Origin of the sequence: Spirochaeta thermophila DSM 6578 (genome assembly GCF_000184345.1) — a bacterium.
GTDB lineage: Bacteria > Spirochaetota > Spirochaetia > Winmispirales > Winmispiraceae > Winmispira > Winmispira thermophila.
The window spans coordinates 2,175,035-2,231,061 of record NC_017583.1 but is presented as its reverse complement, the minus strand read 5'-3'; the positions used below and the strand labels follow the sequence as shown (position 1 = coordinate 2,231,061).

Here is a 56,027-nt window from a genome sequence, read left to right as displayed (position 1 = left end):
GATACCAGGCGGCCACCTCAGACGTGATTCGGCCCTCCGAGGTGTCGAGACCGCCGATCTCCCATCCCCCGATCCGGATCCACCAGGAGTAGCCGGGGCCGCGCGCGAGGTCGGGGGCGGTGAGGGGAAAGACCGATTCGAGGATGCGCGGGTCGTCGTGATTGCCCGCGAGCACGAGGAACCTGTGCCCCGGACGTTCCAGGGCCTCTCTCACCCAGTGGTACACCCGGGCAGAGGCGTCCCTGAAGCAGAGGTCTCCGGTGACCACGATGAGGTCGCATCCTGTGGCATGGACGTGGTCGAGCACGTCGAGGAAGTTTTTCTTCACATCCACCCCGTACGGCATCTCCTCCGTGAGGCTTATGTGAGGATCGCTCACGTGCGCAATGGTAACGCGTTCCATCCTTCCTCCCGTGCACGATACTACCTGTCGATGTGAACGTGCGCAAGAGTACTGACACGTCGTGCCGAAGCTGCTAGTATGAAGGTATGGAACCCAAAGATGATGTGATCCACTGGATACTCTCCCGAAGGAGCGTGCGGAGGTACCGCCCCGACGAGGTGCCGCTGGAGACCATACGGCTCCTCCTCAAGGCCGCCATGGCGGCCCCTTCGGCCGTTGCGAAGGATCCCTGGCGCTTCATCGTGATGCGGGACGAGGAGGTGAGGACGCGGGTCTCCGAGGGGCTTCCCAATGGGAGCTTCTTGGCCGAGGCCCCGCTCGGGATCGCGGTATGCGGGGATCTGCAGGCAGCCCATGCCGGGATGGAGGGATATTTGGTGCTGGACTGCGCCGCGGCTATAGAGAACGTCCTGCTCGCAGCCTCGGGTCTGGGGCTCGGTGCCTGCTGGTTGGGGGTGTATCCCAGGAAGGAGCGGATGGACTACCTGCGGGAAGTGTTCTCCCTCCCGGGCCACATCGTCCCTGTGGCCTGCATCGCCTTGGGGTATCCTGCGGAGGAGAAGGAACCTCGGACCCGTTACAGGGAAGAGTACGTTCACTGGGACAGGTGGTGAGGTGCGCTGGAAATCCCTTCTCGCCTGTGATCTCGACGATACCCTCCTTTCGGGGGACGGCGTACTGCCCGAAGAGGATCTCCATCTCCTCCGGCGGGCCGTGCGGTGCGGTATCCTCCCCGTGGTAGCCTCGGGCCGGCCGTTCGCCTCGGTGAGGCGGGTGGTCGAGGAGTTCTGGCCGGAGGCCTCCTTTCCCTTCATCGCCTTCAACGGCGCCCTTGTGGGCCTCTCGGGTACGGGAGCAGTCCTCTTCTCCCGAAGCGTCCCCCGCGCCTATGCCTGCGGGTTCCTGGAATGGGCGGAACGTCACGACCTCTTCGCGCAGACCTATGACGAGAAGTATTTCTACGTCCCCTCAGAGGATGATCGGGCCGAACGCTACGCACGGAACGTGGGTATCCCTTACCGCGTGGTGGGTCCGCTCTCCAGGTTCCTTTCGTTCGATCCTCCGAAGGTGCTCCTCCACGATGATCCCGTCCGTCTCGAGGAACACTACCCCGAGGCCCACAGGCTCTTCGGCGACAGGCTCTCCCTTTTCTTCTCCAAGCCCCAGTACCTCGAGGTGGTACATCCCGAGGTGGACAAAGGGATGGCGCTCGCATGGGTGGCCGAGCGGTACGGGGTGCCCCGTGAACGGGTGGTGGCGATGGGGGACAGCGGCAACGATGTGGAGATGGTACGATGGGCGGGGACCGGGGTGGCGGTGGCGAACGCGAGGAGGGAGGTGAAGGAGGTCGCCTCCGTCGTCACCGGAGCCCCGGGAGGAGGAGGTGCACTGAGGGAGGTCTTCGAGCGGTGTTTCCCCGAATGTCTCTAGCCCCTGAACGTGAGGGTGAAGACATTCTTCCCATCCTCGTGGCGATAGGCGATGTCTCCACGGAGCTGTCTGGCGAGTTCTCTTACCAATTGAAAGCCGAGTGAGTTCTTCTCCGCCAGGAGCCTCTCGAAGTCGAAGTTCGGGCCAGGATCGGTGTAGACGAGGGTATAGCCGCCTTCCTCCCCGGAGAGGAGGATCTCTATCTCGAGAGGTGCTCCCGCCGGAGCGGCGTACTTGATGCTGTTGGTGATGAGCTCGTTGAGGATGAGCCCCAGGGGGATGACGGTGTCGGGCGGGAGTTCCATGCCCGCGGCCGAGATCTTCCATTCGATGGGGATCTGCCCTTCGAGAAGCGAAGAGGCGATTTGCGAGGCGATGGTGGAGAGGTAGATATCCACCCGGATGCGCTCGGACCCGTCGGCCCTGTGGAGGAGTTCGTGGAGTGCTGCGAGTGCAGAGAGCCTGCTCTGGGTCTGGGAGAGCTCACGGACGGCTTCGATCGGGAGATCCTTGGTCTTCTGAAGCTGGATCAGGCTCCGCATGATCTGGAGGTTGTTCTTCACCCTGTGGTGCACCTCCTTGAGGAGGATCTCCTTCTCTCTGATCGAACGTTCGAGTTGCTGGTGCGTATTACGCCAGTCGGTCATGTCGCGTACGATGGCGAGCACCGCCGGGGTTCCGTGGAACGCCACGGGAAGCGAGACGATTTCCACGAATTTCGGCCCGTCCTTCCCGGTGATCTCTCTCTGCATCGTGTAGAGGGTCTCCTCTCGTTGGCGGGAGAGAAGCGCTGCGACCTCACTCCGGGAGAGGCCGAGGAGACCTGCGAGGCCGTGTTTCTTGATGTCGAGCTCGGATCGCTCGAAGATTTGCTCGGCGGCCCTGTTGTGGATCAGTATGTTGCCGCGTGTATCGTAGAGAAGGGCGCCGTCGGGAAGGCACTGGAAGAGGGAGCGGAAGAGACGTTCGGTCCTGCGTTGGCGTATGAAGAGGAAGAGGATGAGGCCGAGGAGGGAGAGGAGGATCACTCCAAGGAGGATGGCGCTCCAGAAGAATCCCGGGAACCGGTACTGTACGGATTCCGGGAGCCCCTCGACCTCTGCATCCTGAGGCAGGAGGGCGAGTGGGATTCCGAAGATCTGCAGGGCCTCGAATCGGAAGAGGGGCGCCACGAGCGGCCTCTCCACCACACCCAGGGAGGCGGGATCCTCTCCCTCGAGGAGCCGGGAGAGGAGGAGGGCGAGTTCCCTGCCCTGGAGCGCTCCACGTTGCACCATGCCGCCCACCACCTTGTCCCCCACCATGAAGAAGTCCCAGCAGGTGTAGACGGGTCGTGAGGAGACGTCCGAGATGAGCGAGAGGCTCTGGAGCGGGGTGAAGGGGGTCCCCTCGCGGTCGCGGACGAAGGTGAGGTAGAGGAGCGCACTGTGTTCGGGGAGGTCTCTCACGTCATCGAGGAGTTCGTCCATGGTACGGTTCTCCATGATGAGGAAGGAGAGCCTGTTCTCGTAGGGAGGGATAGCCTGGAGAAAGAGTTCCTTGTTGATCCTTCCCGTGATGGTATCGTCGACGATGACCGCTACCAGCGAGAGGTCGGGATGGAGGCGGAGCATGAGGTCGAGGGTACCACGGATGTCTATGCGTTCGGCCACGCCGGCCACATTGGGATGTGAGGCGAGATCGTAGGACTCCACGTCGTTGATCCCGCAGAAGAGTACGGGGATGTCGGGTCGATAGGGGAAGAGCTCGGCCCTGTGGGAGAGCACGAACCTGAGGGCGTTGTCGTCGGAGGCGAGGACCGCTGAAAACTCGATCCCTACATACTTGGAGAGGAGGTAGGAGAGAAAAGGTTGCTCGAGATCCTCCGGTGCGAAATGTTTGGAGTCGTAGAACTCGGTGTAGATGGTGACCTCGGGATGTCGGGAGGAGATCTCTTCCCTCACTCCCCGGTCGATATCCATGGTCCACTGGTAGCTCGGATCGTAGGAATGGATGAAGAGGATGTTCGGTTCGGCCTGGAGGGAGGATATCCCTACACAGAAGGGCACGAGAAAGATGAGAGGCAGTATTCGGGACCGCATGGAGAGGCCTCCTTTATCCCTACTATAACGTGGAAAAGGAAAGAACGGAAGCCTCGATGGCCGTATCAGGGGAGGAGATCCTCCCACCGCAGCCCCTCCCCCTCCTCCACCTCACGCGCCACACGTCTGCCCACCACCACCGGCAGGAACACCGGCGGCAGACCGGGCCGCAACATCTTCTCGGTCCGTACCACCACGAGGTCCTCCTCTCGCAGCACGCTCCCTGCCTTCACGGTGCGGCGCACGTGGATCGACCGGTTCGACCTGCCGTAGTTGCCTCGCTCCGCCGGCGCGAGCCGCTTCTCTCCGCTCCCCAGCACCCCCTCCACGCGCGCCCCGTACGCCTCGCGCACCACCCTGAGCCCCTCCTCCCCCGCTCCCTCCACCGCCCGCACCGCCCCAACCATCCGTGCGAACTCATCGGGCTCGAGCGCCACCGGATCATCGAGCCCCCCCCCCTCGTGGGAGAGGCACAGGTGCTTCTCGATCATCCGCGCACCCAACGCCACCGCCGTCGCCGGTATCAGTTCCGGATCCCTGCTGTGGTCCGAGACCCCCACCGGCACGCCGAAGAGCCCTGCGAGCAGGGGCAGGACCCGCAGGTTGTAGTCCTCCTCGGGTGCGGGATACGCCGTCACGCAGTGGAGCAAGGTGACCGGTACCCCCTTCCCATCCCCCTCCACACGCCCCCACCCCGGCACCATCCAGCCCTCCCCGCGCAGCACCCCGATCGACGTCTCGATGTCGCCCAACAGGGACACCCCGGACGAGAGGACCACCGGCATCCCCAGACGCCGGACCGCATCAAGAAGCTGCACGTACACGAGCTCGGGCGAGGCGATCTTCACCGCAGGGATCTCCCCGCCGAAGACGGCGAGAAGCCTCCCCATGAGGGCCGCGCTCCGCATCCCGAACACCGAGAAGAGCGGCCGCATCCCTGCCTCGAGCGCCCGGGCGGCGAACCACTCGTAGAACTCCTCCGGCACCTCGAGGCTCCGGAACCGCTCGTAGAGCGACACGGGACCGCCGGGCAAGGGTACCACCCCACATCGCGGGTGAAGGATCTCCTCCGCCCACACCACCTGCGTCTTCACCCAGTCGGCGCCCGCCTCCCGTGCCGCCTCGATGAGCTCTTCGGCCCTCTCCTTCTCCCCGTGGTGACCCGTGCCCACCTCGGCCACGATGATCGTCCCGTCCTGTCGCTCGTCCATGTCCTCCTCTCCCCCGGGGCCGCCTCAGCTCCCTGCCTTCGGACGTATCACGTCGAAACCGGTATAAGGCACGAGGGCCTCCGGGATACGCACCGACCCGTCCCGTTCCTGGAAGTTCTCCAGGATCGCGATGATCACCCTGGGGACGGCGAGCGCCGTTCCGTTGAGCATGTGTACGAACCTGGGCTTCCCGCCCTCGGCCTCCTTGAACCGCACCCCGAGCCTGCGGGCCTGGTAGTCGGTGCAGTTGGACGTGCTCGTGATCTCACCCCATCCCTCCCGGCCCGGCATCCAGGCCTCGAGGTCGAACTTGCGGTAGGCTGGCGCACCGAGGTCTCCGGTGCACGTGTCCACCACCCGGTAGGGTATCCCCAGGCCCGCGTGGATCTCCTCCTCGATCGCGAGGAGTTCCCGGTGCATCCCCTCGGACTCCTCGGGTCGGCAGTAGACGAACATCTCCACCTTGGTGAACTGGTGCACCCGGTAGAGTCCCTTCGAATACTGTCCGGCGGCCCCCGCCTCCTTTCTGAAGCAGTGGGAGAGCCCCGCGAACCTCAAGGGGAGGGCCTGCCCCGGGATGATCTCGTCCGCGTACATTCCCCCCAGGGTGATCTCCGCGGTCCCCACCAGGCAGAGGTCGGTCTCCTCCACGGTGTAGATGTTGCTCTCGGCTCCCCGGGGCTGGAACCCTATCCCCTCCACGATGGATTCCCTCGCGAGGTCGGGTGTGGTGAAGAGGTCGAACCCCTTCTCCCTGAGCACGTCGAGCGCGTAGCGTATCAGGGCCAGCTCCAGGAGGGTACCCTCGTTCTTGAGGTAGTAGAACTTCGCCCCGCTCACCTTTGCGGCCCGATCGAAGTCCACGATGTCGAGCAGGCGTCCGAGCTCGAGGTGATCCCTCGGTTCGAAGTCGAACGAGGGGACCTCTCCCCAGCGCCTGATCTCCAGGTTGTCTTTCTCCTCCTTGCCCACCGGGGCCTCGGGGTGGCTCAGGTTGGGTATGCGGAGCGCCTCACGGCGGAGTTCTTCCTCCACCGCGGCGAGCTCGCCCTCTAGCCGGGCGATCTCCTCCTTGAGACGCCGTCCCTCCTCCACCAGGGCAGGCCGCTCCTCGGGCGAGGCGCTCTTCATGAGGCGGGCGTGCTCGTTGCGCCGCGCCCGGAGTTCGTCCACCCGTGCCTTGAGGTCGTTGCGCCTGTCGTAGAGGGCCACCACCCCCTCCACATCCACCTCCATGAACCTGTTCCTCACGTTCTCCTTCACCAGGTCCACGTGTTCCTTCACGAACCTGAGATCAAGCATCATCCGCTCCTTTCCCTGTGAGATGACGTTCGTGCAGCGTGGCGAAGAGCACGAAGCAGTCTAGCCCTCGAACTCCTGGGCCCGATCGGCCGCCCGCTTCACCGCATCCATGAGAAGGGCCTTGAACGCCCCTCCCTCGAGTGCGTGCACGCCCTGGATGGTGGTCCCTGCGGGCGAGGTCACCCAGGTGAGCATCTCCTCGGGGTGGCGATCCGTCTCCCTCCGCAGGGCCACCGTGCCTTCCACCAGGGCCTCCACGATCCGGAGCGACTCGGTGTACGGTATACCCGCCATGGTCCCGGCCAGGGCCATGCCGTGGAGGAACGAGAGCACGTAGGCGATTCCCGATCCCGAGAGTCCGGTGAAGGCCGGCATGAGGCGTTCCGGTATCTCGAACGGCGTGCCCACCGCACGCGCCACGGCGAGGGCCCGTGTGCGGGTTTCCTCGGATGCGAGGGGGTGGAAACTCATCCCCATGGGGGCCTTCCGGACCATGGCCGCGATGTTGGGCATGACCCGCACGATCTCCCGGGTCCCGAAGGTTTCTTCGAAGAAACGTATGGGCGTACCTGCGATGATCGAGAAGAGCACGGCCCGCGTCTCGGGCGGCGCCATGCCCTTCAGGGCGTCTCTGTCCTGGGGCTTTACGGCCAGGATCACGAGGTCCGCCTCGGTGAAGACCCGCGCGGGGGTCGCCGTCGTATCCTCCGCGCCGTACTCCTCGCATGCCCTCTGCACCCGCTCCCTCACCTTCTCCACCACCATGAACTGCACGTCCGGGAAGGCCCTGCGTATCCCCTTCACGAGTGTCTCTCCCATCATGCCGAAACCCACACACCCCACGGTCCGTATCTCCATGGTGCCTCCTCATGTGAGATGAGGCCGCTCTATACGAGGCCGGGAAACCCCTGGACCCTGAGAGCCTCGTATACAAGGATAGCAACGGCGTTCGAAAGATTCAATGACCGCGCCCCGGCTCGCATGGGGATCCTGACCACCCGGTCGGGAAAGGCCTCGAGGATGCGGGGAGGAAGACCCGCGGTCTCCTTGCCGAAAACGAGGTATGTCTCGTCCGGAAATGAGCAGGTGTGGTACGACCTCGTCCCCCTGGTGGAGAGGAGGAAGAGCGAAGAAGGGCGTTCCTCCTCCAGGAAGGCATCCCACGAGGAATGGAGGCGCAGATCCACCATGGGCCAGTAGTCGAGCCCTGCCCGACGGAGGTATCGGTCTTCGAGCGAGAAGCCGAGCGGCTCTATGAGGTGGAGGACGGCCCCCGTGGCCGCGCAGGTACGGGCGATGTTCCCTGTGTTCTGGGGGATCTCGGGCTCGTGGAGCACCACGTGGATGCTCATGAGGCCTCGTGTTTCACGGGCAGGTAGACATCGACCCGGGTGCCTTCCCCCGGCGTCGAGGCGATGTCCACCACGCCCCGGGCCCCCTTGACCAGGTGGAAGACCACCGAGAGCCCGGTGCCCGAGGCCTGCCTCGCCTTCCTGGTGGTGAAGAAGGGTTCCGGCGCACGTGCGAGGGTCTCCTCGTCCATCCCCACGCCGTGGTCTTCCACCCCTATCCTCACGTACGGGGTGCCCACGGGAAGGAGGGGGGTCAGATGTTCGGGGAGAGCCCCCTCCACCACGGCGGTGGAGAGTATCACCCGGTCCTTCCCCCGGCCCGCCTCGGCCACCGCCTCCTTGGCGTTGAGCAGGAGGTTGGTGACGATGTGCTCAATGTGCGAGGGGCTCATCCCCACGGACACATCCGGCGCCGAGAGGGAGAGGACGAGCTCCGCCTCGGGCGCAAGGAGCCGCCGCCAGATGTCCTCCCGGGAGGCGAGGGCCTGATCCACGAGTGTGGCGCCCTCTATCACCATGCTCCGGCTTGAGAAAGCCAGGATGTGCCGGGTGAGGTCCTTCCCCCGTCGTGCGGCTGCGAGGATCTCCTGGGCATCCTCGATGTCCTGGCGAGCCCCGTGCTCCCTGAGACTCTCGAGGAGGAGCTCGGTGTTCCCTATGATCGCAGTGAGGACATTGTTGAAATCGTGGGCGATGGTGGCCGTCACCCGACCCACGGCCTCGAGTTTCTGCATCTGGAGGAGCACTCTCGTCGCGCGCTCGCGTTCCTCCTGGAGGAAGAGCTTCTCCCTGCACCGGGAGAGCAGGTTGAGGAGTTCCGGCCTGCTTATGGGTTTGGGGAGGTAGTCGTAGGCTCCCTGCTGAAGGGCGCGGATGGCCGATTCCATGCTCGCATGACCGCTCACCACCACGGGGATGGTGAGGGGGTGGTGTTCCTTGAGGACCGGGAGGAGGGTCAGGCCGTCCTCCTCGCCCAGGACGATGTCGATGAGTGCCACGTCGATGTGTTCTTCCGCGAGGATGCGACGCGCCGCTTCCGTATCGGGCGCCCAGAGGAGGGTGTCCGGTTGTCCCTCCAGCATGGTCTCCACGAGCCGCACGAACACCTCTTCGTCGTCCACGAGAAGGATCTTCACCGCATGCCTCCGGCCCCATTATAGCGGGAGACCCCCCGTTCGTCCACAGAAATATCAGAGGGAAACCCGGCAGGAGACGGGCTAGACCCGGGGATGGTAGATCTCCCTGGGGACGTGGATCTCCCAGGTGAGGCCGGGGGGGCCGTGCCACTCGATGGAACCTCTGAGCTGGTTCCGGATGAGCTCGTGGACCGTGATGAGGCCGAGTCCCCCCTCCATGGACGGGGAGAACCCTTCGGAGGGTCCCTTGCCCGAGTCCGCCACCGTGAGGCGGAGCCCCTCCCCTTCCTTGGAGAGCGTGATGCGGATGGTACCGCCCTCCGGGCCGAATGCGTGTCTGGCCGCGTTGAGGACGAGCTCGTGGACCGCGAGTCCCAGGGGTACGGCCGTGTCGAGGAGTACGGAAACCGACTCTCCGGAGTAGTCGATCTTCACCGAGCGGGGGAGGATACCGGAGAGCAGGGGGAGGAGCTCCTTGAAGAAGGCATCCAGGTCGAGGCGGGAGGGATCTCCCGACTCGTAGAGCTTCTGGTGGAGCAGGGCCATGGTCCGTACCCTGGTCTCCAGGTCGTGGAGGATGTGACGGAAGCTACGGTCTTCCACCTTCTCCAGGGAGAGGTGGATGAAGGAGGCGATGATCTGGAGGTGATTTTTCGTACGGTGCTGGAGTTCACGCAGGAAGGCTTCCCGTTCCCTGAGACGACGGGCGAGCTCCTCCTCCAGTTTCTTGAGAGGGGTGATGTCCCGCGTGATGGAGAGGATGTGGGGCTCGCCGTTCAGGTCCATGAGGGCGGCGGACATGAGTCCCTGTCGTACCGACCCGTCCTTCATGGTGAAGGGTGCCTGGAAGGTGCGGACGATGCCCTCCTTCTGGAGCTGCTCCACGAGGCGGGCACGATCCGCCGGTTCCTTCCATATGGAGAGCTCGAGCGAGGACTTCCCTATGAGCTCCTCCCGGGTGTAGCCGGTGATGGAGGTGAAACCTTCGTTCACGTCCACGTACCGTCCGTCGCTCGCCCGGTTGATGGCCACGGCCTCGGGGAAGGTCTCGAAGACCAGACGGAGTCTCTCCTCACTTTCCTTGAGTGCCGCGATGTAGGCACGCTCCGCACTCTGATCCCTGAAGACCAGGACCACGCCCAGGATCGTTCCCCCTTCGGTGCGGATGGGTGCCCCGCTGTCGGCGATGGGGATGGTACGGCCGTCGCGGGCGAGGAGTACGGTGTGGTTGGCGAGCCCCACCACCATCCCTTCCTCGAGTACGCGTTCCACGGGCGATGGGGCGGCCTCGCCCGTCTCCTCGTTCACGATGACGAAGACGTCGTCGACGGGCCGCCCCACGGCCTCCTCGGTGCGCCAGCCCGTGAGACGTTCGGCCACGGGGTTGAGGAAGAGGACCCTCCCCTCCGGGTCGGTCACGATCACCGCATCCCCTATGCTCTTGAGGGTGGTGAGGTGGAGGGTGAGGGCCGCCTGCGCCTCCCGTGTGGACTTTCGCACCAGGAGGTGGTCGAGGAGGATGGACCCTGTTGCGAGTTCCGCGAGTGGATAGGCGAGGAGCACCGCCTCCCAGATGGCGCCGATGGTGGGATACACGAGCGGTCCCGGGAGGGTGAACATGAGGAGGAGCATCACCACGTGCACGGACAGGGCCAGGATACCTATGGAGGTGAGGGAGTAGGAGAGGTGGTACCGCCTGATGAGATCCCGGCCCAGGATTCCCAGGAGGTAGGAGGAGAGGATGACGAGCACGCCGGTGGGGGCGCCCGGCCCTCCAAGGACGATGCGATAGAGTGCGGCGGGCACGGCGGTGAGGGCGCCGGAGAGGGGGCCCATGAGGAAGGCGCAGAGGCTGATGAGGATCGAGCGGCCGTCGAAGATGACGCCAGGGGCGAGGTGCGCAGGGAATGTCATGCCCACCAGGGTGACGGCGCCGAAGAGGAGACCCTGGAGGACCTTTCCGGAGGGATGCAAGGGGAGCCATCGGCGGGCGAGGAGCTCGGAGAGCCCTGTGAGGGCCAGGATGAGGGAGAGGTTGAAGAGCACCTCCTTGAAGAAGGACACGATCGGCTCCTTTACTACAAGCATAGTCCAGTTGTTGGGTACTGACAAGGGAAGTTGACAGGATCTCCCAACCGGGGGAGAATGCAACCTGATCCCTTGACGGGGCGGTGTTTCCGTGATAGATTTGATATACTGTCCTAGCTTGGTAGAACACAAAAAGGAGTGGACCATGTGGAAATCGTGGAAATCGGTGCTCTTCGATCCATTCAACGGGTTCAAGATGATCTCCACCGGGACGAAGGTGGGGATGCCCACCCTGATCTGTGCCCTTCTCGCCATGGTGATCACGGCGCTCCTGGTGCCGGTGATGACCCACCCCGCCTACGCTGAGGCTCTGGTGAGGATGCAGGTGCAGACCCTCGAGGCCATGGGCCAGGAGTTCTCCGAGGCCCAGGTCTCGCAGATGGAGCAGCAGCTCTCCTCCCCGGGGATGCGCACGTGGTCCATCGTCTCGAGCGTGGTGGGGAGCGGTATCAGTGTGGTCATAGGACTTATCCTCGTGGGGCTCCTCGTCTGGGTGGGGGCGCGCATGGGAGGAGTGACGGTCCGGTTCAGGCACGCCTATGCGGTGGGGGTCTTCGCGTATCCCGTCCTCCTCCTGGGGAGCCTCATCAGGGAGATCCTGGTGGTGAGCGCCGATCCGTACACACTCTTCCAGAACGTGCGTACTTCTCTCGATCTCGGGTACGCCCTCCAGCCCCCGCTGAGCATGGCCGCGGTCCTCTCTCCTTCCGACCTGGGGCACGTGGGATACGCTCTCGTCAATGCAGCCACGGACATCTTCTCGATTCTCTACCTGGTACTCCTCTACGCAGGACTCGTCTCGAGCGTAGGGGTTCCCCGGCGGAAGGCCGTGCTGGTGACGGTGCTCTTCTACGTGGTCTTCGTGGCCTTCTCGGTGGTGCCGGTGTTGTTCGTGCCGGGCGCGGTATGAGGAGAGCGTTCGCCTTTCTCCTGGTGCTCCTGCTCCTGCCGGGAGCTGTCCAGGCGGAGGGATTCCAGTCCTTTCTCGAGGTCGCCCTCGCTTCGTCCCAGGGTGAGGCACTCGAGGCCGCGCAGGCGGCCCGGGAAGCGGCCTTGAGGGAGCAGCGGGCCTCGCTCCTGCCCAACGTGGGGCTTTCGGTGCCGCTCGAGGTGCAGGACGAGGTGCGAGCTCACTCCGAGGTGGAGGGGGTGGGATCCGTGGATGTGCATCACCGAGTTTCGGTGATGCCGGGGGTGGGACTCAGTGCCACCCAGCTCCTCCCCACGGGTGGAACGCTCGCAGGCTCGCTGCAGGGGTCCTTCTCCTACAGTGACGTGGGAGAGGTGGAGCCCGAGGCAGCCGCTTCTCTTCTCGGTTACTCCCTCGATCCTGCCCGTTCCCTCTCGGTGTCCCTGGGAATCTCGCTCTCCCAGCCCCTCGCGACCGGGGTCTTTGGGGCGGTCCGGGATCAGCTCAGGCTCCGAGAGGAGGAAGCGGCCCTCTCCTCGCTTTCGGCCCGCAACGAGCTCGTGCGTGCCGCGGCCGAGGACTACTTCCACCTCCTCGTGCTCGCCTATCGGCGGCATCTGGCCGAGGAACGCATGAAGGCCACGGTGGCGAGGGCCGAGCGGATCGAGCGGGAGTCGGCCCTCGGGCTGTGGACCCGCACCGCCCTGCTCCAGAGCAGGGCCGAGGCCGAGCGCGAGAAGCTCGCCTTCGAGGAGGCCGAGGCCGGCTACCGGGAGTTCGCCTCGTACGTGCAGGAGGCCTATGGTCTCACCACGCTCCCCGAGGAGAGCGAGCTGGCCCCCTTTCCCGCCCCCGGGCTCACGGTCGAGGAGGTGGTGGCCCGATCCCCCGAGGTACGGCGGGCATCCGTGGCTGCGGGGCTCGAGCGGGCCGGGGTGGTGCTCGTGCGGAGGGATGTCGCCCCTTCGATCGAGGTGAGTCTCGGTGCCTCGCACTCACGGAGCCTGGACGAGGATGAGTACACCACCGGGCTCCAGGGGGCGGCTTCGCTTTCCCTCAGGCTCGCCGACGGAGGGGCCGCGGCGGGCAGGATCGAGGCCGCGGAGGCACGGGCCCGCCGGGCAGAGGCCGAGTGGGCGACCGTGCAGGCGGGGGTGCGCATGCGGGCCGCCTCCCTCCTGGGGAAGATCGCCAGATACGAACGCCAGCGGGAGGTGGATGCCATGCTCGTGGAGGCGGCCCGGATGGAGTTGGAGGTGGCGGAGCGCGACCTCGAGGCAGGCCGCACCACGGTGCACGCGGTACAGGAGAAGAAGCTGGCCCTCGATGGGGCCCTGCTCGAGGCCTTTCAGCACACCGTGGACTACAACCTCGCGGTGCTCGAGGTCTGGTCCCTCGCCGGGTACGACCTGGTGGACCTGGTGCGGAGCGGATTCGCGGGCCGTGGCGAGGCCCGGCGGTAGGATGTATGCGACCGATCACGTGATGAGATGAGGAGGAGAGATGAAACGACACATCGTGGTGGGAGTCCTCGTGGTGCTCCTGGTGGCCCTGATCGGGGTGAACATCGCGCGGATGCGGCGAGGAGGAGGACTCCCCGAGGTCGAGGTAGTGCACGTGCAGCTCGAAGCGGTGGTGGACGAGGTGGCCGCCCGGGGAGAGATCCGGGCGAGGGAGGAGATGCAGGTGGTAGCCCAGGCGTCGGGTGTGGTGAAGGACGTGTTGGTGGAGGAGGGCGAGAGGGTGCGGAAGGGGGACATCCTGGTGCGGCTCGACACCTCGGAGGTGGAGGGCGCCCTCCTCCAGGCCGAGGCCCAGCGGGCTGCGGCCGAGCTGGCGGTGAGACGTGAGGTGGTGAACCTGAGGATCGCCTACCGCGATGCCTCGACCGCGCTCGAGGAGGCGCGGAAGAACCTCGAGCGGGTGAGGGAACTGCACGGGATAGGATCCGCGAGTGACGAGGAGCTGCGCCAGGCCGAGGACCAGGTGGCGCGGGCGGAGGAGCAGCTCGCCGCCGCGAGGCAGCAGCTCAACTTGAGGGAGGGGCGCGAGCCCGATGCCCCTGTCCCGGAGGTCTTCCCGCCAGTGGACCTGGTGGTGGCCTCCTCCCCTGAGGTGCGTCAGGCGGAGGCCCAGCTCGAGGCGGCGAGGGAGCAGGTGGAGCGGTACGTGGTGCGGGCCGGGATCACGGGCGTGGTCTCACGGGTGCTCGTGAAGCGGGGGGCGGTGGTGGCGGCCGGCACGCCGGTGGCCCAGCTGCACGACGATTCCCGGCTCGAGGTGGTGGCCCAGGTGGACGAGGTGGACCTCCCCAAGGTGCGGGAGGGGGCGCGGGTGAGGGTCGAGGCGGACGTGGCCCCCGACAGGGATCTCGAAGGTCAGGTGGTGTGGATCTCGCCTGTGCTGGAGCAGACCGGCGAAGGGCGGATGGCGCGGGTGCGGATCCGTCTGGACGAGCGGGAGGGTGTGTGGATAGGGGCGAGCTGCTCGGTCTTCATAGAAGGAGAGCGTCGGACTTCACCCGTCATCCCGCTCGACGCCTACTGGATCGAGAAGGACGCGGCCTATGTCTGGCGGGTGGAGGAAGACGAAGAAGGGTTCGTGCTGAGGAGGGTGGAGGTGAAGGTGGGGAGCCTCTTGCCGGGCAAGGTGGAGGTGCGTGAGGGGCTCTCGGAGGGCGACCTCGTGGTTCCGGGGAGACGCAGGGACCTCGAGGAGGGGATGCGCGTGAAGGTGGAGGTGAAGGACGGCGAAGAGGGAGATGGATGATGGACGAGGTCATCCGCCTCGAGGGCGTCACCAAGACGTACACCATGGGCGAAGTGGAGGTGCAGGCCCTCAGGGGTATATGGCTCACCGTGCGGCGCAACGAGTTCGTGGCCATCATGGGTGCGAGCGGGTCGGGCAAGTCCACGCTCATGAATATCGTGGGCTGTCTCGACAGGCCTACCTCGGGAACCTACTACCTCGAAGGGGAGGATGTCTCCACCCTCACGGACGACCAGCTCGCCGACGTGAGGGGAAGGAAGGTGGGGTTCGTGTTCCAGACCTTCAACCTCCTTCCCCGGATGACGGCGCTCAAGAACGTGGAGCTGCCTCTGGTATACGCCGGCATCCCCGAGCGGGAGCGGCGCAGGCGGGCCGAGGAGGCCCTCGCCCGCGTGGATCTGGCCGACCGCATGCACCATCGCCCCAACGAGCTCTCGGGCGGCCAGCGTCAGCGGGTGGCCATCGCGCGGGCCCTCGTGGTCGAGCCGGCCATCATCCTCGCCGACGAGCCCACGGGAAACCTCGACTCCCGCACCGGGCTCTCCATCATGGCCCTCTTCCAGCAGCTCCACAGGGAAGGGGTCACCATCCTCATGGTGACCCACGAGATGGACATCGCCCTTCACGCCGAGCGCATCGTCTACCTCAGGGACGGCCTCATCCGGGGCGACGAGCGCGTCCAGCGGCGCAAGGTCGCCGAGGAGGAGCTCTCACGTGTGGCCAATCTCGACGAGGAGGAGCTCTCCTCGGCCATCGAGAAGCATGGGGGAGTCGATGGATCTTCGTGAGGCCCTGGCCCAGGCGGGCGATGTCATAAGGGAGAATAAGGTCCGTTCGTTCTTCACCATGCTCGCCATCAACATAGGGGTGGCGGCTCTCATCGCGATCTCCATCGTGGGACTCGCCTTCCGCTCCTCCATAGGCGAGGTGGTGGGGAAATACGGTACCACGCTCGTGTGGGCCCAGGTCAACTGGCGGGCCTATGTGGCGGGTGAGTCGAGGCGGTTCCTCGACGAGCGGGATGTCTTCTACTTCCGGAGCCTGCCGGGGTTCCGCAGGGGGGAGCCGCTCATCGTCGGCACCACCATGGAGGTGGCCTTCAGGGGAAGGCGGGAGGTCACCGGCGTGGTGGGTGTGAGCGAACACCACTTCGACCTCTTCTCCATAGGGATGGCCGATGGGAGGGGGTTCACCCACGAGGAGGTGGAGGGCGGGCAGCGGGTGTGCGTGATCGGCCCCGAGCTCGCCCTGCGTCTCTTCGAGGATGAGCCTGCGGTGGGTCAGCGCATCCAGGTGGGCGGCTCGCTCTACACGGTGGTGGGGGTGACCGTGGAGCGGAACCCCCAGACCGAGTTCCTCTCGGACGGGAGCGGCAATCTCTCGGTATTCGTGCCCCATACCCTGCTCGAGGGGATGGTCTGGCCCGGGATTCCGGGGCGGTACTGGGTCTACCTCCTCGACTTCGACACCCCCGAGGCGGCCGAGCGGGCGGCCCGCCTGGTGGACGAGCACCTGAGGAACCGGTATGGGCTCCTCCGTGGTGAGCCACGCTTCAGGGTGGAGCGGCTCTCCACCTACGTGGTGATGGTGGACCGGATCCTCTCCATAGTCTCCCTCATCGTCACGGTGATCGCTGCGGTCTCCCTCCTCGTGGGGGGGCTGGGGATCATGAACATCATGCTCGTGGCCGTCACCGAGCGTACGAGGGAGATCGGTGTCCGCATGGCCGTGGGTGCGAAGCGAAGGGACATCCTCCTCCAGTTTCTGGTGGAGGCCGTGGTCCTCTGTCTCCTGGGCGGCGGCACCGGCCTGTTCCTGGGGGTGCTCATCGCCCTTGCGGTGTGTGCGGCCCTCTCCTGGCAGTTCATGCTCTCTGCCGGTGTGGTGGTGCTCACCATCATGGGGGCCCTGGTCCTGGGGATGGTATTCGGGATCTATCCTGCATATCTCGCCTCGCGGCTCATGCCCGTCGAGGCCCTCAGGTACGAGGTGTAGCATGGGACGACTCCTCCTTCTGGAAGCCCTGCAGTCGCTCTGGGCGCATCCTTCGCGGACCATCCTCATCCTCCTGGGGGTGGTGGTGGGCCTCTCTGCCGTGATCGTGGTGATGGCGGCGGGTGAGGGCGGAAAGGCCATCATCATGGAGGAATTCCAGGGGATGGGACCCGACACCCTCATCGTCCAGCCCAACTGGGCCGCCAGGTCGGAGGGGGGGAGCTTCCGCGTGGAGTTCCTCACCCCCGAGGATGTGGCCGATCTGGAGCGTTACGGCCGGTTCATACGCGACGTGACCCCGGTGGTGCAGCTGCGCACCGTCCTCGAGACGAGATACGCGGAGAAGCAGCTCACGGTCACCGGTACCACCCTGAGCTTCATCAATTTCTGGGAGTTCGGCCTCGCCGAGGGGAGGCTCATCACCGGGGAGGAGGTGAGGACCAAGGCGAAGGTCGCCATCGTGGGCTCGCTCGTGGCCGAGGAGCTGTTTCCCGGAGGGAACGCCGTGGGAGAGTATGTGAAGATCGCGGGAGAGCCGGTGCGGGTGGTGGGGGTGCTCGCCCGCAAGGAAAAGACCTACGGCGTGAGCCTCTCGGACCCGGATGAGACCTTCAACAACTCGGTCATCCTCTCGGTGTACGCGTTCGAGCGCATCTTCGCACGGCGGACACAGGACTACGAGGTGGTCTTCTGCAAGGCGGTGAGCCTCGGACAGGTGCTGGAGGCCAAGCGGGAGATCCTCGAGATCCTTGAGAAACGGCACGGCCGGACCGCCGACGGGCTCCACAAGTTCATGGTGACAGACATGAAGACACAGATACAGATGATCGATCAGGTGATCGGCACCATCACCACTGCGGTGGCGATCCTCGCGGGGATCGCCCTCCTCGTGGCTGCCATAGGGATCATGAACGTGATGCTCGTCTCGGTGAAGGAACGCACCAGGGAGATAGGGATCCGCAAGGCCATCGGGGCCAAGCGGCGGCACGTGGTCGTCCAGTTCCTGCTCGAGGCCCTCCTCGTCTGCGGGGGTGGGGGCCTTCTGGGTATCGGCGTCTCTTATCTGGTGGCCTACGCGGTGGGGGAGTGGGCAGGGTGGCCAGTGCTCATCGACCTCAAGGTGGTCTTTCTCGCCTTTTCCCTCGCCCTCGCCACCGGGATACTCTCCGGGGTGTACCCGGCCGGCAAGGCAGGCTCCCTCATGCCCCACGAGGCTCTGCGGTACGAGTGACGACCGTACCTACACGTGGCGGAGGGCCTCGTCGTAGTCGGGTTCCCGGGCGATCTCGGGCACGAGTTCGGTGTAGACCACGGTATCGCGCTCGTCGAGAACCACCACGGCGCGGGCGAGGAGTCCTGCGAGCGGCCCGTCTGCGATCTCCACGCCGTAGGCCGTGCCGAACTCCCTGTTCCTGAGTTGCGAGAGGGTGATCACGTTGTCGATCCCTTCGGTCTTGCAGAATCTCTCCTGGGCGAAGGGGAGGTCGCAGCTTATGGTGAGGACCACGAGGTCGTCCCGTCCCCGTACCTTTTCGTTGAAGCGCTTGGCCGAGGTGGCGCACACCCCGGTGTCGAGACTTGGCACGATGTTGAGGATCTTCTTCTTGCCCCGAAAGTCGGCGAGGGTCACGTCGGTGAGATTCACAGTGGTGAGGAGGAAGTCCGGTGCCTTCTGCCCGGGGGCCGGGAGTTCTCCCACGGTGTGGATGGGTTCGCCTTTCAGTGTCACGGTGGCCATGTCGCCTCCTTTATCGTATGTTCCTTAAAATATTACTAAATAAATAAGAAAAGGCAAGAACCTCTCCGGGCTTTCACTCGACCAGGCTCACGCTCTTCACCGAGGGGATGGCGCGGATTGCTTTGAGGACCCGACGGACCTGTTCCTTGCGGTCGACCTCGAGGCTGAAATAGGAATCCACCTCGTCGAGGCGCTGTTCGGTGATCTTGCCCTCGATGAGGTGACCTCCGAGCTTGCGGATGGCACCTTCCACCTCCGAGAAGAGGTCGCCGGTGTGTCGGGAACGGACCCGTACGTGCCAGGTCGTGCGCGGCGAGATGCTTTCCCACTCCACCTCTATCTGCCTCCTCGCGAAGTCCTCGATGTTCGAGAGGTTCGGGCAGTCCCGGCGGTGGATGATGATGCCCCTTCCCCTGGAGACGTAACCCACGATGTCGTCACCCGTCACGGGGTGACAGCAGCGGGCGAATCGGACGAGGAGGTTCCGCTCGGTGCCCACCCGGATGCCGATCTTCTTCTCCTCCCTGAGTGCCTCTCCGGGTCGTGCGCGAGGCGGGGAGGGGGGAGGGGAGGGCCCGGACGGTTTCTTCACCACCACGTTCTTCTCGACGAGGTAGGTGGTGTCGTGACGGTTGATCCAGGCCCTGATCTTGGACCTCGCCCGTGCGGTTTTCACGGCGCGCAACCAGCCGATGTGGGGATGTGCATGGGGTGAGGTGATGATCTCGACCACCTGGGTGTTCTGGAGTTCGGCGGTGATGGGGATGATGGCGCCGTTCGCCTTGGCTCCCGCCAGGTGATCGCCTATGTCGGTGTGGATGTGGTAGGCGAAGTCGATGGGTGTGGCGCCCTTGGGGAGTTCTATCACGTCCCCTTTGGGGGTGAAGACGTAGATGGAGTCGCGGAGTATCTCCTGTTTAATCTCCTCGAGGAACTGGCCCGAGGTGGCTTTGAGGGAACTCCACTCCCTGAGGCGGTTGATGATGGAGAGCTCGCCCACGTCGACCCGGTGGGGGCTGATGCCTTCCTTGTAGAGCCAGTGGGCCGCGATACCGTACTCGGCGGTACGGTGCATCTGGTGGGTGCGGATCTGGACTTCCACCAGGGTGCCTCCGGGGACCATGACCGTGGTGTGGAGGCTCTGGTATCGGTTGGCCTTGGGCATGGCGATATAGTCCTTGAAGCGGCCCTCGAGGGGTTTGTAGAGGCGATGGACGATGCCGAGGAGGGTGTAACACTCGGTCTCGGTATTGCAGAGGAGGCGGATGCCCAGGACATCGTAGATCTCTTCGAGCGGACGGGCCTTGCGTTTCATCTTCTGGTAGATGGAGTAGAGGTGTTTCCGCCTCATCTGGATCTCGACTTTGATCCCCTCTCTCCCCGCCTCTTTTTTGATGGTCCGTGCCACCTCCTCGAGGAGAGCGGTGCGGGCTTCGATCCGTTCGTTCACGTAGTGCTCGATCTCTGCGTACACCTCGGGCTGGAGGTGTTTGAGGGCCAGGTCTTCCAGCTCGTCCTTGAGCGAGGACATCCCGAGGCGCTCGGCGAGGGGGGCATAGATCTCGAGGCATTCGGTGGCGATGGCTTTCTGCTTTGCGGGCGGGAGGTACTGCAGGGTGCGCATGTTGTGGAGCTTGTCGGCCAGCTTGATGAGGATGACGCGGATGTCCTTCGCCATGGCGAGGAGCATCTTGCGTATGCTCTCGGCGGCCTGGATCTTGCGGTTGCGCGCCCTGAGGGAGGAGATCTTGGTCACGCCCTCCACGAGGAGGGCCACTTCCTCTCCGAAGCGTGAGGCGATCTCGTCCCTGGTGGCGCCGGTATCCTCTATGGTGTCGTGCAGGAGGGCGGCGATGAGGGTGCCGGTGTCCATGCCGAGGTCGGCGAGGATGCGGGCCACCTCGAGGGGATGGCTGATGTAGGGCTCGCCGCTCGCCCGCAGCTGCCCTTCGTGGAGCTGTGCGGCCCACCTCGCGGCCTCCTGTACGCGGGCCTTCTCCTCGTCGGTGTAGCGGCCGAGCGAGGGGGTGAGCGTCCGGTCGATGAGAAGTGCAGGGCTCATAGGGGTCTCCGCGCGAGGGTCGCGCGCCTCCTTCCTGCAAGGTCGGGGAGGTGCCGGACGTGGGTGTATCCGGCCTCCCGGTAGAGCTCGGCCACGGCGTCGGCCTGGGCGTCGTGATGCTCACATATAAGATACCCACCGGGAACGAGATGATCCAGTGCCTGCGGGATGAGACGACGGATGTGGGAGAGGCCGTCGGGGCCCGAGGCGAGGGCGAGGGCCGGTTCGGGCCAGCCCGAGGCCTTCATGACGGCGACTTCCTCCTCGGTGAGGTAGGGAGGATTGGCGGTGATGAGGTGGAAGCGGCCGGGTACGGACGAGAGAAGGTCGGAGCGGTGGTGGGGGGGGACGGTGCCGAGGAGGCGGGAGGCGTTCTCCCTGAAGACGTCGAGTGCTTCCTCGCTCACGTCGGAGGCCGATGCGGTGAGGGGGCGGGGGGTGTGGGTGAGGATGGCGATGAGGATGCAGCCGGTGCCGGTGCAGGCATCGTGGATGTGGGTGATGGCGGGATCGCGGCGGATGAGGGTGAGGGCGGCGTCCACCAGGACCTCGGTGTCGGGGCGAGGGACGAGGACGCGGCGGTCCACGTGGAAGGTGAGTCCGTAGAACTCTTTGAGGCCCCGGATGTAGGAGACCGGTTCGCCTGCGAGGCGGCGGGCGAGGAGGGACTCGAAGGTGCGGCGGGTCTCGGGGGGTACGGGCTCGGGGTAGGAGGCGAGGAGGGCCTCCTTGGGGAGCCCGGATGCGTGGGAGAGGATGAGGAGGGCGTCCAGGAAGGGGGTGGGGATGCCGGCACGGGCGAGGGTGCGGGTGGCCTCGGTGAGGAGTTCACGGTAGGTGGACATACTAGGTCATGGTGCTGAGGGCTTCTTCCTGGACCGCGAGCCTGAGTGCGTCGATGATCTCGTCGAGATCGCCGTCCATCACGGCTTCGAGCTTGTAGAGAGTGAGGTTGATGCGATGATCGGTGACCCTGTTCTGGGGGAAGTTGTAGGTCCGGATCCGTTCCGAGCGGTCGCCGCTCCCTATCTGACTCCGCCTCATGGCGGCGCGTTCGGACTCCTGTCTCTGCTTCTCCATTTCGTAGAGCCGGGCCCTGAGGATCTTGAGGGCCTTGGCCTTGTTCTTGTGTTGCGACTTCTCGTCCTGGCAGCTCACCACCAGTCCGGTGGGAAGATGGGTGATCCTGACGGCCGAGTCGGTGGTGTTCACGCTCTGCCCGCCCGGGCCCGAAGAGCGGAAGACGTCCACCCGGATGTCCTCGGGTCGTATCTCCACCTCTGTCTCCTCGGGCTCGGGGAGCACGGCCACGGTCACGGCCGAGGTGTGGATGCGGCCTCCCGACTCGGTCACCGGTATCCGCTGCACCCTGTGCCCACCGCTCTCGAACCTGAGGTGGCCGTAGACCTCCTTCCCGCTTATGGCGCACACGAGCTCTCTGAATCCTCCGAGCTCGGTCTCGCTCGCCTCCATGATCTCCATCTTCCAGCCCTTGCGCTCGGCGTAGCGTGCGTACATGCGGTAGAGATCGGCGGCGAAGAGGGCGGCCTCCTCGCCGCCCGTGCCGGCCCTGATCTCCAGGATGATGTTCTTACCGTCGAGGGGGTCGGGAGGAACGAGGAGAAGTTTGAGCCGCTGTTCGGTGCGCGCTATCTCTCCTTCCAGGGCCTTTATCTCCTCGCGGGCCATCTCCTTGAGTTCGTGGTCGTCCTCTTCCTCGAGCACGGTCTTCGCCTCTTCGAGCCTCGCCTCGAGTCTGCGGTAGTGCTCGGCCGTGCGGACCACCTGGGAGAGGTGGGCGTGTTCCTGCGCGAGCTCGCGGTATCGTTTCTGGTCGTTGAAGACCGAAGGATCGGCGAGGGCGGTTTCCAGCTCCTTGAAGCGCGTGGTAAGTTCCTCGATGCGTCGTTCGGGTATCATGGGGTGCTCCGGATCACGATCTGCCCTTGGTTCGCAGGAAGCCGAAGACGCTCCCACACAGGCCGCCTATGAGGTGGGCGAACTCGCTCACGTTGTTCTGCTGGAAGGCTGCGCTTATCTCCCGGCCCAGGTAGATGATGACCACCAGGATGAAGGTGAGGGGGATCTCGTTGCCCTTTCTGTTGGCGAACGACGAGAGGATGATCATCATGAAGACCACGCTGCTCGCGCCCAGGAGCCCTGTGGGAAACAGGAGGATGTTGGCGATCCCGGTCGCGAGGGCGGTGACGAGGATCATTCCGAGGAGCCTCCCGCTCCCGTACTTCTCCTCGAGCATGGGGCCCAGGAGCAAGATGAGGGCCACGTTCCCCAGGAGGTGGGCCCATGAGGCGTGTCCCAGGACGTGGGTGAAGATTCGTATCCAGTGGATGAAGGAAGTCGGGTCGAAGGCACCCCGTCCCGGTACTGAGAAAAGTCGGGGGATCAGGTTGGTGCCTGCGTAGAGGTCGAGCATGAGGATGACCGTGGACAAGAGCCCAAACGTGAGCACAACCGGGGCATTGTAACGTATCTTCATGTGTATAAACGTATCACGGGAGGGCCAAAAAGAAAAGCCCGGCTCACACCTCCACGTCGAGGGTGATCTTGACGGGGCAGTGGTCCGAACCCATCACGTTCTTGAGGATGACCGATTCCTTCACCTTGTCCTTGAACCCTTCGTTCACACAGTGGTAGTCGATGCGCCACCCTATGTCCTTCTCCCTGGCCTTGAACCGGTAGGTCCACCACGTGTAGTGTCCTCCCTCCTTGGTGAACATGCGGAAGGTGTCCACATAGCCCGAGGAGAGGAAGTACGTCATCCACTCCCGCTCTTCGGGGAGATAGCCGGGATTCTTCTCGTTCGCCTCGGGCCGGGCGAGATCGAGGGGGGTATGGGCGATGTTGAAGTCGCCGCTTATGAGCACGTGTCGCCCCGCTGCCACGTAGGCATCGGCCCGCTCCTTCACCGCGTTGCAGTAGGCGAGCTTGTAGTCGAGACGGGCTCCCGCCTCCTGGCTGTTCGGGAAGTAGCACCCGAAGAACACGAAGCTCCCGAAGTCGGCGATGAGGGTGCGACCCTCCCGGTCGAACGCTTCCACGCCCAGTGGCTCCACGCTCACAGGCTCGTAGAGGGTGAAGAGGGCCACCCCGCTGTAGCCGGGTTTGTCGGCCTCGGCCCAGTAGGTGTGATAGCCGTCGGGTCGGGCGAGCTCAGAGGGGAGCTGATCCCTGCGGGCCTTGGTTTCCTGGAGACAGAGGATCTCGGGACGCTCCTTCTCGATCCAGTCGAGGAGCCCTTTCTTCGCCGCGGCGCGGATGCCGTTCACGTTCCATGAATAGACCGATACCATGTCCCTATACTAGAGGAAACCGGGTGGATGGACAAGCGAATGCGCCCTACTCCTCGAGGGCTTCTTTGAGGGTTTCGACCTCGTGGGCCACTTCTTCCCAGCGACCCTGGAGGCGGATCTGCTCTTCCTCGAGGGTGGAGAGGCGCTCCTTGAGGGTGCGGGTTCGCTCCCCGTCGGTGTAGACCTCGGGTCGGGCCATCTCCCGGTGGATCCAGGAGAGCTCCTCTTCGATGGCCTCAAGACGGAGGAGGATCTCTTCCTCTTCCCGTTCGCACCGGCGGAGTCTTCTCTGGAGGGCCTTTCGCTCCGTCCGCCGTCTCTGGGCCTCGCTCTCGGTGCGGGTGGGCGGGGAGGGGTGAGGGGTGTGGGTTCGAGAGGGAATGACGGTCTCCTCCCACCAGCGGAGGAACTCGTCGTACGGCCCGGGGAATTCCCGGAGGGTGCCTTCGTGGACGTAGAGGACTCTGGTGGCAAGCCCCCGGTTGAAGTGCGCGTCGTGGGAGACGAAGACGATGCCGCCTTCGAAGGAGGAGAGGGCTTCGAGAAGGGCGTCCTTGGTGTGAAGATCGAGGTGGTTGGTGGGCTCGTCCAGGATGAGGAGATTCGCGCCGGAGAAGAAGAGGCGTGCGAGGGCGAGGCGGGATCGCTCACCGCCGCTGAGGACCGCAAGGGGTTTGTCCACCTCCTCCCCCCGGAAGAGAAAGGCCCCCAGCACGTCCCGTGCCTCCTGTTCCTTCCCTGCCGCAACCCGGAGGGCTTCCTCCAGCACGGTCTGTGGTCCCGAAAGGCGTTCCGCCACGTCCTGGGCGAAGTAGCCGGGCACCACACCCGTGCCGTAGCGGAGGGTGCCGGTGTAGGCCAGATCCTCGCCCGCGAGGATGCGCAGGAGCGTGGTCTTCCCCACACCGTTCGGTCCTGCGATCACCACCCGCTCTTCCCGGCTCACCTCGAGGCGTACCTCTCTCAGGACTTCGCGGGATCCGTAGGCCTTGCCGAGGCCTTCGGTCTGGACCAGTACCCTGCTCGAGGACGGAGCGGAGGGGAAGCGGATGTGCACCGGCACCAGGTGAGGGGGAAGCGCCACCTCATCCATCTTTTCGAGCCGAAGGATCCGGGCCTGGACCTGGGAGGCTCTGTTGGCGTTGGCCCTGAAGCGGTCGATGAAGGTCTGGAGGCGTTCCCGTTCCTTCTGCTGCGCTTCGTAGGCCTTGATGAGCCGGGAGATCTCCTGGGTGCGTTGTGCTTCGTAGCGTGAGTAGGTGCCTCGGTAGCGCTTCACCCTGCCTGCGAAGATCTCCACCACCTCGTCGATGAGTGCGTCGAGGAAGTCTCGGTCGTGCGAGACGGTCACCACCGCTCCCTCCCACCCCTCGAGGAAGGAGCGGAGCCATATCCGGGCCTCCAGGTCGAGGTAATTGGTGGGCTCGTCGAGGAGGAGGACGTGGGGGCGCTCGAGGAGCAGTCGGGCGAGGGCGATGCGCATCTGCCAGCCGCCCGAGAAGGTACTGCAGGGCCGGGAGAAGTCGGCCTCGTCGAAGCCCAGCCCCCTGAGTACCCGGTGGATCTCTCCCTCCCGCTCGTAGTAGCCTGAGGAGAGGATCGCCTCCTGGAGGGATGCCATCTCCTCCGCGATCTTCAGGGCCCGCGACGCATCGACCCGTGCGGTCTCTTCCCCCAGGGCGTGGACCCTCCTCTCCATCTCGCGGAACCGCACGAACGCCCGCTCCGCCTCTTCCCACACCGTACCCTCCGGGGTGGTGATGCCCCACTGGGGCAGGTAGCCCACCCGGGCCCCGCCCGAATAGACGACCCGACCATCGTCGGGTTCGCGCAGGCCCGCCATCATCTTGAGGAGGGTGGACTTGCCGCTCCCGTTGGGACCCACCACTGCAGCCCGCGTGCCTTCCTGTACCGTCCAGGAGAGATCCTTGAAGAGCACACGTTCTCCCACGCGTGCGCCCACGCCCTCGAGCACCACGCCCGGCATGACTACTCCATGTATGAGAAGTAGAGGACCACGGGCACCCTCGGCTCGCTCACGGCGACGTTGCGCACCACCGAGGAGGCGGGGAGGTAGAAGAGCCTGATGCTCCCCGGTTCCTTCTTGTAGAGGAAGTAGACCTTCTCCTCCGCGGAGGTGTTGTCGAACCAGAAGACGAGCACCCCGTCGTACCTGGACTCGAGGTCTTCCCCAAGGAGGACCGAGAGCTCTATCTTCCCCGTGGGGGCCGCCGAGGCGGGAATGTACCTGCCCTTGAGGGTGCCGGGCCGTTCCCAGCGGAAGGTCTTGTCGGGATTGAGGGTGAGGATGCCGTATGAGCTGCTCACCAGCCTCGAGCCGGGGGCTATGAGCTCACGGTAGGCAGTCTCCCTCCGTGCCATCTCCTCGGAGATGAGCAGGTTCACATCGTCGGGGAAGAGGCAGAAGAGATCGGTGTAGGTCCTCGTGCCGTAGGGATACTGGACCGCGATCGTCTCCTGATCACGGAAGAAGATGCGCACCGGCGCCCCTTCGGGGACGAACTCCGAGTCGGAGATGGGGAGAAATCGCTCGTACGAGAAACGCGTGCTCCTGCCCGGTACGGACACGGTGATGGTGCGCGCCCCGGTATCGACGAAGAATCCGTACGCGGGGCTCACCCGGTAGAGGTCGATCCTCCCCCGCTCCTGCATCTCCTTGAAGTAGAGAGGGCGCCAGGGCCCCTTCTGGAGGAGGGTGAGCCTCTCGGTCCCCCCCGCCGGCGGGGACCGGTCCTGCCTCTCCCCCGTGCCCACCTTGAGGAGCGAGGCCTCGCAGAAGCCCGTGATCCCGCCTTTTGTGTACACCTTGAACCACAGACGGCCGCTCTCTTCCTCCACCACGGGCGGGGCGAGGATCTTCACCCGCTCGCCCTCCGCGAGTTTGTAGACCACCTCCTGGTCGGTCCCCGGGCCTTTGCGCACCCGTGCGGCGTTCACCGCGGCGGTGGCGAACGAGGTCCGGTACTCCCCCATCTCCTGCACGGCCTTCTCGGCCTCTTCTCGCGAGGGATAGAGGGCGAGCTGCCACCGCGGGACATCGACGAGCTCTTCGCCCATCATCACCGTGTAGGTGTCGTAGACCAGCGACTCCTTGAACACGGGGATGATCGTGCCTGTGGGGATTTTCGTCTCATCGGGCGACCAGAGGACCACCGCGTAGCCTATGGTGCGGGATCCGCAGGAGGCTACGAACCCTGCCACGCTCAGTGCAAGGAGGAACAAAGCGGCTCGTCTCATCATACTCAAGGATTATGAGCCGGTTTTCCTGCAACGTCAACACAGAGGGAATGTGGAGAAAATGGAGATTTTGGAGATTTTTGATATTTTGTTTTTCACAAAGAATTTACACACATCTGGTTGACACCGTGGTGGGGAGGACGTAGTATAGCGCTAAACAATAATCCTCAACACGGAGGTGTAAGATGAAGAAAGGATTGGTCCTATTGTCTCTGGTGTTGGTCGCGGGTTCGCTCGTAGCCCTCGACATCAGTGCAGGTGCCAGCTCCGTGGTCGGCTCTGCGTGGGAGAGTTATTCTCTTTCGGGAGAGCTTCTTGGGATGTCAGTTGAAGGAACTGAAGCACATAACTGGTTCACATTGGGGGGTAAAGTATTTGGGGATTTCACATATGGACAAGCAGGTGTGGGATATCGAGTAGTATCATATGGAGGAGGTGAGCTGACTTCTACTGTGGATGGCGATACCACCACCGATGAGCTCGATGATACAGATGCTGCTCTCCATTACATCACTTTTGAACTGCTTGGGAAATATCCGTTCGATCTTGGAGGTGTAATTCTTGCTCCTGTAGGAGGTCTTGCCTACGATCTTTGTACTGCATATTACGACGCGGATGGGGAGAAGGTGGATCCTGATGATATTTACAACTATGACGGGAAAAAAGTGGGCTACAGCTATTTCAACAACCTTCGACTCGTGCTGGGTGGAGCGGTTGATGTGCCGTTTGGGAACCTTTATGTTCGAACTCAGGGGCTTTTCTCCCTTGTGTTGAGTCAAGAATACATGAAAGACTATGAGAGATTAAACAAAGATCTAATGGAAGCTTATGGGGGTGAGAATGTTTCCAGTTCGTCTTCTTTTACCGCACTTGAGATCTCTGTGGGCATAGGTTATAAATTCTGATGGGGGTGACCAAAGAGGGCCGCTTCGGCGGCCCTTTTCCCTTTACGTGAGGCAAAAGACCGTGTAGGATGGTGGGACAATGAATCGTCGTGGGGTGTGCGTTTCCATTGTGATCCTTCTCTCCAGCATGTCCCTCGTTTCCTTTTCCCTCGACGTGTCGGCTGCAGGTGGAACAGGAGGATGGGGTGGTTTCTGGGCAAAGACCGAGGTCGCACGTGCCGAGAGCCTTGGGCAGGAAGTATCTCCCGCCTTTTCCCCTGCGTGGTATGGGGCCGTGGGGATGGAATCGTGGGCTCTTTCGGGGCTCTCCATGGGGGGACTCCTGGGGGTGGGGGTGTGGTCCGGTTCCCTCTCCCTGAGGGACGGTGAGTTGCCCTCCTCGCTCTCCACGATAGAGTCGCTCGCCCTGGAGGTGGGCCTCAGGGTTGCCTACTATTTCTCGCAACAGGGTGAGGGTTGGTTCTTCGGAGGGGGGCTGGGTGCAGGCCTCCTCCCCGGCTCCGTGGTGACCACTTCCCGGTGGGAGGACGTGGAGGTGACGGCCTCCCACGAGGTCGAGGGTTCGCGCCTCTTTCCTTGGGGTGGGGTGGAGGTCGGTTGGAGATTTCCGCTTCATGGCCGGTGGTCCCTGGAGGCATTCTTCGCAGGTCACCTCGCGCTCCTCTGGTGGGATGGCGGGACGAGTGCTGCCTGGCGGGCCCTCTGTGGCGCCCGCCTCTCCGCGGCACTCGAATCGGAGGGTGACTCATGAAGAGGATGCTCTGGCTCTCCGTGGGACTCCTCATGGGGGTCTCCCTTTCCTGCTCCTTTTTCTTCCCCGAGACCGAGCCACTGGCAAGCCATGCGGGTATCGTGCGGCTCTCCTCCTCAGGAAGTTTTGATTACACGGTGGCGCTCGAGGAGCCGAGGGATGTGTACTTCGTCTTCTCCGCAGCTCCTTCCTACTCCGGCGCCCAGGTGGTGAGTGTGGCTCCGCTCATGGTGGATGGGGTTCGGCTTCCCCAGCCCGGGGCGCTGAGGCTTCCTGCGGTGTTCCCCGAGCCGGCGTCCATCGAGGCACGTATCGCCAACGAGAACGCCCGCCTCGCCCGGCTCCTCCTGTCCCGGGGCACGAGGCGGACGCTCCCGCGTGCGGCCCTCACCCCTTCCGAGATGCGGGCCGATACCGTGGGCGAGACGGATGCCTTCTACGATGTGGCGGACACGATCCGATCGGTGAGCGCGACCTGTCGCTATGTAGGGACGGAGGATACGCCACAGGGACTCCGCACCCTCTCCATCTGGGTGGCCGACGACCAGTGGGGCACCATCACCCAAGCGATGGTGGACGAGCTCGCCGCTCGTTTCCTCTCATCGGGGCTCGATAATGACATCTACGACTGGCTCACGACCATACTGGGGCCTGAGTGGGGGGGCCACCCTTACGTGGATCTCATTCCCTTCGACGGGGGTATCACCATCTTCCTTACCGATATAGGGAATGACGGGAGTACCGAGGGAGGAATCGTGGGCTACTTCGCCGCGATCCATCAGTTCAAAAACGAGTACCTCCAGCAGTACGGTGAGAGTCCTGTCTCGAACGAGCGGGTCATGTTCACCATCGACGCACCCATGTACGCGAACGACGGCGGCGACGGGATGTGGACTCCTTCCGACGAGTGGCCGAAGATCGTCTTCTCCACCCTGGTCCACGAGTTCCAGCACATGATCAACTTCTATCAGAAGACCGTGCTCCGTGGCGGGATCTCCGAGGTGTGGCTCAACGAGATGTGCAGTCAGGTGGCGGAGGACCTCCTCGCGGACAAGGTGGGAGTGGAGGGGCCCCGCGGAGTGGACCCACAGGTGGGAGGACCCGGCGATCCCGGCAATACCGGAGGGCGGATCCCCTACTACAACCAGTACACCTACCTGCCCCTCATGAAGACCGAGGGTTTCGACCTGCTCGACTATGCGACCACCTATGCCTTCGGGGCCTGGACGGTGCGTAACTTCGGTGGGGCTTTCTTCCTCCGGCGGGTGGTGCAGAGCCCGTACGGGGGAAAGGATGCGGTGGAAAAGGCCGTACAGGAGGCGGGTGGGGTCTACACCACCATGGCCGACCTGGTGGCCCAGTGGGCGGTCGCCGTGCTCACCTCCGACCGCACGGACATGCCGGAGGGATACCGCTACAATACAGGTACGTGGTTCACTTCTACCCTTGGGGGGACCGAGTATCGTCTGGGTTCCATCGACTTTTTCAGGTATTACCGCAGGACCGAGGACGGCGAGGTGATTTCAGAGCCGGGTCCTGTGGTGTATGAGGGTGAAGATCCCCTGGGCGAGCTTTCCGCCGCATCCAATGTGTTCTACGCGGCCGCACGCTCGTTCACAGGAAAAAAGACCTTCCATCTCACGGTGCCGCAGGGGGTGATCACCCACGTGGTCATCCTTCCACCCCGTTAGGGAGCGGCAGTTGATACAAGCCGATGGCTCTGGTATGCTCAGGCCATGGCCAGGGTAGGGTTCATCGGTTGGCGCGGCATGGTGGGCTCGGTCCTCATGCAGCGCATGAGAGAGGAGCACGACTTTTCCGGTCGGTTCGAGCCGGTGTTTTTCTCCACGTCACAGGCCGGACAGAAGGGGCCCGACCTGGGGTTTGAGACAGGCGTGCTCAAAGACGCGTATGATACGAAGGTGCTCGCCTCGTGTGATATCCTCGTCTCCTGTCAGGGGGGCGATTACACCAAAGAAGTGTACCCCAGGCTCCGCTCAGAGGGATGGAAGGGATACTGGATCGACGCAGCATCCACCCTCCGTATGGAACAGGATGCGGTCATCGTGCTCGATCCGGTGAATCGTCACGTCATCGACGAGGCCCTCTCCAGGGGGATCAAGAACTACATCGGCGGCAACTGCACGGTGAGCCTCATGCTCATGGCGATAGGCGGGCTTTTCCGAGAGGATCTGGTGGAGTGGCTCTCCTCCATGACCTACCAGGCCGCCTCAGGGGCGGGGGCCCGCCACATGCGCGAGCTCCTCGCTCAGATGAAGGAGCTGGGTGATGCGGCCCACGATCTCCTCGAGGATCCCGCCTCCAGCATACTGGAGATCGATCGCAGGGTCACGGAGGTGATGAGGAGCGCAGAGTTCCCGGTTCGGGAGTTCGGTGTGCCGCTCGCAGGGAGCCTCATTCCCTGGATCGATCGACCTGTGGAAGAGGGGCAGACGAGGGAAGAGTGGAAGGGCTTTGCCGAGACGAACAAGATCCTGGGGAGACAGGGTAACCCTGTGCCGGTGGACGGCATCTGCGTGCGGATCGGGGCCATGCGGAGCCACAGTCAGGCCCTCACCATAAAGCTCAAAAAGCGTATCTCCCTCAAGGATGCCGAGGAGATCATCGCCTCATCGAGCGAGTGGACGAAACTCGTGCCCAACGACCGGGAGGTGACCATGAAGGAACTCACCCCTGCGGCGGTCTCCGGCACCCTCACCGTGACTGTGGGTCGGGTACGCTTCATGAAGATGGGGCCTGAGTTCCTCACCGCCTTCACGGTGGGCGATCAGCTCCTCTGGGGTGCTGCCGAGCCGGTGCGCCGGGCCCTTCTCATCGTGCTCGATCACCTGGGGGGCTAGGGGCCCTCCTTTTTCGGCCTAGGGCTCTCCCTTTTCCTCGAGGTGCTCCCTGAGGAGCGGGAGGACCTGCTCTGCAGGGAGCCTGCCGTGTACCCCGGGGCCTGCGGCCAGGTCGGCTCCCAGTTCCCATATCCAGGAGAGACCTCCTTCGTCGTCCACTCCTTCCACCACCACCTTCTGGTTCCTGTACCGCATGAGGTGTATGAGGGCCTTGAGGGAGGACTCGCTCCCTTCCACCTCGTTTCTGAAGGCAAGGAGACGGCGATAGGGGAGGAGGACGAAGGGGAGATGGATGGCTTCGTCCCTCGGATCGAGAGGGATCCAAGGGCCGGGGGGGCCCACGGTGAAGCCCATGGTCCGTACTTCCTCCACCGCGCGTATGAGGTGTTCGGGGAGCATGCCTGAGCGGAAGGGGAGGAGGAGTATCAGGTGTCCGGGAGGGAGTTCGTAGGCTTCCCCCATGTCCCTGAGCGTGGAGAGGAATGAGTGATCGAAGAGGAGGGAGGAGGGGATTCGGGCGACCAGGGGTGGGATGGTGCCCGGGGGGATGGCCCTTTTCCTGGCTCCGTGGAGGAGGGTGGCCATACCTTCCACGATGAGCTCGCCCACCGTTCCCCCCAGGTTCACCTCTTCGGCCATGGTGAGTATCGCTCCGGGCTCGAGGGTGGGGTCCTTCCCGCAAGAGAGGAGTGCCTCGAGATAGGCGATGCGTCCGCTTCGGTTCTCCCAGGGTTCCCAGTCGATCTTCACCGTTCTTCCCGCGAGCGCCTTCCTGAGGAGGTCGTACCGGCCGAGTTGTTCCTCGATGACCTTTTGGTCTTCTCTCTGGAAGATTGCGTACTGGTTCTTGCCTTGTCGCTTCGCCCGGTAGAGGGCGATGTCGGCCCTCGAGAGGATCTCCGAGGCGCTTCCACCGTCGTCCGGGAAGAAGGCGAGTCCTGCACTGAGCGATACTTCCAAGGTGGTGTTCTCGTGCTGGAAGGGTTGCTCCCGAAGGCCCCTGAAGATGCGTTCGAGCACCGAGAGTGCGAAGGCCTTCTGGGCCAGACCGGGGAGCATGATGACGAACTCGTCACCGGCGATGCGTGCCACCGTGTCCACCTCGCGGCATGCCTCTCTGAGGAGATGGGCGACATGCACCAGGTAGAGGTCTCCGGTGCGGTGACCGAAGGTATCGTTCACCTGTTTAAAGTTGTCCAGGTCGACGAAGATGAGGCCTACCTTCTTCCCCTCCCTCCGTGCGCGGGCGCACTCTCGCTCGAGTCTGTCCTCGAGGAGGAACCGGTTGGGGAGATCGGTGAGAGCATCGTGGTAGGCCAGGTAGCGTAATCTCTCCTCCAGTTCCTTCTGCTTCGAGATCTCGTGGAAGATGCCCACGTAGTGGACCTTCCCCTCGGTATCGGTGAACCGGGAGATGGAGAGCCACTCGGGGTACACCTCACCCGACTTTCTCCGGTTCCATATCTCGTCGGCCCACCACCCCTTTGTCGTGAGGTCGTGCCACATCCTCTCGTAGAGTTCGGGCGGGTGGTGATCGGATTTGAGGATGCGGGGGGTCTTCCCCCGAGCCTCTTCCTCGGAGTAGCCGGTGATGTCGGTGAAGGCGGGGTTCACCATCTCGATGTTCCCCTCTTCGTCGGTGACTACCATACCCTCATAGGCGTGTTCGAAGATCCACCGGAAGAGGAGCAGCGAAGTGCGGTACTCCCGCTCCCGCGTGGTCTCCCTGCCGAAGTAGAAGGTGCCCCGGGGACTGGTACTGGGTGAGGCGATGAGCGAATACCACCGGTCGCCCACCTTGATCTCCTGTAGTATGGGTTCCGCCTCGGGGCTCATCCCTTTGAGGGAGGGCGGGATCGCTTCGTCGCAGACCCCTTCAGGGAGCCCGAAGATGCGGGCGGCGCTCCGGTTGACATAGGTGATCCTGCCTTGTTCGTTCACGAAGACCACGGGGTTGGGGTTCTCCTGGGGGAACCGGGCGAGGAAGGCGGCCCGTTCCACCAGGGAGTCCTTCTCCTTCATGGTGCGCTGAAGCGAGTCCATGAGGGTGTTGAAGTAAGCCCCGAGGAGGCCGAGTTCGTTCCGAGGCAGCTCCGTGAGCCTGAGGTCGAGTTTGCCTGCGGTGGCGAGGCGAAGCACGGGAATGGCCCTCAGGATCGGTCGGGTGAGGGAGAAGTAGAAGTAGATGGAGAGACCGAGGGAGAGGATGAAGGCGAGACCCAGGATACCGAGTGAGAAGAGGAGGAACGAAGAGTAGATCCGTTCCTGCAGGATGGGACGTTGGAGCACCACCACCTTCCAGTTGAAGTCGGGGATGGTCCTCCAGGCCAGGGCCAGGCGCACCCCATGGTGCGTGCTCCAAGAGAAACCCCCATCTCCTTCAAGAGAGGCGAGTTGCTGGAGGAGTCCTTTTTCCGGTGAGGGGTCCGTGGATGCGAGAGGGACGGGAGATCCGTCCAGGATGAAGACCTGCATACCGGTATCCGCGGAGAGGGAGGAGATAAGGGTGGTGATGAGGGTGAGGTTGATGAGTTCGCTGAACTCTTCTTTGTAGGCGGTGGCGGTCACGATCCAGTCCCAGGGGGCATAGTAGTCCATGTACAGTACCTTTTTCCTCGGTGCAGGTTCCCCTGGATTCTGTCGTTCGTACTCGAGGTATCCCCTCTTCACCCGGGTCTGATATGCAGTGACCCAGTAGGAGAGCTGGTTGGTCCCCTCTACCTCGGGGGAAGGATGGAGCAGTATGTTCCCCTCCGAGTCGATGATCACGAAGTAGCCTTCACGGGCGATCTTCCATGAGCGGAGGGTCGAGCGCACCGTCCTCTGTGCCTCTCCTTCAGAGACGATGCCCTCTCCCGCATGCCGGGCTGTCTGCCGTACGAGGAGGAGGGCGCGGTCCACTTCCTGTTTGAGCGCATTGAGTATGAGTGTCTTTCCCACCTGCTCTATGGTGTCCACGAGGCGCTGACTTTCCTCGATGGCCTCCTCCTCGGCCATCTGGGTGGTGAAGCTTTTGAAGAAGAGGGAGCTGATGAATATCATCAACCCCAGTACCAGGAGTACACTCACCACGTGGGTGGTGAAGATCCTGAAGGTGAGGGAGCGTGAGAGGGGGATGCCTCTTGCCGAAGGTGCCTCCGGTTGTCGTATCATGTACATGTCGTCTATAGTATAAGACGCGGGAAGGGTGTTTTCAAACAACGGAGCCGGTCCGTGTGCGTCTCTCTGGACTAAATCCGACAAAACAAGTAATATTCAGGTGCCTATGGCGAAAGTGCATGTGAGTCTTCAGATACTCCCCATGGTAGAGCGGGATCGGCTCTACCAGGTGGTGGACCGGGTGATCGAGTACATCCGGTCCTCTGGGGTGCGGTACGTGGTGGGGCCCATGGAGACCACGATGGAGGGCGAGATGGATGAGCTCCTCGACATCGTGAAGGAGGCGCACCGGATCTGTGAGCAGGAGGGGGCGTGGCGTGTGGCCGCGGTGATCAAGATCGACTATGTCCCGGAGGGAGTGAGCTTTGAGGAGAAGCTGGAGAAGTACCGGTAGCCCCTTCCTCACCACTGTGGGACTGCTCGCCGTATGGGAAGCCGCTTCCCGCCTCGGTGCCGTCTCCCCCTTCCTCCTCCCCGCCCCCAGCGCCGTGGTCGTCGAACTCGTCCGCCAGGCCCCGCTCCTCCTCCCGCACCTGGGCGCCACCCTGCTCTCCGGTCTCGGCGGCTTCCTCGTGGGCGTCTTCCTGGGCGTGGGACTCGCCCTCGTGCTGGACGCTTTCCCCCGCCTCCGCGCTTCCCTCTATCCCCTCCTGGTGATCTCCCAGACCATCCCCATCATATTCCTCTATCCCCTCTTCCTCATCTGGTTCGGCTACGGACTTACGAGCAAGCTCATGGTGGTGGTGCTCGTCTGCTTCTTCCCGGTGATCGTGAGCCTCCTCGACGGCCTCGCCTCGGTGGACCCCGAGCTCCTCGACCTGTTCACTTCCATGAGGGCCGGATGGTGGTACACCTTTTGGCTCGTCCGTTTCCCCTCCGCCCTCCCTTCCCTCTTCTCGGGGCTCACGGTCTCGGCCACCTACAGCATCATGGGTGCGGTCATCGGGGAGTGGCTCGGTGCACCCCGGGGTCTGGGAGTCTACATGCTCCGCGCCTACAAGACCTTCTCCACCGCTCGGGTGTTCGCTGCCATACTCGTGGTCGTGGTGGCGAGCCTCGTGGTGGTGTACCTGGTGAAGCTCGCATCCTGTCTCGCCATGCCCTGGAGGGCGCGGCGGGACACCGTCACAGGCCCCTCGCGGAACGCGGGGGATCTTACTCACATGAGGAGTGTACCATGAGGACGTTCCGGGTCGTGAGCGTGTGCGCAGGCCTCATCCTGATAGCAGGAATCCTTCCTGCAGCGGGAGGGAGGGAAACCCCTTCCCTCACACCCATCACCGTGGTCCTCGATTGGACCGTGAACACCAACCACACCGGCCTCTACGTGGCCCTCGAGAAGGGCTACTACCGTGAGGAGGGCCTCGATGTCTCGATCATCACCCCTCCCGAGACCGGTGGGGTCTCGCTCCTCCTGGCCGGCAAGGCCCGGTTCGCCGTGAGCTATCAGGAGGAGGTCACCTATGCGAGGGCTGCGGGACGGCCCGTCAAGGCCATCGCCACCGTGATCCAGCACAACACCTCGGGGTTCGCGGCCCGCGTGGAGGAGGGGATCAGGACCCCCAAGGACTTCGAGGGCAAGACCTATGGCGGGTGGGGGTCCCCCATCGAGGAGGCGGTGCTCAAGGCGGTGATGGCGGCCTACGGTGCCGACTACTCTAAAGTCCGGAATGTGACCGTGGGGGCGGTGGATTTCTTCGCCGCCACCGAAGGAGAGGTGGACTTCATGTGGATCTTCGAAGGATGGGATGGAGTGGCCGCCCGGCTCAAGGGGATTCCCATCACCTACATCCCCATCGCCGAGATAGAGCCCGCCCTCGACTACTACACCCCGGTACTCGTCACCACCGACGGGTACATCGAAGCGCATCCCGAGGTGGTGCGCGCCTTCCTCAGGGCCACGAGCCGGGGCTACCGGTTCGCCATCGAACACCCGGACGAGGCGGCCGAAGTCCTCCTCTCCTATGCGCCCGAGCTCGATCCCGACCTGGTGCGGGAGAGCCAGCGCTACCTCGCAGGCCAGTATGCGAGGGGTGCGGCCCGCTGGGGCGAGATGAAGCTGGAGGTGTGGCGGCGCTTCGCCGATTGGCTCACACGCTATGGCCTGCTCGAAGGCATCTTCGTGCCCGAGGAGGCGTTCACCAACGAGTTCCTGCCGTGACGGGAGGACTGACGGCACGTGATGCGGATGCGGGGGAGCACGCCTCACACGTGGAGGCCGGTCTTCCCCCGCTCACACGTGGTACGGACGCAGGGGCGGCGCGGTATCCGGTGCCGCCCCCTCATCCGTCCTGAGGAGGGACCCGCATGAACAAAAAGGAGATGGAGCCTTCCCGCGAGGGAGTCTCCCCCCCTGTGCCCCGCCCTGTCAAGCTGCAGGCGGAGGGGATCTCCATGCGTTTCGACGACCTCGCGGTGCTGGAGGGGATCTCCTTCTCCCTCGCAGAGCGGGAGTTCCTCTGCCTTCTCGGTCCCTCGGGGTGCGGGAAGAGCACCCTCCTCAGGATCCTCTCCGGTCTCCTCCTGCCGGTCTCCGGGAGGGTGCTCCTTGACGGTGAAGAGATCACCGGCCGGACAGGCAAGGTGAGCTACATGCACCAGCGGGACCTCCTCCTCCCCTGGAAGACCGTGCTCGACAACGTGGCGGTTCCCCTCGTGCTCAAGGGATACGGATGGAAAGAGGCGCGGGAGAAGGCTCGTGCCCATCTGGAGGCCTTTGGTCTCAAAGGTTTTGAGGCCTACTATCCCTCCCAGCTCTCGGGGGGGATGCGTCAGCGGGTGGCCCTCCTCCGCACCTACCTCTATCGGAACGACGTCATGCTCCTGGACGAGCCCTTTGGCGCGCTCGACGCCATCACGAGGGAGCGTCTTCAGGAGTGGCTCCTGGGGGTGGTGGAACGCCTCTCCACTTCGGTGCTCCTGGTCACCCACGACGTGGACGAGGCCATCCTCCTCGCCGATCGCATCCTGGTACTCTCGCCCCGCCCGGGGCGCGTGGTGGCCGCGCACCCGGTTCCCTTTCCCCGTCCGCGGACCAGGGAGCACCTCCTCACCACCGACTATCTCTCCCTCAAAGCGAACATACTGGAAGAACTCAGAACCTGGTCCCGGTGAGTTCGATCTGAGCGGGTGGAGACGGTCCCGCCTCCTGCCGATAATGGGAGTGAAACCCGGACGGAGGAGGTCCCCATGAGAGCCCTCGGCGTGGTGCTCCTTTTGGTGTTTCTGCTCTTCCCCCTCGGAGCAGGGGATGGTTTCCCTGTGGAGATCAGCCCCTATCCCACGCTCTGGGGAGCAGGGGCGACGATCACCTGGCGGCTCTTTCCCCTCTACAGAGCTCTGGTCCACCCCTCCCTTTTCCTGGGGGCCGATGCCGCGTGGGCCACGGACGGTGCCTACTATCGTCTTCCGGACGGAAGCGTGTACACCGGGGAAGGGGCCTCGAGCCCACCCGGGGATACAGGATACCACTACCTGCAGACCCGGTGGCGGTTCGGGATCACCCAGGCCTTCCTCGCCACGAGAACCCATGACTACGTGGGTATCACCGTGGAATACGCCGGGTTGTGGCGTGACCACCTCGATCGCAGGGACACCGACCAGCTCCTCTTCCTCTCCGGGCTCCCTGAGAGGGATGGAGCCCTCCAGCACGAGCTCCGGGCGAGAGTCTTCGTGGACTACGTGGAGACCCACCCCGTCCACGGCTACGAGCAGGGGGTGTGGGCCGGGGTCTGGTACAGGGCCGTCCCCCCGGGGTGGGGTTCCACGCCCACGGGAGAACGCCTCTCGTTTTCGGGGGTCGGAGGGGAGGTGCGGGGGTATCTCCCCCTCTGGGACAGGGATCCGCAGGTGAACGCGACCTCTCTCCTCGCAGCCTTCCTCCTGACGGGAGAGAAGGTGTGGGGTGATGCGGTGCCCTTCTATGAGAAGGGTACGAGGCTGGAGTATCTGAGAGGTGTCGACGGAGCCGGACTCGACACCCTCACCTCGTGGGCCGCCGATCTGGAACTCAGGTGGTACCTGCCTCCTGTGGGTGAGGTCCTGGAGGGAATCCTCTGGCCGGTGGTGGTGGCCTTCGTGGACACAGGCTTCTTCTGGGACGAAACCCCCTCTGGAGCAACGGTCGTTGCGGATACCGGAATGGGGTTCTTCCTCGACTTCACCCCCTATTTCCAGCTCGGTGTGACCACCCAGTGGCGCCTCCTGGGCACCAATGTCGATGGCTCCGTGTGGACACCCTTCGGGATGAGCTTCGGCTATCTCTACTGAATCCCCGTCGGACGGCCGTGTGTGCCCGTTTTCTTGTGGCGCGATTCCCTGTCCCCGTGTATACTGTGAGGTGATCACGGGCAGGATGGGCCATGGAAAAGAGCCTCCCGTACGACGAGTTCTGGAGAGAGTATGAGGAGCACCTCGTCTTCCACAGGGTGTGGCACCCACAGCACGCCCCACGAGCCGGTGTGCTCCTTCTCCACGAGGCGGGTCTCCACTCCGGTTCCTACGTGAGGGTGGGGGGATTCCTCTCGTCTCACGGGTTCGGCGTGGCAGCGCCCGACCTTCCGGGCCAGGGGGTCTCCCTTCCTCTGCGGGGACGCACCCTCTCCCCCGAGGGACTCCTCGACCTCGTGGAGGACCTCCTCCATATGTGTGGCGGGCTCTTCGACGACGTGCCTCTGTTCCTCGGAGGGGAGGGAGCCGGTGCGAGCCTCGCCCTCGCCTTCGGGCTCATGAGACCCGGCCGATGCGCGGGCCTGGTCCTCTCGTCGCCCTTTCCCACGTCCGAGAGCCTCCCGCGTCGCCTGTGGGGACCCCCCTTTCCCTCCCTCGGGCGGCCGCGGACCGAAGTCCACGGTGTGGTCGACCCGCTCCTCTCCCTCCGCATCCTGCGGGATCCCCTCTGTACCGGGAAGGCGCCGTCTTCGTTCCACGCCGCGCTGAGGAAGCTCCTCGCCGGCTCCCGGGAGCGGAGGAGGAGACTCGCCCTCCCTGTCTTCATCGCCTGCGGGGATCACGACCCCCTCGTCCCCCGCGAAGGGATCGATTCCCTCTACGACGAAGTGCCGGCGGACGAGCGGACCTTTCGCAGGTACCGGCGTGGAGGGCACTTCCTCCTCCTCGATCTCACCCAGGAGGAGGTGTTCCACGACCTGCTCCTCTGGATGGAGGAACGTATCCTCTGAGGAAGTCCTCGGAAGCCTTCCACACGTCCGAAGCCCGAGCCCTCGCCGGGCCCGGTTGACCGGGGGTGAGCTCTTTCTCCATAATGACGTACACGTTCGGGCATCTTTCGTGGACCTGCGCCACACTTCTCGAGATGAAAGGAGTACGATCGATGAAACGAGGTCTCTCGCTTTTTGCAGTGGGTCTCGCGATGGCTCTCATCCTCACGGGATGCGCGAGGAAAGAGGAAGGGGCCGTCGGGGAGAAGACCCTGAAGGCGGGTTTCGTCTACGTAGGACCCGTGGGTGACTACGGGTGGTCCCATGCCCACGACCAGGGTCGGAAGTACGTGGAGGGGAAGTTCCCCTGGTTGAAGACGGTGTACGTGGAGTCCGTGACCCCCGGCGATGCCGGGAGGATCATCGACCGCCTGGTGAACGAGGAGCAGTGCGATGTGGTCTTCACCACGAGCTTCGATTACATGGACGAGACGGTGAAGGCCGCCCAACGGTATCCGGATACCATCCTCATGCACTGCTCGGGCTTCAAGCGGGCCGAGAACCTGGGGACGTACTTCGCCGAGCTCTACCAGATCTACTACCTCAACGGCCTCATGGCCGGCGCCCTCACCGCCTCGGGCAAGGTGGGATACGTAGGGGCCTATCCCATCCCTGAGGTGGTCCGCCACATCAACGCCTATGCCCTGGGGGTGAAGGCGGTCAATCCCGATGCCGAGGTTCACGTGCGCTGGATCTACAGCTGGTACGATCCCAACAAGGCGCGCGAGGCGGCCGAGGCCCTCGTGGCAGAGGGGGTGGACGTCCTCGCCTTCACCGAGGATTCCCCAGCGGTGATCGAGGTGGCCCAGGAGTACACAGAGAAGGGTAAGCCCGTGTATGCCTTCAGCCACTACAGCCCCATGCAGCGCTTCGGCGAGGATGCCGTGGTCTCGGGCCAGCTGGTGGACTGGGGCATCATGTATGAGAAGATCCTGAAGGACATCCACGACGGTACCTGGAAGAGTGAGGACCTCTGGTGGAGGGCCGGGGAGGGAGCTGCACTCCTTGGTGGGGAGTTCGACGAACCCATCAATAAGAAGTTCGTTCCTCGACTCAAGAAGATCATGATGGAGACCGCTGATCTGGGGAAGATCTCGGTCTACGACCTGGTGATGAAGCGCTACGAGCAGATGAAGACCATGGAGTTCGAGCCCTTCACCGGACCCATCTATGACCAGAACGGGGAACTACGGATCCCAGAGGGAGTCCAGGCCACCAAGGACGAGCTTCTCTCCATGGATTACCACGTGGACAACGTGGTCACCCCACTTCCCCGGGACTGATGGCCCGGGACTGATGCACGGAATCGCCGCCCTGCTCCCGCGGGGCGGCTTCCCCTCTCGTGTCTGGGCGTCCTCCGGATACCGGAAGCAGGAAGGAGCGGTCGATGCCGAAGGTCCAATCCCTCGAGCTCAAGGGGATCACCAAGGTCTTCCCCCAGGTGGTGGCCAACAGTGATGTCTCGTTCTCCGTGAGGGCGGGCGAGATCGTGGGCCTCCTCGGAGAGAACGGGGCAGGGAAGACCACGCTCATGAACATCCTCTACGGCCTCTACCAACCCACCTCGGGTTCCATCCTCGTGGACGGCCGTGAAGTCCGCTTCCGCTCCCCTGCGGACGCGATACGGGCGGGCATCGGCATGGTGCCCCAGCACTCCATGCTGGTGGAGAACCACACCGTGCTCGAGAACCTCGTCCTGGCGGACCCATCCCTTCCGTTCTTGTTCCCCCACAGGGCGATGAGGCGGAAGGTGGAGGCGATCCTCGCACGGTATGGGTTTCCTCTCGATCTCGATGCCTTCGTGTGGGAGCTCTCGGCCGGGCAGCGACAGCGCGTGGAGATCGTGAAGGCCTTGATCCAGGGGTCCGACGTGCTCATATTGGACGAGCCCACCTCGGTCCTCACCCCCCAGGAGACGCAGGAGCTCTTCTCGGTGTTGCGGGAGTTCGCGGCCCAGGGACACGCGGTGATCCTCATCTCGCACAAGCTGGAGGAGATCTTCCAGGTGTGCGGCCGTGTGGTGGTCCTGCGGAAGGGCCGGGTGGTGGGCGAGGCCTCTACGGCCTCGATCGACAAGCGGGAGCTCGCCCGCATGATGGTGGGCCGGGAGGTGGTCTTCTCAGTGGATCGGCGTCCCGTGGAGCCGGGGGGGGTGGTGCTCGAGGTGGAGGACCTGGTGGTCCGGGGTGACAGGGGTGAGACCGCGGTGGAGGGGGTGAGCTTCACGATAAGGCGGCATCAGGTGTTGGGCGTCGCGGGCGTGTCGGGGAACGGGCAGAAGGAGCTCGTGGAGGCCATCACCGGCCTGAGGAGGCCTGTGTCGGGAGTGATACGGCTGAAGGGACACGGTGTCACCGGAGCGACCCCCCGCGTGCTCCACGCCCTGGGGGTGGGGCACATCCCCGAAGAGCGACTCCGGTTCGGGACCGTGCCCAATCTCCTCATCTATGAGAACGCGGTCCTCAAACACCACCACATGAGGCCGTTTTCCGACGTGGTCTTTCTCAACGTCCGTTCCATGGAGGAGCACGCCCGTAGGATCGTGGACGACTTCGGGGTGGAGGCCCCTTCGATCTATGCCCGCACCGGGAACCTCTCCGGGGGGAACATCCAGAAACTCATCCTGGGGAGGGAGATGAGTCGGAAGCCGGACCTCCTGGTGGCCTCGCACCCCACGTATGGGCTCGACGTGGGGGCCACGGAGTACATACGGAGGCAGATCCTCAGGCAGCGCGACGAGGGGGCGGCGGTCCTCCTCGTCTCCGAGGACCTCGAGGAAATCCTGGAGCTTTCTGACCTCATCGGCGTCATGTACCGTGGGAGGATGGTCTTCCTCGCCCCGGCAGAGGAGGTGGACGTGGAGGAGATCGGCTATCACATGGCAGGCGTGGAGGCCCGCGTATGAGGGTGCAGATCGAACGGAGACTCGAGGCGGGGATGGCCTTCTCCGCCGCCGTCATCGGCTTCGCTCTGGCGGGAGGGTTGCTGGTGGTGGGGTTCCTCTTCCTCCTCAAGGGGGCAGACCCCCTGCACGTGATCGTCAAGGTGTTTTCCGGATCCTTCGGCAGTGTGTACGGCCTCAAGGAGACCCTCGCGAAGGCCATCCCCCTCGTGCTCATCGGTGTGGGGTTGTGCATCCCCTTCCAGGCGAAGTTCTGGAACATCGGCGCCGAGGGCCAACTCCTCGCCGGCGCCGTGGCCGCCACGTGGTACGCCCTCAACGTGGCCCATGCCTTTCCGCTGTGGGTGAACCTCCCGCTCATGATGCTCTCAGGCGCACTCGGAGGGGCCCTCTGGTCTTCGATCCCGGTGCTCCTCAAGGAGCGCTTCGGGGTCAACGAGGTGATCGCCACCCTCATGCTCAACTACATCGCGTTCGAGCTGGTCACCCTGCTCGTGGTGGGTCCGTGGAGGGGAGCGACCCAGCAGGGGTACCCCTATACGGACGATTTTCCCCTCTCGGCGCGCATCCCCCTCCTCCCGGGTACCCGCATTCACCTCTTCACCCTCGTAGTGGCCCTGGTGGCCGTGGGGGTGGCATGGATCATCCTCTACCGGACGAGGTTGGGCTACGAAGTGCGCGTGGTGGGAGAGAGCCGGGATGCCGCGCGCTACGCCGGGATCCATACCGGCCCGGTGCTCCTCTTCGCCATGGCCCTCTCCGGGGCCCTCGCGGGTCTCGCGGGTGTGGGTGAGGTGGCCGCGATCCACTACCACCTCTCGTATCCCGCGAATATCTCGGCCGGATACGGGTTCACCGGGATCATCGTCGCATGGCTCGCACGGCGGAATCCGGTCCTCGTGCCGCTCACCGCCTTTTTCTTCGCCGGTATCGCGGTGGGAGGGGATGCGCTTCAGATCTCGGTGGGGCTTCCCGCCTCCACCGTCCAGGTCTTCAACGGCATCCTCCTCCTCTCGCTCGTTGCAGCGGAGTTCTTCCTCAACTATCGCATCGTGATCCGATCCGGGAGGATCTGATGGACATGACCCTGCTTCATTCGCTCCTCCAGAGGACCCTCGTCGCCGGGACCCCCCTCCTTCTCGGCATCCTGGGCGAAGTGCTCACCGAACGGGCCGGTATCCTCAACCTGGGTATCGAGGGACTCATGTCGGTGGGAGCGGTGGTGGCCTTCATGGTGGGGTTCTCCACGGGAAGCGCCCTCCTCGCGGTGCTCGCGGCCATGGCGGCCGCAGCCCTGCTCGCCGGAGTGCACGCCTTCTTCTCGGTGAGCCTCCGAGGCAATCAAGTGGTGTCCGGTCTCGCCCTCGCTATGGTGGGCACCGGTATCGCGAGCGTGTGGGGCAAGTCCTACATCGGCATGCGTCAGCCGGTACGGGTCGCTCCCCTCGATGTCCCCTTCCTCTCTGAGATCCCCGTCGTCGGGGTGCTCTTTTCTCAGAGCGCCTTCTTCTACCTTGGGCTCGTGCTCGCAGTGCTCCTCTGGTTCTTCTTCTATCATACCCGAGGCGGGGTGATCCTACGATCGGTGGGTGAGCATCCGCGGGCAGCCGAGAGCGAAGGAGTGCCGGTACAACGGGTGAGAATTCTCGCCACGGTGACAGGGGGGGCGTTTTCGGGGCTCGCGGGGGCCCAGCTCGTGCTCTCGTACACGGCCTCGTGGACCGAGGGCGTGGTGGGAGGTCGTGGGTGGATCGTGGTGGCGCTCACCATTTTCTCGCTGTGGCATCCCCTGCGGGCGGTCTGGGGAGCCTTCCTCTTCGGCGGGATCTTCGTGCTGCAGTACGTGCTCCAGCCGTGGGGGTTCTCCCCCAACCTCCTTGCGATGCTCCCCTATTTCGCCACCCTCCTCATCCTCACGACCGAAGGGCTGCGGAGGGAGCGGCGGAGAGGACGTGAACCCGCCATGCTGGGAGAGCCCTACGCTCCAGGGGAGCGCTGAGCCCTCGCCTTCCTGTAGTGTTCCTCTATGTCGAGGGCGTCCCAGGGGTAATAGACCCAGTAGTCCTCGAGATCCTCTCCCACGAACACCTGTGATATACCGGGGGGAAACTCCGCCTTCTTGGGCTTCCGTTTGTTGTGGAGCACCATCACGGAGATGGCCGCGGGCTCGTTGCGGAGGAGCTCCGAGAGGCAGTAGGCGAGGGTGGAGCGTGTGTCGTCCACCTCGTCCACGAGGAGGATGCGTCTGCCCTTGAGCTTTTTCTCCACCTCGTCGATCCACTGGATCTTCTGAGGCACCTCCATGGGTCTGTTGTTCACGTCGTAGTAGGCGATACCCACGGTGAGGATGGGTTTCTCGATGTATGTGCGGAGGATGCGGGCGGGTATGAACCCTCCCGTTCCTATGGCGACGATGACATCGGGATCGAACCGGGACTCCTGTATACGCCGGGCGAGGCGTTCCACGGTCCGATGGATGTCCTCATAGGTGAAGTAGTATGCCGAACTCTCCATGGACAATACTCTACTTGTTTTCGGAAAAAAGGCAAGGTATCCTCGAGACACGAACGGGAAAGCGGACCCGAAAGGAGGAGGGAGGGGTTTATTGGAGTGGTTTTTGTCGTGTTTTGGCGCTTTTTGATCTACAGAAATGGCATATGAGCAAAAAAGATTGAAAATTTCTGCATATTCTACTGCTAAAATGGGGGTATGCTGATATATCAAGCCTCGGCTGCTTTTCTTTATTCTCCATATAGACACAAAAAGAAAATGGGTGTAATCTAATGTCACCCCAAACTCAGGAGGAGGTAAGACGCATGAAGAGACTGCTCTCCATTGTGCTGGTAGTGTTGACGGTCTCCACGTTCGTGTTCGCGCAGGGTGGTGGAGAAAAGACCATCAAGGTCGGCGTGATCATGCCCACGAGCGGCACCCTCTCCACCTACGGCGTGGACACCACCAACGCCATCAAGCTCGCGGCGGAGGAGATCAATGCCGCAGGCGGCGTGAACGGTGTGCCCATCGAGGTCATCGTGGAGGACGACGAGGGTAATCCCGAGAAGACCAAGGCGGCTTATCTCAAGCTCGTCACCCAGGACAACGTGGCTGCCATCGTAGGGCCCCTCACCTCGAACTGCACGCTCGCAGTGGTCGACTCCGCCCAGTCCGACCAGGTGCCCCTCATCACCCCCACCGCCACCAACGACCAGGTGACGCTCGCAGGCGACTACATCTTCCGGGCCTGCTTCATCGACTCGTTCCAGGGGACCGTGGTGGCGAAGTTCGCCTATGAGAACCTCGGCGCCCGCAAGGCCGCGGTGCTCTTCGACGTGGCGAACGACTATTCCTCCGGCATCGCCAACAACTTCAAGGACGCCTTCACCGCCCTCGGCGGCGAGGTGGTGGCCTTCGAGTCCTACCAGACCGGCGACAAGGACTTCAATGCCCAGCTCACCAAGATAAAGGCGCAGGATCCCGACGTCCTCTTCCTGCCCGACTACTACAACACCGTGGCCCTCATCGCAAAGCAGGCTCGGGCCCAGGGGATGGACATCCCGCTCCTGGGTGCCGACGGCTGGGACGGGATCACCGACGTGGCCGGTCCCGAGGTTGCCAACTCCTACTTCTCCAACCACTACTCGCCCGAGTCCGACGACAAGGACGTACAGGAGTTCGTGAAGAAGTACTCCGAGAAGTTCGGCAAGACTCCGAGCGCCCTCGCGGCCCTGGGCTACGATGCCATGGAAATCCTTGGCGAGGCCCTCAAGAAGGCGGGGAGCACCGATCCCCAGGCGATCCGCGACGCCCTCGCCCAGGTCGAAGGCAAGTTCGTCACCGGGTACATCAGGTTCGACGAGAACCGCAATCCGGTGAAGTCCGCGGTGGTGAACGCCATCACGGAAGAGGGTGGAAACCTCGTGGTGAAGTACGCCGCCACGGTCAACCCGTGAGATTCGTGACAAATCATCAAAGGGGGGCTCGAGCCCCCCTTTATCCTGTGTATCATTGAGAGGAGTCCGCTGTGAACCTGCTGGGGGAAGTCCTGCAACAGACCGTCAACGGGATCGCGCTGGGAGGGATCTACGCCCTCATCGCCATCGGCTACACCATGATCTACGGGATCATAAAACTCATCAACTTTGCCCACGGCGATATCCTCATGCTCGGCACGTTCATGGCCTACTTCGTGCTCATGGCGACCGGTCCCACCCCCCTCGGCCTGGTGCTCGCCTTCCTGGTGGCCATGCCCGGGAGCGCCATCCTCGGTATGATCATCGAGCGCTTCGCCTACAAGCCTCTGAGGAACGCGCCCCGTATCAACGCCCTCATCACCGCGATCGGGGTGAGTCTCTTCCTCGAGAACCTCGCCCGCGTCCTCCCCTTCATCGGGCCCAATCCGAGGCAGTTCCCGACTCCCCCCTCGGTCTTCCTCAGTTACGGGGGAGTGGGTATCAGCAACATCCAGCTCCTCATCATCGTGGTCTCGGTGGTGCTCATGCTCGTGCTCTCCTATATCGTGGAACGCACCAAGGTGGGGAAGGCCATGCGGGCCGTCTCCTACGACAAGCCCGCGAGTGCCCTCATGGGGATCGACGTCAACCGGGTGATCTCCTTCACCTTCGCCCTCGGGTCGGCCCTCGCCGCGGCCGCGGGGATCCTCTTCGCCTCGGCCTATCCCCTCATCGAGCCGTACATGGGCATCATGCCCGGGCTCAAAGCCTTCGTGGCGGCCGTACTGGGTGGTATCGGGAGCATCCCCGGCGCCATGGTGGGAGGGTTCATCATGGGGCTCGCTGAGACCTACACAAAGGGCTTCATCAACTCGCAGCTCGCCGATGCGATCGCCTTCGGTATCCTCATCCTCATCCTGCTCGTGAAGCCCTCGGGACTCTTCGGGAAAGAAACCAGCGAGAAGGTGTAGCCATGAGAAAAGAATACAGAGACGGGCTCGTGCTCGCGGGACTCTCCATCGGCGTGGTTGCCGCAGTCACCGCCCTCGTGCGGTCGGGGTTCACCACACTCTACACGGCCCAGGTGATCACCCTCTCCGGGATCAATGTGATCGTGGCGCTCGGGCTCAACCTCATCACCGGGTTCACCGGGCAGCTGGCCATCGGCCATGCGGGATTCATGGCGGTAGGGGCCTACACGAGCGCCCTCACCATGATGCTCCTGGGATTCCCCCCTGTGCTCGGCGTGATCTCGGGAGGACTCCTCGCCGCCGTGGTGGGGATGCTCATCGGGTTCCCCACGTTCCGGCTCAGGGGCGACTATCTCGCCATCGTAACCCTCGCCTTCGGTGAGGTGATCCGTGTGATCATCATCAACCTCCCTTCCCTCACGGGTGGGGCGGCGGGGCTCAAAGGGGTGCCGCCTTTCGCCGAGGGGAGGATGCTCAAGCAGATCGTGGCCATGGATGTGGTGCTCGTCTTCATGTTCCTCGTGATCGCACTCATGTACACCGTGGTGCGTTCTTCCTACGGCAGGGCCCTCATCGCAATACGTGACGACGAGATCGCTGCCCACACCATGGGTATCGATGTCTTCGGGTACAAGATGTTCTCGTTCACCCTCTCGGCCTTCATCGCGGGCTTGGGGGGAGGGTTGTATGCCCCCTTCTTCGGTTACCTCACCCCCCAGACGTTCACCTTCCTCAAATCCGTGGAGATACTCATCATCGTGGTCTTCGGCGGCATGGGGAGCATCACGGGCACCGTGGTGGCGGGCTTCCTTCTCACCTCCCTCCAGGAGTTCCTCAGATTCCTCAAGGACTACCGGATGGTCATCTATCCGCTCATCCTCATCGTGATGATGCTCTTCAGACCTCAAGGCCTCTTCGGGGAGAGGGAGATCTCCATCTCGTCTCTCTTCCGCAAGGCCGGCGGGAAGCGTACGTCCGAGGAAGGAGATCCGACATGAAGTCCATACTCGAGGTACGGGATCTTTCGATTTCGTTCGGCGGTCTCAGGGCCGTGGACCACTTCCGCCTCACCCTCGGTGAGGGCGAGCTCGTGGGCCTCATCGGCCCGAACGGCGCGGGCAAGACCACGGTCTTCAATATGCTCACCGGCATCTACCGGCCCACCTCCGGGAGGATCCTCTTCAGGGGGAGGCGGGACGAGGAGCCGAGGGACATCACCGAGCTCAAGCCCCATCAGATCACGAGCAGGGGTATCGCCCGTACGTTCCAGAACATCCGGCTCCTCAAAGGGAGGAGCGTGCTCGAGAACGTCCTCATCGCCTACCACTACAGGGTTCCCTACTCGCTCCTCGATGCGGTCCTTCGTACCGGGCGGTACTACCGCGGTGAGCGGGCCCTCGTGGATGAGGCCATGGAGTTCCTTTCCATCTTCGGCATCGAAGGGAAGGCCCGTGAACTCGCCCAGAACCTCCCCTACGGCGAACAGCGGAAGCTCGAGATCGTGCGGGCTCTCGCAACGCATCCCGTGCTCCTCCTGCTCGACGAGCCTGCCGCCGGGATGAATCCAAAGGAGACCAGGGCCCTCATGGACCTCATCCGGTTCATCAGGGAGCGCTTCTCCCTCACGATCCTGCTCATCGAGCACGACATGAGTCTGGTGATGAACGTGTGCGAGCGCATCGTGGTCCTGGACTACGGCAGGATCATCGCGGAAGGGGATCCCGAGAGCATCCGTCGGAACCCCGAGGTGATAAAGGCGTATCTCGGAGAGGAGGTGGAGATTGCTTAAGGTAGAAGGGCTCCGTGTGAACTACGATGCCATCGAGGCCCTCCACGGCATCTCCTTCGAGGTCCGGGAGGGCGAGATCGTGACCCTCATCGGTGCCAATGGAGCGGGGAAGAGTACCACGCTCAATGCGATCTGCGGCCTCGTGCCGGTCTCCCGGGGGGGGATCACCTTCATGGGAGAAGACCTCGTCGGCCTCTCCCCTCATGGGATCGTGCAGCGCGGTATCTCCCAGGTCCCCGAAGGGAGGCGGGTGTTCGCCAACCTCACGGTGGAGGACAACCTCCTCATGGGGGCCTATACCCGCAAGGATGCGAAGGCCGTTCGGAGGGACATGGAGCAGGTCTACGAGCGGTTCCCCAGGCTCAAGGAGCGGTATCGACAGCTCGCAGGGACGTTGAGCGGGGGGGAACAGCAGATGCTCGCGCTGGGGAGGGCCCTCATGTCGAGGCCGAGGCTCCTCCTGATGGACGAGCCTTCGATGGGTCTCGCCCCCCTCCTGGTGCGGGAGATCTTCTCCATCATCCAGGACCTCAACCGTGAGGGTGTCACCATCCTCCTGGTGGAGCAGAACGCGCACATGGCCCTCAAGATCGCCCATAGAGGCTATGTACTCGAGACGGGGAACATCATCCTCTCGGGTACGGTGGCCGAGCTTCTCGAGAACGAAGAGGTGAAGCGCGCCTACCTGGGCGGCTAGCTTTGACAGATCCGGACTTCGGGTACTATGCTGAAGAGAGGAGGTGGTGCATGAAAGTAGCCCAGGTGATGACACACAACCCCGTGACCGTGACTCCTGCGACGACGCTCTCCGATGCACAGGAACTGATGCGGAGGGAGAAGATCCATCGCCTTCCCGTGATAGACGAGAAGGGGAGAGTGGTGGGGATCGTCTCGGAGAAGGACCTGCTCTACGCCTCACCGTCTCCCGCCACCACGCTCAACGTCTACGAAATGGCGCAGCTCCTCTCGAAGGTGAGGATCAAGGAGGTGATGCGCACGCCGGTGATCACGGTGACGGAGGACACCTACATCGAGGATGCGGCCCGGATCATGGTGGACAACAACATCGGAGGGCTCCCCGTGGTTCGGGGGGAGAAACTCGTGGGGATCATCACTGAGAGCGACATCTTCAAGCGGTTCGTGGAACTCTTCGGTACCAGGAAGAAAGGGGTGCGGCTCACCCTTCTCATCCCCGAGAGGCGGGGAGAGATCGCGGACATCGCCTCCGCCATCGCCCGGGCCGGGGGGAACATCGTCTCCCTGGGGACCTTCCTCGGTGAGGATCCGACCAGCGCCCTCTTCATCGTCAAGGTGGAGGGTCTTTCCAAGGAGGAAGCCTGCTCCATCGTGGAACCGCTCGTGGAGAAGGTGGTGGATGCGGCGATGGTGTAGCGAGGGGTGATTGATCTTTTTCCGAAAATGTTCTATCCTCAGGCGGCTCGGACAGTGATTTCATAACAAGGTTGACGCTCACGTCGTTTTTTTCGATTGTGTAGTACGCACATCATTGGGGGATCAATCCTCGACAATGGAGCCATACAACTCTCAGGAGGAGAGAAGGAAGGAGCTATGAACGATTTCCAGAAACACATGCGCAACATAGGGATCAGCGCACACATCGACTCGGGGAAGACCACTCTCACCGAGCGGATCCTCTACTACTGCAACCGCATCCACCAGATCCACGAGGTGAAGGGGAAGGATGGGGCGGGCGCTACCATGGACTACATGGAGCTCGAGAAGGAGCGGGGTATCACCATCACCTCGGCGGCCACCTATGTGACCTGGAAGGATCACATGATCAACATCATCGATACGCCGGGGCACGTGGATTTCACCATCGAGGTGGAACGGGCGCTCAGGGTGCTCGACGGCGCCGTGCTCGTGCTCTGTGCGGTCGGCGGGGTGCAGTCGCAGACGCTCACGGTGGACAGACAGCTCAAGCGCTACCGGGTCCCCCGGCTCGCCTTCATCAACAAGTGCGACCGCGTGGGGGCCAACCCCTACAAGGTGCGCGATCAGATAGAGGAGAAGCTGGGACTCGATGCAGTCCTGGTCCAGATCCCCATCGGGCTCGAGGATCAGCACAAGGGAGTGGTGGATCTCATCACCATGAAGGCCCTCTATTTCGAGGGCGCCAACGGTGAACACGTGGTAGAAGCCGAGATTCCCGGCGAACTCGTGGCCGAGGCGGAGGCAAAACGGGAGGAGATGCTCGACGCCCTCTCCATGTACTCCGACGATCTCGCGGAGGCCATCCTGGAAGGCGAGGACATCCCCGAAGACCTCATTCACGATGCGATCCGCAAGGGGACCCTCTCGCTGAAGCTCTGTCCCATCTTCATGGGGGCGGCCTACAAGAACAAGGGGGTGCAGCCCCTCCTCGACGGAGTAGTGCGGTATCTCCCTTCGCCTTACGACATCAAGAACGTGGCGCTCGATCTCTCGAACGACGAGGCCGAGGTGGAGCTCAAGTCCGTGGACGATGCACCCACGGTGGCCTATGCGTTCAAGCTCGAGGACGGACAGTACGGTCAGCTCACCTACATCAGGATCTACCAGGGCATGGTGAAAAAGGGCATGGAGCTCTTGAACACCCGGAGCAGGAAGAAATTCAAGATCGGGCGGCTCGTGCGTATGCACGCGAACCACATGGAGGACATCTCCGAGGCCCGCTGTGGGGACATCGTGGCCCTCTTCGGGATCGACTGCGTCTCGGGCGACACCTTCTGCGATCCTTCGCTCAACTACGCCATGACCTCCATGTATGTCCCGGAACCGGTGATCTCGCTCGCCATAAAGCCCAAGGACAAGAAGTCCGAGGACGCCGTGGCCAAGGCGCTCAACCGCTTCGCCAAGGAGGACCCTACCTTCAGGGTGTACATCGATCCGGAGACCAATGAGACCATCATCCAGGGGATGGGCGAGCTTCACCTCGATGTGTATATCGAACGGATGCGGCGCGAGTACAAGGCCGACGTGGAGACCGGCATGCCCCAGGTGGCATATCGTGAGACCATCACGAAGCGGGCCGACTTCGACTATCTCCACAAGAAGCAGACGGGCGGATCCGGACAGTACGGACGGGTGGCCGGATATATCGAACCGATCCCCCTGGAAGAGGGGAAGACCTACGAGTTCGTGGATCAGATCAAAGGCGGGGTGATCCCCAACGAGTACATCCCCTCCTGTGACAAGGGGTTCCAGAAGGCCATGGAGAAGGGGAGCCTCATCGGGTTCCCGGTGGTGGGCGTGAGGGTGGTCATCAACGACGGCCAGTACCATGCGGTGGACTCCTCCGACATCGCGTTCCAGCTCGCCGCGATCGGCGCCTTCAGAGAGGCGTACGAGAAGGCCGACCCGGTCATACTCGAACCCATCATGAAGGTCACCGTGGAAGGGCCTACCGAGTTCCAGGGAAACATCTTCGCTAGCATCAACCAGCGTCGAGGTATTATACTGAGTAGTACAGAGGACGGGATGATGTGCCGGGTGGAGGCGGAGGTGCCGCTCAGCGAGATGTTCGGCTACTCGACGGTGCTCAGGTCCCTCACCCAAGGGAAGGCGGAGTTCAGCATGGAGTTCGCCCGGTACGCGAAGGTTCCCGTGAATATCGCCGAGGAACTGAAACAGAAGTTCCAGAAAAAAGCAAAGGTGGAAGGGTAAGAGGAGGCCTTCGTATGGTAAAGACAGAGCTGATCAAGAGGAGTCCGCTCCGTATCCTCGAACGTTCCCTCCATGGCGGGCTCAAGCCCGGAGAGATAGGAGTCCTCACCGGCAAGAAGGGGATAGGAAAGACGGCCTGTCTCGTCCATGTCGCGACGGACAAGCTCTTCCAAGGCAAACACGTGATCCACATCTCCTACGCCCCCAACGTCCATCACCTCATCGACTGGTACGAGGACATCTTCAAGGAGATCGCGAGGAAGCGGAACCTCGAGAATGCCATGGATGTGCACGAGGAGATCATCCGAAACCGCGTGATCCTCAACTTTCACAAGGAGGGGGCGAAGACCTCCCACGTGGTGGCTACCCTCAGGGCCCTCAAGGAGGGTGGGGCCTTCGACGTGGATCAGGTGATCGTGGATGGTTATGAGTTCACCACGGTCGATCCCCATGAGTTCGCCCTTTTCAAAGAGGTCGCCGAGGACCTGGGGATCTCGTTCTGGTTCTCCGCCTCCACCGGCGAGGCGGCCCCGGAAGTGGACGAGGGGAGTTTCCCGAAGCTCCTGGATCCGGTGAAGGACATGCTGGATGTGGTCCTTCTCCTCCTCCCCGGAAAGGACGGAGTGACCCTCCACCTGGTGAAGGACAGGGACAGACTGGGGGATACCGATCTCCATCTGGTGCTCGATCCCAAGACGCTCCTCATCTCCGAGGAGGACTGAGTCTCACACCCTCTCTTCGAGCAGGAGCACCGCAAAGGCCTCGATCGCCTTGCCTCGCCCGGCGGCGTCGAGGCCTTCCTTTGTCTTGGCTTTTATGGAGACGGCATCGGGGGGGAGGGAGAGGAGCGCCGAGAGAGAGGCGCGGATGGCCTCCCTGTGGGGGGCGAGCCTGGGACGTTCGAGGATCACCGTACAGTCCAGGTTCGTGATACGCAAACCTCGGGACTCCATGAGATCGAGTGCGTGCGAGAGGAAGAACCTGCTGGGCTTGTCCTTGTGGCGAGGATCGGAAGGGGGAAAGTGCGTGCCTATATCTCCCTCCGCGAGGGCGCCGTAGATGGCGTCGGTGATGGCATGGAGGAGTACGTCCCCGTCCGAGTGTCCTGCCTCCCCACGAGGGGAGGGTATCTGCACACCGCCCAGCATGAGGGGGCGCCCTTTCTTGAGTCTGTGGCTGTCGTAACCCATTCCGATTCTCATGGCAGATCCCAGGGAAAGGTGATCTTCCTGTTGACCGGATCTCCCTCCACCGTATGGACGGGGATACCTGCCGCGTGACAGAGGGCGGCATCGTCAGGAAAGAGGTGGAGACGATCGTGGAACCGCCTGTGGGCCTCATAGATGAGGGAGAAGCGGAAACCTTGCGGGGTCTGGGCCCCCACGAGGTGGTGCTTGTCGAGGTGTTCCACGACTTCCCCGGTGGGGCCTATCCTCTTTGGGGCGTCCACGAGGGCGACCACCGGGATGCAGGCTCCCTTCTCTCTCGCCTTTCGGTACACCCTTCCGATGAGGTCCGGGCTCACCCAGGGGCGGGCGCCGTCATGGATGAGGACGATCTCCGGGGGGTCTCCCGAGAGGGCCTCGAGGGCGTGGAACACCGACTCCTGACGTGAGGTTCCACCCGGTGCAAGGGTGACGAGATCTCGACATGGGTTGTCGAGGAGCGGGAGCAACTCATCGTACCAGACCGCCTCGTCCCCTGGAGGGAGCACTACCACATAGCGGTCGAAGAGTCCGGTTCGGAAGGCTGCCTGGATGCTGTGGAGGAGCACGGGGAGGCCGTCGAGGAGGCGGTATTCCTTCTTCCGGGCTCCGCCCATCCGGGCGCTCGCCCCTGCCGCGGTGACCACGAAACCGGCATCGGCGCTCATTCCTCGGAATCGTCCTCTTCGTCCAGGTCTGCGTCCTCCATGTCGTCCCCGTTCTCTTCCTCGTCCTCTTCTTCGAAGTTCAGATCTTCGTCCTCTTCCTCGAATAGGTCCTCTTCTTCTTCCTCGATGGGCGCGCTCTCCTGTTCGAGTTGCTGGAAGATGCGGGCCTCCACTTCTTTCGCGGAGATCTCGAGGGCGAAGGATATCTCGTCCACCAGAATGCGGAGGGCGTTGTCGAAGAGCTTGCGTTCCAGGATGGGCAGCTCCTTTATCTTGCTTCGGTAGTAGAGGGCTCGGACCACGCGGGCGATATCCATCACGCTTCCCTTCTTGAGGAGATCCAGGTTCATCTGGTAGCGGGTCTTCCAGTCGGTGGGGCCTGCCTGGGGATTCTCGGAGATGAAGTCGAGGGCCTCGAGCGCTTCCTCCCTGGATACGATGGGTCTGATGCCTATCTCCGCGGCCTTGTGGACAGGAACCATCACCGTCATATCGGAGACCGGGATGTAGATCACGTAGTAGAGGAGTCCCTCTCCCTTGAATTCCCTTTCCTCGATCCGTACCACCTCACCCACTCCCTGGAGTGGGTAGACCACGTGATCGTGCACCTTGAACTGGGGTTCGGGTTGGGCGGACGTGTTCCTGCTGGTCATGGTGTCCCAAGTATATAGAAATCCTCCCCGGTAGTCAAATAGTGAGGAAGTCGTCTATCATGCCCCTGTGATGAGAGACTTCAGATGGAAGGACCTCCTCTTTCCGGGGTTCTTTCTCGTATCGCTTGCGCTGGTGTTCTTCCTCGTTCCCTCCCTCTGGGAGATGTTCACGGATCCCGAGAGGATCGTCCGCCTGGTCCGCTCCTGGGGCCTCTACGGTGCGCTGGGTTTCCTCGGGCTCCAGGTGCTCCAGGTGGTGATCTTCGTCCTCCCCGGTGAGG

General features: G+C 63.4%; 53 protein-coding genes (2 of these 53 running past the window's edge). 32 read left to right on the top strand and 21 right to left on the bottom strand.

Translation table 11 applies throughout. The features are described 5' to 3' along the window. Positions 1–403, bottom strand: partial view of a metallophosphoesterase family protein gene (locus tag SPITH_RS10155; RefSeq protein ID WP_014625572.1) — the 5' portion only. The gene continues 326 nt to the left of window position 1, outside the view; 403 of the gene's 729 nt are visible here — the first part of the coding sequence; its start codon is at positions 401–403; its stop codon lies beyond the left edge, outside the window. Between the two features lie 86 nt (positions 404–489). Between SPITH_RS10155 and SPITH_RS10150 the strand changes: the two genes are divergently transcribed. Both SPITH_RS10150 and SPITH_RS10145 read left to right on the top strand, forming a co-directional pair. Continuing rightward, entirely contained in the window at positions 490–1,017 is a 528-nt protein-coding gene (locus SPITH_RS10150; protein WP_014625571.1) for a nitroreductase family protein, read from the top strand. Between the two features lies 1 nt (position 1,018). Continuing rightward, complete coding sequence (locus tag SPITH_RS10145) at positions 1,019–1,834, top strand: Cof-type HAD-IIB family hydrolase (RefSeq protein WP_014625570.1); 816 nt, start codon at positions 1,019–1,021, stop codon at positions 1,832–1,834. On the opposite strand, the gene SPITH_RS10140 is transcribed toward SPITH_RS10145, so the two are convergent. The 7 genes from SPITH_RS10140 to SPITH_RS10110 form a co-directional block, all read right to left on the bottom strand. Continuing rightward, positions 1,831–3,915 (bottom strand): histidine kinase dimerization/phosphoacceptor domain -containing protein, encoded by a 2,085-nt coding sequence (locus SPITH_RS10140; RefSeq protein WP_014625569.1) that lies wholly within the window; start codon positions 3,913–3,915, stop codon positions 1,831–1,833. The two genes, SPITH_RS10145 and SPITH_RS10140, sit on opposite strands and share 4 nt — an antisense overlap. Before the next feature lie 65 nt (positions 3,916–3,980). Continuing rightward, on the bottom strand, positions 3,981–5,126 hold the full coding sequence (locus SPITH_RS10135; protein ID WP_014625568.1) for an N-acetylneuraminate synthase family protein: 1,146 nt from the start codon (positions 5,124–5,126) through the stop codon (positions 3,981–3,983). A gap of 24 nt (positions 5,127–5,150) precedes the next feature. Then, positions 5,151–6,428, bottom strand: a complete 1,278-nt coding sequence (gene serS, locus SPITH_RS10130; protein ID WP_014625567.1) for a serine--tRNA ligase — start codon at positions 6,426–6,428, stop codon at positions 5,151–5,153. Positions 6,429–6,488: 60 nt separating this feature from the next. Continuing rightward, entirely contained in the window at positions 6,489–7,286 is a 798-nt protein-coding gene (proC, locus tag SPITH_RS10125) for a pyrroline-5-carboxylate reductase (protein WP_014625566.1), read from the bottom strand. 29 nt (positions 7,287–7,315) lie between these two features. After that, a complete protein-coding gene (gene trmL, locus SPITH_RS10120; RefSeq protein ID WP_014625565.1) occupies positions 7,316–7,780 on the bottom strand; it encodes a tRNA (uridine(34)/cytosine(34)/5-carboxymethylaminomethyluridine(34)-2'-O)-methyltransferase TrmL in 465 nt (154 codons plus the stop codon). Next, positions 7,777–8,916 (bottom strand): sensor histidine kinase, encoded by a 1,140-nt coding sequence (locus SPITH_RS10115; RefSeq protein WP_014625564.1) that lies wholly within the window; start codon positions 8,914–8,916, stop codon positions 7,777–7,779. Before SPITH_RS10115 ends, trmL begins: the two co-directional genes overlap by 4 nt. Positions 8,917–8,997: 81 nt before the next feature. Further along, positions 8,998–10,980, bottom strand: a complete 1,983-nt coding sequence (locus tag SPITH_RS10110) for a PAS domain S-box protein (protein ID WP_245523383.1) — start codon at positions 10,978–10,980, stop codon at positions 8,998–9,000. Between the two features lie 169 nt (positions 10,981–11,149). Here SPITH_RS10110 and SPITH_RS10105 point away from each other — a divergent pair, with 169 nt between their 5' ends. From SPITH_RS10105 to SPITH_RS10080, 6 genes are read left to right on the top strand one after another with little or no spacing between them, the layout of a single operon-like run. Then, positions 11,150–11,914 carry a YIP1 family protein gene (locus SPITH_RS10105; protein WP_014625562.1) on the top strand — a complete coding sequence of 255 codons (765 nt, stop codon included), beginning with the start codon at positions 11,150–11,152 and terminating at the stop codon, positions 11,912–11,914. Next, positions 11,911–13,377: a TolC family protein gene (locus SPITH_RS10100; RefSeq protein ID WP_014625561.1), complete on the top strand. Its 1,467-nt coding sequence runs from the start codon at positions 11,911–11,913 to the stop codon at positions 13,375–13,377. The genes SPITH_RS10105 and SPITH_RS10100 overlap by 4 nt, the downstream gene beginning before the upstream one ends. Positions 13,378–13,417: 40 nt before the next feature. Continuing rightward, the gene (locus SPITH_RS10095) at positions 13,418–14,683 is read left to right on the top strand and encodes an efflux RND transporter periplasmic adaptor subunit (RefSeq protein ID WP_014625560.1); all 1,266 of its coding nucleotides are present in this window, start codon (positions 13,418–13,420) and stop codon (positions 14,681–14,683) included. Further along, positions 14,680–15,471 (top strand): ABC transporter ATP-binding protein, encoded by a 792-nt coding sequence (locus SPITH_RS10090; RefSeq protein WP_014625559.1) that lies wholly within the window; start codon positions 14,680–14,682, stop codon positions 15,469–15,471. The genes SPITH_RS10095 and SPITH_RS10090 overlap by 4 nt, the downstream gene beginning before the upstream one ends. Next, positions 15,458–16,678: an ABC transporter permease gene (locus tag SPITH_RS10085; protein WP_014625558.1), complete on the top strand. Its 1,221-nt coding sequence runs from the start codon at positions 15,458–15,460 to the stop codon at positions 16,676–16,678. Before SPITH_RS10090 ends, SPITH_RS10085 begins: the two co-directional genes overlap by 14 nt. Before the next feature lies 1 nt (position 16,679). Then, positions 16,680–17,909, top strand: coding sequence for an ABC transporter permease (locus tag SPITH_RS10080; RefSeq protein ID WP_014625557.1), 1,230 nt, complete (start codon positions 16,680–16,682; stop codon positions 17,907–17,909). Positions 17,910–17,918: 9 nt separating this feature from the next. Here SPITH_RS10080 and tpx read toward each other — a convergent pair whose 3' ends face one another. The 8 genes from tpx to SPITH_RS10040 all read right to left on the bottom strand — a co-directional run bounded on the left by tpx (position 17,919) and on the right by SPITH_RS10040 (position 27,047). Continuing rightward, complete coding sequence (gene tpx / locus SPITH_RS10075; protein ID WP_014625556.1) at positions 17,919–18,416, bottom strand: thiol peroxidase; 498 nt, start codon at positions 18,414–18,416, stop codon at positions 17,919–17,921. Positions 18,417–18,489: 73 nt separating this feature from the next. Then, positions 18,490–20,478 carry a RelA/SpoT family protein gene (locus SPITH_RS10070; protein WP_014625555.1) on the bottom strand — a complete coding sequence of 663 codons (1,989 nt, stop codon included), beginning with the start codon at positions 20,476–20,478 and terminating at the stop codon, positions 18,490–18,492. Beyond that, complete coding sequence (gene prmC, locus SPITH_RS10065; protein WP_014625554.1) at positions 20,475–21,323, bottom strand: peptide chain release factor N(5)-glutamine methyltransferase; 849 nt, start codon at positions 21,321–21,323, stop codon at positions 20,475–20,477. Before prmC ends, SPITH_RS10070 begins: the two co-directional genes overlap by 4 nt. Before the next feature lies 1 nt (position 21,324). Next, positions 21,325–22,398 (bottom strand): peptide chain release factor 1, encoded by a 1,074-nt coding sequence (prfA, locus tag SPITH_RS10060; RefSeq protein ID WP_014625553.1) that lies wholly within the window; start codon positions 22,396–22,398, stop codon positions 21,325–21,327. Positions 22,399–22,411: 13 nt separating this feature from the next. Next, positions 22,412–22,975: a rhomboid family intramembrane serine protease gene (locus tag SPITH_RS10055; protein WP_014625552.1), complete on the bottom strand. Its 564-nt coding sequence runs from the start codon at positions 22,973–22,975 to the stop codon at positions 22,412–22,414. Between the two features lie 43 nt (positions 22,976–23,018). Further along, a complete protein-coding gene (locus tag SPITH_RS10050) occupies positions 23,019–23,789 on the bottom strand; it encodes an exodeoxyribonuclease III (protein ID WP_014625551.1) in 771 nt (256 codons plus the stop codon). 46 nt (positions 23,790–23,835) lie between these two features. Beyond that, positions 23,836–25,776: an ABC-F family ATP-binding cassette domain-containing protein gene (locus SPITH_RS10045; RefSeq protein WP_014625550.1), complete on the bottom strand. Its 1,941-nt coding sequence runs from the start codon at positions 25,774–25,776 to the stop codon at positions 23,836–23,838. Positions 25,777–25,778: 2 nt separating this feature from the next. Beyond that, entirely contained in the window at positions 25,779–27,047 is a 1,269-nt protein-coding gene (locus SPITH_RS10040; RefSeq protein ID WP_169311819.1) for an SH3 domain-containing protein, read from the bottom strand. A gap of 185 nt (positions 27,048–27,232) precedes the next feature. Between SPITH_RS10040 and SPITH_RS10035 the strand changes: the two genes are divergently transcribed. From SPITH_RS10035 to asd, 4 genes are all read left to right on the top strand, one after another. Next, on the top strand, positions 27,233–27,952 hold the full coding sequence (locus SPITH_RS10035) for a hypothetical protein (RefSeq protein ID WP_014625548.1): 720 nt from the start codon (positions 27,233–27,235) through the stop codon (positions 27,950–27,952). 79 nt (positions 27,953–28,031) lie between these two features. Next, complete coding sequence (locus SPITH_RS10030) at positions 28,032–28,703, top strand: hypothetical protein (RefSeq protein WP_014625547.1); 672 nt, start codon at positions 28,032–28,034, stop codon at positions 28,701–28,703. Next, positions 28,700–30,394 (top strand): M30 family zinc metallopeptidase, encoded by a 1,695-nt coding sequence (locus tag SPITH_RS10025; RefSeq protein ID WP_014625546.1) that lies wholly within the window; start codon positions 28,700–28,702, stop codon positions 30,392–30,394. Before SPITH_RS10030 ends, SPITH_RS10025 begins: the two co-directional genes overlap by 4 nt. Positions 30,395–30,439: 45 nt before the next feature. Beyond that, positions 30,440–31,564 (top strand): aspartate-semialdehyde dehydrogenase, encoded by a 1,125-nt coding sequence (gene asd / locus SPITH_RS10020; protein WP_014625545.1) that lies wholly within the window; start codon positions 30,440–30,442, stop codon positions 31,562–31,564. Between the two features lie 18 nt (positions 31,565–31,582). Here the strand turns inward: asd and SPITH_RS10015 are convergent, their stop codons facing one another. After that, positions 31,583–34,723, bottom strand: coding sequence for a diguanylate cyclase domain-containing protein (locus SPITH_RS10015; RefSeq protein WP_014625544.1), 3,141 nt, complete (start codon positions 34,721–34,723; stop codon positions 31,583–31,585). Between the two features lie 106 nt (positions 34,724–34,829). Here SPITH_RS10015 and SPITH_RS10010 point away from each other — a divergent pair, with 106 nt between their 5' ends. From SPITH_RS10010 to SPITH_RS09965, 11 genes are all read left to right on the top strand, one after another. After that, the gene (locus SPITH_RS10010) at positions 34,830–35,117 is read left to right on the top strand and encodes a thiamine-binding protein (protein ID WP_014625543.1); all 288 of its coding nucleotides are present in this window, start codon (positions 34,830–34,832) and stop codon (positions 35,115–35,117) included. Continuing rightward, the gene (locus SPITH_RS10005) at positions 35,089–35,904 is read left to right on the top strand and encodes an ABC transporter permease (RefSeq protein WP_014625542.1); all 816 of its coding nucleotides are present in this window, start codon (positions 35,089–35,091) and stop codon (positions 35,902–35,904) included. The genes SPITH_RS10010 and SPITH_RS10005 overlap by 29 nt, the downstream gene beginning before the upstream one ends. Continuing rightward, the gene (locus tag SPITH_RS10000; protein WP_014625541.1) at positions 35,901–36,884 is read left to right on the top strand and encodes an ABC transporter substrate-binding protein; all 984 of its coding nucleotides are present in this window, start codon (positions 35,901–35,903) and stop codon (positions 36,882–36,884) included. Before SPITH_RS10005 ends, SPITH_RS10000 begins: the two co-directional genes overlap by 4 nt. Beyond that, positions 36,881–37,018: a hypothetical protein gene (locus SPITH_RS12140; RefSeq protein ID WP_155816555.1), complete on the top strand. Its 138-nt coding sequence runs from the start codon at positions 36,881–36,883 to the stop codon at positions 37,016–37,018. Before SPITH_RS10000 ends, SPITH_RS12140 begins: the two co-directional genes overlap by 4 nt. Before the next feature lie 12 nt (positions 37,019–37,030). Further along, entirely contained in the window at positions 37,031–37,837 is an 807-nt protein-coding gene (locus SPITH_RS09995; protein ID WP_014625540.1) for an ABC transporter ATP-binding protein, read from the top strand. A 75-nt stretch (positions 37,838–37,912) separates the two neighbouring features. Further along, a complete protein-coding gene (locus tag SPITH_RS09990; protein ID WP_014625539.1) occupies positions 37,913–38,992 on the top strand; it encodes a hypothetical protein in 1,080 nt (359 codons plus the stop codon). 92 nt (positions 38,993–39,084) lie between these two features. Then, positions 39,085–39,903, top strand: coding sequence for an alpha/beta hydrolase (locus tag SPITH_RS09985; RefSeq protein WP_014625538.1), 819 nt, complete (start codon positions 39,085–39,087; stop codon positions 39,901–39,903). Positions 39,904–40,055: 152 nt separating this feature from the next. Continuing rightward, the gene (locus SPITH_RS09980) at positions 40,056–41,225 is read left to right on the top strand and encodes a BMP family ABC transporter substrate-binding protein (protein WP_014625537.1); all 1,170 of its coding nucleotides are present in this window, start codon (positions 40,056–40,058) and stop codon (positions 41,223–41,225) included. 104 nt (positions 41,226–41,329) lie between these two features. Then, positions 41,330–42,847, top strand: a complete 1,518-nt coding sequence (locus tag SPITH_RS09975; protein WP_014625536.1) for an ABC transporter ATP-binding protein — start codon at positions 41,330–41,332, stop codon at positions 42,845–42,847. Beyond that, positions 42,844–43,920 (top strand): ABC transporter permease, encoded by a 1,077-nt coding sequence (locus tag SPITH_RS09970; RefSeq protein WP_014625535.1) that lies wholly within the window; start codon positions 42,844–42,846, stop codon positions 43,918–43,920. Before SPITH_RS09975 ends, SPITH_RS09970 begins: the two co-directional genes overlap by 4 nt. Continuing rightward, positions 43,920–44,843, top strand: a complete 924-nt coding sequence (locus SPITH_RS09965) for an ABC transporter permease (protein ID WP_014625534.1) — start codon at positions 43,920–43,922, stop codon at positions 44,841–44,843. Before SPITH_RS09970 ends, SPITH_RS09965 begins: the two co-directional genes overlap by 1 nt. Here the strand turns inward: SPITH_RS09965 and SPITH_RS09960 are convergent. Next, complete coding sequence (locus SPITH_RS09960; protein WP_013314682.1) at positions 44,822–45,358, bottom strand: phosphoribosyltransferase; 537 nt, start codon at positions 45,356–45,358, stop codon at positions 44,822–44,824. The genes SPITH_RS09965 and SPITH_RS09960 overlap by 22 nt on opposite strands. Before the next feature lie 302 nt (positions 45,359–45,660). On the opposite strand from SPITH_RS09960, the gene SPITH_RS09955 reads away from it, so the two are divergent. The 8 genes from SPITH_RS09955 to SPITH_RS09920 all read left to right on the top strand — a co-directional run bounded on the left by SPITH_RS09955 (position 45,661) and on the right by SPITH_RS09920 (position 53,942). Then, on the top strand, positions 45,661–46,794 hold the full coding sequence (locus tag SPITH_RS09955) for an ABC transporter substrate-binding protein (RefSeq protein WP_014625533.1): 1,134 nt from the start codon (positions 45,661–45,663) through the stop codon (positions 46,792–46,794). Between the two features lie 71 nt (positions 46,795–46,865). After that, positions 46,866–47,765, top strand: a complete 900-nt coding sequence (locus tag SPITH_RS09950; RefSeq protein ID WP_014625532.1) for a branched-chain amino acid ABC transporter permease — start codon at positions 46,866–46,868, stop codon at positions 47,763–47,765. A 2-nt stretch (positions 47,766–47,767) separates the two neighbouring features. Next, a complete protein-coding gene (locus SPITH_RS09945) occupies positions 47,768–48,763 on the top strand; it encodes a branched-chain amino acid ABC transporter permease (protein WP_014625531.1) in 996 nt (331 codons plus the stop codon). After that, the gene (locus SPITH_RS09940) at positions 48,760–49,554 is read left to right on the top strand and encodes an ABC transporter ATP-binding protein (protein ID WP_014625530.1); all 795 of its coding nucleotides are present in this window, start codon (positions 48,760–48,762) and stop codon (positions 49,552–49,554) included. The genes SPITH_RS09945 and SPITH_RS09940 overlap by 4 nt, the downstream gene beginning before the upstream one ends. Further along, entirely contained in the window at positions 49,547–50,251 is a 705-nt protein-coding gene (locus SPITH_RS09935; RefSeq protein WP_014625529.1) for an ABC transporter ATP-binding protein, read from the top strand. Before SPITH_RS09940 ends, SPITH_RS09935 begins: the two co-directional genes overlap by 8 nt. 50 nt (positions 50,252–50,301) lie before the next feature. Next, entirely contained in the window at positions 50,302–50,946 is a 645-nt protein-coding gene (locus tag SPITH_RS09930; protein ID WP_013314676.1) for a CBS and ACT domain-containing protein, read from the top strand. Between the two features lie 177 nt (positions 50,947–51,123). Further along, complete coding sequence (gene fusA, locus SPITH_RS09925; RefSeq protein ID WP_014625528.1) at positions 51,124–53,220, top strand: elongation factor G; 2,097 nt, start codon at positions 51,124–51,126, stop codon at positions 53,218–53,220. A gap of 14 nt (positions 53,221–53,234) precedes the next feature. After that, positions 53,235–53,942, top strand: a complete 708-nt coding sequence (locus SPITH_RS09920; protein WP_014625527.1) for a hypothetical protein — start codon at positions 53,235–53,237, stop codon at positions 53,940–53,942. Positions 53,943–53,945: 3 nt separating this feature from the next. On the opposite strand, the gene ispF is transcribed toward SPITH_RS09920, so the two are convergent. The 3 genes from ispF to SPITH_RS09905 are packed head-to-tail and all read right to left on the bottom strand — an operon-like array spanning position 53,946 to position 55,746. Continuing rightward, positions 53,946–54,422, bottom strand: coding sequence for a 2-C-methyl-D-erythritol 2,4-cyclodiphosphate synthase (ispF, locus tag SPITH_RS09915; RefSeq protein ID WP_014625526.1), 477 nt, complete (start codon positions 54,420–54,422; stop codon positions 53,946–53,948). Beyond that, complete coding sequence (locus SPITH_RS09910; protein WP_014625525.1) at positions 54,419–55,093, bottom strand: IspD/TarI family cytidylyltransferase; 675 nt, start codon at positions 55,091–55,093, stop codon at positions 54,419–54,421. The genes ispF and SPITH_RS09910 overlap by 4 nt, the downstream gene beginning before the upstream one ends. After that, complete coding sequence (locus SPITH_RS09905) at positions 55,090–55,746, bottom strand: CarD family transcriptional regulator (protein ID WP_014625524.1); 657 nt, start codon at positions 55,744–55,746, stop codon at positions 55,090–55,092. The genes SPITH_RS09910 and SPITH_RS09905 overlap by 4 nt, the downstream gene beginning before the upstream one ends. 70 nt (positions 55,747–55,816) lie before the next feature. Between SPITH_RS09905 and SPITH_RS09900 the strand changes: the two genes are divergently transcribed. Continuing rightward, positions 55,817–56,027: the 5' portion of a TVP38/TMEM64 family protein gene (locus tag SPITH_RS09900; RefSeq protein WP_014625523.1), read on the top strand. The gene runs 476 nt beyond the window's last position; 211 of the gene's 687 nt are visible here — the first part of the coding sequence; it begins with the start codon at positions 55,817–55,819; its stop codon lies beyond the right edge, outside the window.

What these genes read in the sequence shown, in the direction of transcription:
- SPITH_RS10010 (WP_014625543.1), top strand. Translation starts at nt 34,830, where the DNA reads ATGGCGAAAGTGCATGTGAGTCTTCAGATACTCCCCATGGTAGAGCGG.
- SPITH_RS09940 (WP_014625530.1), top strand. Translation starts at nt 48,760, where the DNA reads ATGAAGTCCATACTCGAGGTACGGGATCTTTCGATTTCGTTCGGCGGT.
- SPITH_RS09965 (WP_014625534.1), top strand. Translation starts at nt 43,920, where the DNA reads ATGGACATGACCCTGCTTCATTCGCTCCTCCAGAGGACCCTCGTCGCC.
- serS (WP_014625567.1), bottom strand. Translation starts at nt 6,428, where the DNA reads ATGCTTGATCTCAGGTTCGTGAAGGAACACGTGGACCTGGTGAAGGAG.
- prmC (WP_014625554.1), bottom strand. Translation starts at nt 21,323, where the DNA reads ATGTCCACCTACCGTGAACTCCTCACCGAGGCCACCCGCACCCTCGCC.
- proC (WP_014625566.1), bottom strand. Translation starts at nt 7,286, where the DNA reads ATGGAGATACGGACCGTGGGGTGTGTGGGTTTCGGCATGATGGGAGAG.
- SPITH_RS09905 (WP_014625524.1), bottom strand. Translation starts at nt 55,746, where the DNA reads ATGACCAGCAGGAACACGTCCGCCCAACCCGAACCCCAGTTCAAGGTG.
- SPITH_RS09970 (WP_014625535.1), top strand. Translation starts at nt 42,844, where the DNA reads ATGAGGGTGCAGATCGAACGGAGACTCGAGGCGGGGATGGCCTTCTCC.
- SPITH_RS10135 (WP_014625568.1), bottom strand. Translation starts at nt 5,126, where the DNA reads ATGGACGAGCGACAGGACGGGACGATCATCGTGGCCGAGGTGGGCACG.
- SPITH_RS10025 (WP_014625546.1), top strand. Translation starts at nt 28,700, where the DNA reads ATGAAGAGGATGCTCTGGCTCTCCGTGGGACTCCTCATGGGGGTCTCC.
- SPITH_RS09960 (WP_013314682.1), bottom strand. Translation starts at nt 45,358, where the DNA reads ATGGAGAGTTCGGCATACTACTTCACCTATGAGGACATCCATCGGACC.
- SPITH_RS09990 (WP_014625539.1), top strand. Translation starts at nt 37,913, where the DNA reads ATGAGAGCCCTCGGCGTGGTGCTCCTTTTGGTGTTTCTGCTCTTCCCC.
- SPITH_RS10085 (WP_014625558.1), top strand. Translation starts at nt 15,458, where the DNA reads ATGGATCTTCGTGAGGCCCTGGCCCAGGCGGGCGATGTCATAAGGGAG.
- SPITH_RS10070 (WP_014625555.1), bottom strand. Translation starts at nt 20,478, where the DNA reads ATGAGCCCTGCACTTCTCATCGACCGGACGCTCACCCCCTCGCTCGGC.
- SPITH_RS10035 (WP_014625548.1), top strand. Translation starts at nt 27,233, where the DNA reads ATGAAGAAAGGATTGGTCCTATTGTCTCTGGTGTTGGTCGCGGGTTCG.
- SPITH_RS09920 (WP_014625527.1), top strand. Translation starts at nt 53,235, where the DNA reads ATGGTAAAGACAGAGCTGATCAAGAGGAGTCCGCTCCGTATCCTCGAA.
- SPITH_RS09910 (WP_014625525.1), bottom strand. Translation starts at nt 55,093, where the DNA reads ATGAGCGCCGATGCCGGTTTCGTGGTCACCGCGGCAGGGGCGAGCGCC.
- SPITH_RS09955 (WP_014625533.1), top strand. Translation starts at nt 45,661, where the DNA reads ATGAAGAGACTGCTCTCCATTGTGCTGGTAGTGTTGACGGTCTCCACG.
- prfA (WP_014625553.1), bottom strand. Translation starts at nt 22,398, where the DNA reads ATGATACCCGAACGACGCATCGAGGAACTTACCACGCGCTTCAAGGAG.
- tpx (WP_014625556.1), bottom strand. Translation starts at nt 18,416, where the DNA reads ATGGCCACCGTGACACTGAAAGGCGAACCCATCCACACCGTGGGAGAA.
- SPITH_RS10100 (WP_014625561.1), top strand. Translation starts at nt 11,911, where the DNA reads ATGAGGAGAGCGTTCGCCTTTCTCCTGGTGCTCCTGCTCCTGCCGGGA.
- SPITH_RS09995 (WP_014625540.1), top strand. Translation starts at nt 37,031, where the DNA reads ATGAACAAAAAGGAGATGGAGCCTTCCCGCGAGGGAGTCTCCCCCCCT.
- SPITH_RS10090 (WP_014625559.1), top strand. Translation starts at nt 14,680, where the DNA reads ATGATGGACGAGGTCATCCGCCTCGAGGGCGTCACCAAGACGTACACC.
- ispF (WP_014625526.1), bottom strand. Translation starts at nt 54,422, where the DNA reads ATGAGAATCGGAATGGGTTACGACAGCCACAGACTCAAGAAAGGGCGC.
- SPITH_RS10015 (WP_014625544.1), bottom strand. Translation starts at nt 34,723, where the DNA reads ATGTACATGATACGACAACCGGAGGCACCTTCGGCAAGAGGCATCCCC.
- SPITH_RS10055 (WP_014625552.1), bottom strand. Translation starts at nt 22,975, where the DNA reads ATGAAGATACGTTACAATGCCCCGGTTGTGCTCACGTTTGGGCTCTTG.
- SPITH_RS10000 (WP_014625541.1), top strand. Translation starts at nt 35,901, where the DNA reads ATGAGGACGTTCCGGGTCGTGAGCGTGTGCGCAGGCCTCATCCTGATA.
- SPITH_RS10095 (WP_014625560.1), top strand. Translation starts at nt 13,418, where the DNA reads ATGAAACGACACATCGTGGTGGGAGTCCTCGTGGTGCTCCTGGTGGCC.
- SPITH_RS09985 (WP_014625538.1), top strand. Translation starts at nt 39,085, where the DNA reads ATGGAAAAGAGCCTCCCGTACGACGAGTTCTGGAGAGAGTATGAGGAG.
- SPITH_RS10040 (WP_169311819.1), bottom strand. Translation starts at nt 27,047, where the DNA reads ATGAGACGAGCCGCTTTGTTCCTCCTTGCACTGAGCGTGGCAGGGTTC.
- SPITH_RS10140 (WP_014625569.1), bottom strand. Translation starts at nt 3,915, where the DNA reads ATGCGGTCCCGAATACTGCCTCTCATCTTTCTCGTGCCCTTCTGTGTA.
- fusA (WP_014625528.1), top strand. Translation starts at nt 51,124, where the DNA reads ATGAACGATTTCCAGAAACACATGCGCAACATAGGGATCAGCGCACAC.
- SPITH_RS09930 (WP_013314676.1), top strand. Translation starts at nt 50,302, where the DNA reads ATGAAAGTAGCCCAGGTGATGACACACAACCCCGTGACCGTGACTCCT.
- SPITH_RS10080 (WP_014625557.1), top strand. Translation starts at nt 16,680, where the DNA reads ATGGGACGACTCCTCCTTCTGGAAGCCCTGCAGTCGCTCTGGGCGCAT.
- SPITH_RS09975 (WP_014625536.1), top strand. Translation starts at nt 41,330, where the DNA reads ATGCCGAAGGTCCAATCCCTCGAGCTCAAGGGGATCACCAAGGTCTTC.
- SPITH_RS10150 (WP_014625571.1), top strand. Translation starts at nt 490, where the DNA reads ATGGAACCCAAAGATGATGTGATCCACTGGATACTCTCCCGAAGGAGC.
- SPITH_RS10105 (WP_014625562.1), top strand. Translation starts at nt 11,150, where the DNA reads ATGTGGAAATCGTGGAAATCGGTGCTCTTCGATCCATTCAACGGGTTC.
- SPITH_RS09980 (WP_014625537.1), top strand. Translation starts at nt 40,056, where the DNA reads ATGAAACGAGGTCTCTCGCTTTTTGCAGTGGGTCTCGCGATGGCTCTC.
- SPITH_RS10050 (WP_014625551.1), bottom strand. Translation starts at nt 23,789, where the DNA reads ATGGTATCGGTCTATTCATGGAACGTGAACGGCATCCGCGCCGCGGCG.
- SPITH_RS10045 (WP_014625550.1), bottom strand. Translation starts at nt 25,776, where the DNA reads ATGCCGGGCGTGGTGCTCGAGGGCGTGGGCGCACGCGTGGGAGAACGT.
- SPITH_RS09945 (WP_014625531.1), top strand. Translation starts at nt 47,768, where the DNA reads ATGAGAAAAGAATACAGAGACGGGCTCGTGCTCGCGGGACTCTCCATC.
- trmL (WP_014625565.1), bottom strand. Translation starts at nt 7,780, where the DNA reads ATGAGCATCCACGTGGTGCTCCACGAGCCCGAGATCCCCCAGAACACA.
- asd (WP_014625545.1), top strand. Translation starts at nt 30,440, where the DNA reads ATGGCCAGGGTAGGGTTCATCGGTTGGCGCGGCATGGTGGGCTCGGTC.
- SPITH_RS10030 (WP_014625547.1), top strand. Translation starts at nt 28,032, where the DNA reads ATGAATCGTCGTGGGGTGTGCGTTTCCATTGTGATCCTTCTCTCCAGC.